Genomic DNA, 54,331 nt, shown 5'->3' with positions numbered 1-54,331 from the left:
CCCTGCTCCCCCGCCCCCGGGCGGCAGAGGTGCTCCCGGACCCCGCCGGGCCCCGCCGCCCCTGGGCCGCCGCCCTGCGCACCGCGGCGTGCGGGGCCGCGGCCGCGGGCCCGGTCATCGCCCTGGCGACCGGGTACGCGCCACCGGCGCCGATCCGCTTCACGGTCCTGGCGAACCTCCTGATCGCGGGCGCTTTCGGCTGGTCGGCCGTACGTTCCTGGCGGGGCGCTCCGCCGCTGTCGCCGCGCCTGTCGGGCGGGGTGCTGCTGCTCGCCGCGATCACCGGGCTGATGTACCACCTGGTGCTGGTGAACTACGGCGGCAGCCCGCCCCCGCAATCAGACCGGCCCACCGCCGCGACCCTCCTGCTCCACACGGTGACCCCCCTCACCGTCGCCGCGGACTGGCTCCTGCTGACCACACCCCGGACCCTGCGCCTGGCCCACATCCCGCTGTGGCTCTCGGCCCCCGCGGCCTACCTGGCCCTCACCCTGACCCGCGGAGCCCTGCTCTCCCCCGGTGCCCCGGCCCGCTACCCGTACCCGTTCCTCGACGTCGACACGTACGGCTACGCCGGCGTCCTCACCCAGTCCCTGGCCCTCGGTCTCCTCTTCGCCGCCCTGGGCGTCCTGATCACCGCCGTGGACCACCTCCGGCCGAACGTGGCGGGGTGGTTCCAGCACCGGAGAAACCGGATTTCGCCTCCGGCCGCCGGTGGGCTAAAGTAATCGATGTCGCCGGGAGTCCGGTGGACATCGGGGTGTAGCGCAGCTTGGCAGCGCGCTTCGTTCGGGACGAAGAGGTCGTGGGTTCAAATCCCGCCACCCCGACAGCTGAAACACCAGGTCAGGGGCCTGATCCGCGAGAGCGGGTCGGGCCCCTGACCTGATTCTGCGTTTCCGCCGGTGCGCCTGCGTCCCTCACGGTGATGGATGAAGGACGCAGAGTGGGGCGTCGAGTTCCCTCTCCCCCCATCGGTAACGGACTTCTCACGGGAGGACGGACTTCACCAGGTCATTGCCCGCACGCAGTCCGAGTCCGGGAATGGTCTCCCTGAGCACCTTCACAGCCCGTACATGGTCCTGTGCGGGGTCCACCCCCGCGCGGGACAGGATTCTGGTGACCCAGTCCTGGACGAGTTGCTCATCGGTGGCCGTCGCACGCTGGTCGAGAAGGTGCAGGGCCTTCCGGAGACCTGGCTGCTCGGCCTCGCCCGCCGAGTCCAGCTCACGAGCGATCTCGTCGCGAAGGCTTTCCAGATCCCGCAGGATCAGAATGTGGGGTTCGTGCTTACTCAACGGAGATCGCACTCCAATCGGTGTCGTAACTCTCTCGGGGACACTGGGGTCTCAACGGGCGAGGACCCCCTACTTGAAGCAGTAGCTCTCCACTCCGGCGATCCCGAGTATTTCTACCGCGCCGTTCTTGCCTGCCTTCTTGGCATGCTTGATGAAGTCACCCTTGGTCCGCGCGCCCCAGAGAAGCTTCGCCGTCTGCTTGGCGCCGCCGAGCGCCTTGATGGCCTTGTAGGCCTTTGCCGCGGGGAAGAACGCCACGGCGACCGCGGCGGCGCACTTGGTCCACTTCCAGGCGGTGTTCCACCAGGGGTCGGCGACGACGGGGAAGGGCGTGCTCTCGTCGAACTGGACCGTCTGGACCAGGTCACCGCCCTCGACGCGGTACGAGGTCGGAACGGCTTCCCCGTTGGCGTCCTTGGCCCAGGGGGCGTCGAACATGCCCAGGACGTCCTCGCCCTTGGTGACCAGGACGCCACCACCGTCGAGTTGCTCGGCTGCCGCGCCGTCGGGAAGTCCGAGGCCGAAGCGGTACTCCTTAGCGGCGTTCGCGTTGTTGATGGCGATCAGGGCGCGAACGCCCTGGGCGGTGGGCTGCACGGCCAGGTCGGCGTTCTTGGCCGCGCCGGGGTAGACGATGGTGCCTGTCCCGGTCCCGGCGGCGTTGGAGCTGCCGGTGCCGGGCAGGCGGATGCTGATCCTGGAACCGTCCACAGCAGTGGCGCTGATGGTGCCGTCGGCAGTGGCGGGCGTGGTGACCCCGCTCTGCCCGTCCCGGCTGATCTCCGCTGTGCCGGTGGTCTTCTCGACCACCGAGGCGACCCTCTCCGCCGTCGACGGGCCGAAGTCGTCGGCAGCGGCTGTGGGGGCGATCGTCAGGACCAGAGCACCCGCGGTGCCGGCCGCGATGATGGCGGCACTGCGATGAATTGTTCGCTTCACAGGTGAAGCCCTCCCGTTTTCTTCGTGCGGGCATACACCGAAACAGGAGGGAAGGGAAGTTGAGCATGCGGAAACAGACCGGATGTATCAGCAGGACCCCCAGGAGCACCCGGTAAACCTGAAGAATCACTCCGGGCTCGCGAAGCCCCCCTCGACCCCACCCATTCCGGCAAAGGTGCAGCCCGGTTGGTGATGGGTTATCAGGCCCCGTGGTCAGCGAGGCCATTTACGCGGCAGAGGATCCTCCTTGGGGATTCCTTTGCGTTGCGGCCCCCACTTTCTAGCATCGTCCCTGTTCACGACGCCAGCACGGTATGCGTGGCCCTGATCACCCGTCTGCGGGGAAACCAAATTCATCCGGCCTGCATCCATGGGCCCGATTACTCCGGAGCCATGGATGCGATCTGGATCGATCGAGAATGTCGGGCCGGCTCGGAACCGGAAGACGTCGGAATGCCCCGGGACGGCTGCGGGATCGAACGATCATGCCCCTTCGCGTCCCATACGCACCACTTCCATGTACGAGGGCAGGGAATCGATACCGGAGACCACAGCCCCCTTGGGTACGTAGATCGTGCGCAGTGGCAGCACCGGTGCCAATGGCGCCACGTCCACGTGGGGCAGCGAGGTCTCGATGGTCAGTGAGTGGAGCAGCGGCAGTTCGCGCAGCCATCGCCACGAGTCGCCGATGTCCCCGGCAAGCCAGAGGTCGGTGAGCCTCCCCGTGCGGCAGCCGTTGAGGAAGTCGACGGCAGTGAAGTCTCCGGCGATCTTGATTCGGGCCCGCCCGCCGTAACTGCTGATCGCGTGCAGCTCCGCCAAGTTGGAGACCGGGAAGTAGAGGTTCTCCTCGTCAAGGTGGGCGATGACCTCCTCGCCGTAGACGTCGGTGTCGAAGCGGCTCCAGGCTCGTACAAGTTCGCTGCGCACCCGGAGGTCGTGGTGCCCGCGGTAGCGGGCGAGGACGTCGATGGCCGCGTCGGTCGCGATGCGCGTGGCGGCGATTACGGTGAAGTAGGCCTCGTCGGCCGCCTTTCGATCGGCGGCCTTCTCCTCGTCCAACCGATACTCGATGGTCAGGTCATCGGCCGATCGCTTATTCACCGGCGCCTCCTCCGGCGGGCGCGGAAGCAGGTCCAGCACCACCGGGCCGACCTCGATCAGAGCGCGGGCCTGGTCCGGCGTGCGGGGCGGGATAAGGGCGCCCGCGTACTGCTGCACTTCCGCCCGGACCTCGGGGTCGAGTTCCGTGGCGTGTTCCAGGCACGCAGCCGCCAGGAGGTGCAGCCGGTTCATCCCGTGAGCCGTGACATTGCTCCGCCGGATGAGGCCGGTCAGCAGACGGGTGCGCTCAGTCGGACGGGAGTGGGCGACGGCCATTCTGATGACGTCCTCCCACTGGTCCAGGTGAGCGTTGGCGATGAGGAAGTCGAAGTCGAGCCCTTCCACCGCGGCCTTGGCACCGAGGTAGTCCTGGAAGGTCCGGTGGATGAAGTCCATCGACTGAACGCTCGGTTCCCGCAGCAGGCCGCTGCGGATGAGAAGGTGCCGGTAGATCTCCTCGGCCGTGCCCTGCTCCGCCACCTTCGGCATGGTGGGCAGGGCTTGTGCAAGGAGGTCCACCGCGTCTGCGCGGTCCATCTCGGAGCGGCCGTTGCGGATCATCCAGTAGGCCAGCTTCTGGATCAGCTGAATGTGGTGCGCCTCGCCGATGCGGATCGATCCCGGCTTGTAGACGCCGCGTTCACGGTCGCGGCGGAAAAGAAGCATCGAGAGTGCCGCGTCGTAGATCTCCTTGCGCCCCTCGGGAAGATAGCCACGACGGTCTTGGTGAAGAGCGCAGATCAGGCCACACATCAACGGATTGGTGGCGAGCCTGCCGAGGTCCTGCTTGGCGCGGACCGCGCGTAACAGCTCATGGGCATACTGGTCGCTGATCCCTGCCGCCTCGTGCCAACGGTTCACGAAGTCGGCGATGTTGTCCCTGCTCATGGGCGCGAGATCCGCCTCGGCGAAGTCGTCCCCACTCAGCCAGTTTTCCCGGACCGCGGAAGGCCGGGAGGTGACGAGCCAGCGGTTCTCCGGATAGGTGCTGATCAGTTCCTGGAGCCACTGTCGGGCGTCGTTGCGGTCGTCTTCCGGGATCTCGTCGATACCGTCGATGAGAATCAGCCCGCGGCCGGCTCTCAGTACACGGTCGAACCATCCCGTCGGCTGCAACGCGGCGATCGGGCAGTCAACCGCGGACAGGAATTCGTCCGGGGCCGGAAGCCTGGCACCGCCTCTGGTGAGCGTGCGCAGCGGCAGGACGAACGGCACCAGCCCGTAGAGATCCAGCTGGCTCCGCCGCGTCGTGGAGACCGCCAGCCACTGCACGAGCGTGGTCTTGCCCGAGCCCGCCACACCGCGCAGCAGAACCCGGTCCTGCGCGGCCAGGACCTGATCGGCGGAGAGCCGGGTGGGAAGCGCTCCGGTGGCATCGCCCACCGCGTCGAGGCTGAGGTAGGCGACGTCCAACCGCCAGTTCTCCGGCCCCTGGGACAGGTCGAGGCCGAAGATGCTCAGCTTGCCGTGCTTGTCGGTGATGTAGCGCGCGTATCGCTCCTCAAAGGGGCCGTCCGCAGGGGACGGAGCCCGCGTGATGAGGGAGTCGATCTTGCGCGTCAGCTCCTCGATGCTCCGGCTCTGTTCGACAAGGGTTCGCGGCACGAACGTCGAGCGCTGGGTGAAGAAGTTCAGGATGTGCAGGCACGCGGTGTTCAGCACGTTCGCGTGGAGTTCGGTGGCATCGGCCGACAGTCCCACCACGGCTGTCCGGCTCATCGACCTCAGACGCCGAGCCAGATCCATGTGCCCAAGGTCCACCGCCTGCACGTCATCCATGTCGAGAGTGCCCATGACGCGCAGCGAGGAGGCGACGGCGTTGGTGACGGCTCGCACCTCGAAGCTGGGCAGCCGCTCCTCCTTACCCGTCTCTTGCACGGCACGGGCAACCAGTTCTTCGGCTATCCGATGCAGTGCCTTGTCGGAGAGTGTTCGCTGCTCGCCGCGGAAGGACACGAGCTGGGAGACGCGGACCGGCTTGTCGACCAGCCCCGCTCCGGGCCCTCCGTTCAGGAAGAGCTTCTTGATCAGCGGGCTCACAACGCTCGACGCGAGGCGCGCCCCGATAACCGCGGGTTCCATCTGGTCTCCGAGTGGTGAAGCGCGGCGCTCCTGGCCGCCCGGGCACCAGGATATGACGATCCGGTGATCATCGATCACTCTCCGCGAAAGTCAGGAGTTCGGCTCCACCAGTACGGAGGCGACGGCCTGGCTGTACACCTGTGCCCTACAGTTCCTCCGTGCCGACCTACAGCATCGGCCGGGCCGCGGAGCTGCTCGGCGTCAGTTCGGAGACCGTCCGCCGGTGGGCCGACGGGGGGCAGATCGCCATGGAGCGGGACGGTGCCGGGAACCGGGTGATCGACGGGGTCGGGCTGGCCGCGTTCGCCAAGGACCGGGCCGCCGGGTTGCATCCCGTGCCCGGGGAGACGCGGACCTCGGTGCGGAATTCGTTCGCCGGGATCGTCACCGCGGTCACCGTCGACGACATCGTGGCCCAGGTGGAGATCCAGTCCGGGCCGCACCGGCTCGTCTCCCTGGTGAGCCGGGAGGCGGTCGACGAGTTGGGCATCGAGGTCGGGGTGACCGCCACGGCGCGGGTGAAGTCGACCAACGTGCATATCGACCGGCCCTAGCCGTCCGTCAGCGGCAGAGCAGTGCCGCCTTCAGGTCCAGTTTGTGGTCCAGGCGGGCCAGGTCACGGCCGGTCAGCATCTCCACGCGCTGGATGCGGTAGTGCACGGTGTTGACGTGCAGGTGCAGGGCCTCGGCCGTGCGGGCCCAGGAGCCGTTGTGCGCGAGGAAGACGTCCAGGGTCTCCAGGAGCATCCGGTGGGAGGGGTTCGTGTCGTCGGCGAGCGGGCCCAGCGCGTGGATGCCGAAGGCGGTGCGTACGTCGGCGGGGACGCCCGTGAGGAGGGCTTCGAGGGTCGTGAGCTCCTCGATCGCCGTGAGCCGGGCCGTGGACGTGGACTCCCCCACTCCGGACGCCTTCTGCGAGCGCGCCGCCGTCAGTGCGTAACGTGCCTGCGTCAGCGCGCCCTTGAGGTTCTGCGGGGTGGTGACCGGGGTGCTGATGCCGCCGTGGAGGGGGACGTTCGCGTTCCGGGACTGGAGGGTCGGCCAGAGGTTCTTGAGTGTCGTCGCGATCGTGTCCCCACCCGCGCCCGATCCCGTGTCCGTACCCGTACCCCGACCCGCGCCCGATCCCTTGTCCGTACCCGTGTCCCCGTCCGCTTCCGTCCGGCTGCCTATCAGCGCCGTCGCCTCCCCCGGCTCCGCTGTCGGCAGCGTGCCCACCGCGAACCCGTGGCCCGTCAGGTGGTGCAGCGCCTCGGTCAGGGCGTCCGGGGTTCCGTCGTCGTCCGCCGGCCCCTTCACCGTGATCACGGTGTACGGGCCCTCCTCCGGGAGGCCGCAGGCTTGCAGCGCCGTCCGGATCGCGGCCGGGGCGGCGGGGCCCGACGGGGTGTCCATCAGGGCCAGGAGGTCCGAGGCGCGGGCGCGAGTGGTCCGCTCGCGGCGGGTCGCCTCCTGGCGGTGCTGGGCCAGCACCTCGGCTATCTCGTGCAGCATGCGCGGCGGGGCCTCGACCGGCTCGGGCAGGTGCAGGTGCCATTGGCCGTACGGCGAGGCGTCCGGGTCGATGCTCAGGGTCGTGGGCGCCGTAAGGGCCTCCGCCGCCCGGCGGACGGACAGCGGCGCGGCCGTCGGAGTGCGGGCGATCGTGCGGCCCGTGGCGCTGAGCACATAGGCGGGCGGGGTGCCGAGGTGGGCGACCGCGCGGGTGAGCAGCGTGTCCGGGTCCGCGCCGGCCGCGAGGAGCCGGCTCAGCTCGGCCCGTACGTTCTCGGGCAGCGCGTAGGAAGCGGCGGGCCGCCTGCTCAGGTCGCCCCACTGCCGCAGGTACACCGTGTCGGTGACGGCCCGGAACGACGTGTGCACCGGCACCGAGAGGATCGCGATGCCATGTCGGCGGCACGCGTCGACGAGCACCTCCGGCACGCCTCCGTGCGTCTCCTCGCCGGCCAGCAGCGCGGCCGCGCCGGCCCCGTGCAGAGCGGCGACGAACCGTTCCGCTTTCGCCTCGTCGTCCGCCGGGGCCCACCACACCAGACCGCTGAGGACGAGTTCGTCCCGCTGGAGAAAGCGGCCCGGGTCCTCCAGATCGGTCGCGGTCACCCCGCTGATCTCCCGGGTGAGCTGCGGGCCGTCGCCCCACAGCAGGGTCAGGTCCAGGGACTCCAGTCGGAGGAGGTCTTCGACGTGCATGGGCGGTCTCCTTGCGGGGCTGCCGGGCACCACACCCGGCATCTCACATTCGCTAAGCCAATGCGAGTCACTGCATCGTAAATGCAAGGTCAGAGCGGGCAAGCACCTCTTGGTTGTTCCTCCAGAGTTACGGTTGTGGGCTGGTGTATTTCCGTACGGTGAACCAGTCGTGCGGAGCCCCACGGCGGGGCTTCACTGGCGGCATGGACCTCAACACCGTGCTCGACGTACGGGACGCCCGCAGCCCTGTTCCCTGGCGGCCGGGCGATGCCTGGCTGGGCGGGGGCACGTATCTGTTCTCCGAGCCGCAGCCTCATCTGCGCCGGCTCGTGGACCTGAGCCGGATGGGCTGGGAGCCGGTGCGGGAACTGCCCGACGGTTCGCTGGAGATCGCGGCGACCTGCACGATCGCCCAGCTCTCGCGGTTCGGAAAGGGGTGGGGCGCGCCCGTGGCTCCCCTCGTCGAGCAGTGCTGCCGCGCCTTCCTCGCCTCGTTCAAGATCTGGAACATGGCGACCGTCGGCGGGAACCTCTGCAACGCCCTGCCCGCCGGTCCGATGATCTCGCTGACCGCCGCGCTGGACGGCGTCTGCCTGCTGCGGGCCCAGGACGGTTCGCTGCGCCGGGTGCGGGTCGCGGACTTCGTCCTCGGGGCGGGGCGCAAGGACCTGGCGGATGGTGAACTGCTGCGCTCGGTCACCCTGCCGGCCCGCGCCCTCGCCTCCCGTACCGCCTTCCGGCAGGCGTCCCTGTACGGCCTCGGGCGTTCGGCGGCCCTCGTCATCGGGGCCCTGGACCCGGTGGACGGGTCGCTGGCCGTGACGGTGAGCGCGGCGACGGTCCGGCCGTTCCGCTTCTGGTTCCCGCTGCCGCCGGACCCGAGGATGCTGCGCGAGGTGATCGACGCGGCGGTCGGGGCCGACGACTGGTTCGACGACATCCACGGACTGCCCGCGTGGCGGCGGCACATGGCCCTCCGCTTCGCCGAGGAGATCCGCCGGGAACTGACCGCCGACGCACCGCCCCCGGGAGGGCTCCGATGACGTACGCGATCCGGGTCAACGACCAGCCCTTCGAGGACGAACCCCGCGCCGGTCAGTGTCTGCGCACCTATCTGCGCGAGCGCGGCTGGTTCGGCGTCAAGAAGGGCTGCGACGCCGGGGACTGCGGCGCCTGCACCGTGCACGTCGACGGCGAACCGGTGCACAGTTGCGTCTACCCCGCCGTCCGGGCGCGGGGGCGCAGCGTCACCACCGTGGAGGGGCTGGCCGACGCTGACGGCGAACTCCATCCCGTACAGCGGAAGTTCCTAGACGCGCAGGGGTTCCAGTGCGGGTTCTGCACCGCCGGCTATCTGATGACGACCGCCGCTCTCGACGAGGAGCAGCTCGGCGATCTGCCCCGGGCGTTCAAGGGAAACATCTGCCGCTGCACCGGCTACCGAGCCATCGAGGACGCGTTGCGCGGCGTACGGCACACCGAGGATCCCGGGGCGGTGCAGGCCGTCGGGCGGAATCCGGGAGCGCCCGCCGGGCCGCTGGTGGTCACCGGGACCGCGCGCTACACCTTCGACGTCGACGTTCCCGGCCTGCTCCACATGAAACTCCTGCGCTCCCCGCACCCGCACGCCCGCATCGTCTCCATCGACACCGCCGCCGCGCTGCGCGTTCCCGGCGTGCACCTGGTCCTCACCCATCACGACGCCCCCGAGCGCCTCTACTCCACCGCCCGGCACGAGCACCCGACCGAGGACCCGGACGACACCCGGCTCCTTGACGACACCGTCCGCTACGTCGGCCAGCGCGTCGCCGCCGTCGTGGCGGACAGCGAGGGCGCGGCCGAGGAGGGCTGCCGCCGTATCGAGGTGGTGTACGAGCAACTCCCGTACGTCGTCGACCCGGAGGAGGCGATGGCGCCCGGCGCCCCGGTCATCCACGACAAGGGGCCCGAGTCGCGCATCGCCCGCCCCGAGAACAACGTCGTCGGTGAGGTCCACGGGGAGATCGGGTCGGTGGAGGAGGGATTCGCGGCGGCCGACGTCGTGTACGAGGAGACCTTCCGCACCCAGCGCGTCCAGCACGCCAGCCTGGAGACGCACGGCGCGGTGGCCTGGTACGAGGAGGGCGAGGACGGGCGGGAGCGGCTGACCGTGCGCTCCAGCACCCAGACCCCCTTCCTCACCCGGCGGGCGCTGTGCGCGCTGTTCGACCTGGAGCTGAAGCAGGTGCGGGTGCTGGCGGGCCGGGTGGGCGGCGGCTTCGGCGGCAAGCAGGAGATGATCGTCGAGGACATCGTGGCGCTCGCCGTGATGCGGTTGCGGCGGCCGGTGAAGCTGGAGTACACGCGCCCCGAGCAGTTCTACGGGGCGACCACCCGCCACCCGTTCACCATCCGGGTACGGGCGGGGGCGCGGGCGGACGGCACGCTGACCGCGTTGCAGCTGCGCGTGGTGTCGAACACCGGGGCGTACGGGAATCACGGTCCGGCGGTGATGTTCCACAGCGTCGGCGAGTCGATGGCCGTCTACCGCGCCCCGCACAAGAAGGTCGACGCCTTCTCCGTCTACACCAACTCCGTTCCGGCGGGCGCCTTCCGGGGCTACGGGCTCGGGCAGGTCGTCTTCGCGGTCGAGTCCGTGATGGACGAGCTGGCCCGGCGCACCGGCGTCGACCCGCTGGTCTTCCGGGAGCGCAACATCATCGGCCCCGGCGAGCCCATGCTCAGCCCCGGCGGCGAGGAGGAGGACCTGGAGATCGCCAGCTACGGGCTCGACCAGTGCCTCCAGGTCGTACGGGACGCCATCCAGCGGTACGGGGACGGCCCCGACGACGATGTGCCCGACGGGTGGCTCGTCGGTCAGGGCACCGGGATGTCGATGATCGCCACCGGCCCGCCCGGCGGCCATTTCGCGGACGCCACCGTGAAGCTCCTCCAGGACGGTACGTACGACATCGCCGTCGGGACCGCCGAGTTCGGCAACGGCACCACGACCGTCCACCAGCAGATCACCGCCGGGGCGCTGTCCACGACGGTGGACCGGATCGTGATCCGGCAGTCGGACACCGATGTCGTCCGGCACGACACGGGCGCGTTCGGTTCGGCCGGGACCGTGGTGGCGGGCAAGGCCGTGATGAAGGCCGCCGACGCCCTGGCCGGGCAGATCCTGGAGTTCGCGGCCGGGCACTTGGGGGCGGCTCCGGGCGACTGCCGGCTGACGGTGGACGCGGTGGAGTGCGCCGGGCGCGCGATCAGCCTCAAGGAGCTGTTCCAGGCCGCCCGCGCGGCGGGGCGGGAGTTGTCGGCCGACGGGCACTGGGGCGGTTCGCCGCGTTCGGTGGCCTTCAACGCCCAGTGGTTCCGGATCGCCGTGGACCCGGGCACCGGTGAGATCCGCATCCTGCGCAGCGTCCACGCCGCCGACGCGGGCAAGGTGATGAACCCGATGCAGTGCCGGGGCCAGGTCGAGGGCGGGGTGGCGCAGGCGCTCGGGGCGACGCTCTTCGAGAACGTACGGCTCGACGAACTCGGTGAGGTGACCACGGCCGCGTTCCGCCGCTACCGGCTGCCGCAGTACGCCGATGTGCCGCGCACCGAGGTGCACTTCATGGAGACCTCGGACGCGATCGGGCCGCTGGGCGCGAAGTCGATGAGCGAGAGCCCGTTCAACCCGGTCGCCCCGGCCTTCGCCAACGCGCTGCGCGATGCCACGGGGCTTCGGTTCACCGAGCTGCCGCTGACCCGCGACCGGGTGTGGCTGGCCCTTGACGAGGCATCACGCAAGCCACAGGTGCGATGAGATCAGCCGTCATGTGTTGTCGCTTGAGATGGAGATCCGTGGTTCTTGCTGGCTTCTGCGTGTCTTCGTGATTTCGAGGTGCCGCTTGCGGGCATCACGTAGGGCGTGGTTCGCGGTGGACCGCTCGTAATGGACGGCTCGTAATGGACGGCTCGTAGTGGACCGCTCGCCGCAGATCGTTCGCGGACGCCTCGATCGCTCACGGAGACACCCAGGGGGCAGCCCATGCCGGTGGACCGGCTCGGAACACGGGACACGGCGGTACGGGCGTTCGCCCTGGTCGGCGAGTTGCACCGGCCCGTGACGCTCACCGTCACCGATCTGCGCGGGCGGTGGGAGCAGCACCGCGCCGATGTGACGTTCGACTGCGCGAAGGAGGGGCCACAACACCACACGTTCGAGGGGCCGTTGCTGCGGGAGGTCGTCTCGGACGCGGGCCCCGCCTTCGATGTCCGGCGACGCAAGGACCGCTCGCGCTTCCTGCTGGCCGTCACCGGCGGGGACGGGCACCATGCGGTGCTGTCCTGGGCGGAGATCGACGCGGACTTCGGCGATGCACCCGTCCTGCTCGCCACCCGCATGGACGGCCGGCCTCTGGAGCCGGACGGCAGCCAGCTGGTGGTGCCGAGGGACCGATGCGGGGCCCGCTACGTCAGCTCCATCACCCGCGTCTGGGTCGGCGCCGCCCATCTCCCCGCGTACGCCGAGAGTTAGAGGCCGACCGCCCGCCGACCGCACACACCCGGCACGCCTCCGGGCTTGAGCCGACCGGATGAACTTTCCCGTACGCCGGGCGTCGGACCGGGCTTCGCCGCGCCGTGAATCACCGCCCGCCCCGCCTCTCGCGCCCCTGCCCGGACACACAGAATTCCCCTGAACTTGCCGGTTCCTGAACCGAGTTGAGGGTTTATCTACGCGCGGAGCATGACCCACCGAACGATCATTCGGGCATATCAGACGACTTCTCGCACGGGCATTACCGGCGGGTACCGCGAGCTGCTAGAAACTGCATCGCTCCCCCCAACCCCCGCAGGTCCCCCCACCTGTCCCCCCACACTTCGAAAGGCTGGCAGCCATGTCAGTACGAAGAATTCGGGCATCCCTCTTCACCCTGGCGCTCGCCGCCGTGGCCGCTCTCGGCGTCGCCGGACCGGCCTCCGCGGCCGACTCGGCCGCCGCCGGCGGCTATGTCGCGCTCGGCGATTCCTACTCCTCGGGCGTCGGCGCCGGAAGCTACCTCTCCGACAGCGGAGACTGCCGCCGCAGCACCAACGCCTACCCCTATCTGTGGCAGGCGGCGAACTCCCCCGCCTCGTTCGACTTCGTCGCCTGCTCGGGTGCGACCACCTCGTCCGTGGCGAGCAGCCAGCTCGGTGTGCTCAGCGCCTCCACCTCGCTGGTCAGCGTCACCGCCGGAGGCAATGACGTCGGGTTCGCCGACGTCATGCAGGACTGCGTGCTCTCCAGCGAGGCCACCTGCATCGCCAGCGTGAACAACGCCATCGCGCAGATGAACAACTCCCTGCCCGGAAGCCTCGATTCGCTCTACGGCAACATCCGGGCCCGCGCCCCGCAGGCCCAGGTCGTGGTCCTCGGCTACCCCCGCTTCTACCAGCTCTCCGGCAGCTGCATCGCCGGGCTCACCGAGGCCGAGCGGGCCGCGATCAACAACGCCTCGGACGTGCTGAACGACGTCCTGGCCAAGCGGTCCGCCGACGCCGGGTTCACCTTCTCCAGCGTGGTGGACGAATTCACCGGGCACGAGCTGTGCTCCGGCGACGCCTGGCTCCACAGCGTCACGGTCCCGATCTACAACTCGTACCACCCCAAGGCGGCGGGGCAGTCGGGCGGCTATCTGCCCGCCTTCCGCTCCGCGGTGTAGCGAAGCGGAGCGCGAAGCCGCACACAGGAACGGCGGTTCACCGGGCGACCGGTGGGCCGCCGTTCTCAGTAGCGCTCGACCAGGTGTTCACGGCCGGCCGGAGGCTCGTACGACTCGGGCCAGAAGTCCGTCACCCCGGTGATCAGCCCCTGCTCGTCGAACGTGAAGAAGTGGATGGCGTCCAACTCCTGCGCCGGCTCGCCCTCCTGCTCCCCCGTCACCGTGAATCCGGTCCTGGCGGCGGCCTGGCGGCCCTCCGCGTCGGCGACGATCCGCTCGACCCGGACGTGCCAGTCGCCCGGATACTCCTCGTTGAACCGGAGATAGCGCTCCTTGCCGAGGATCCGCTCCCGGGTCTGCGGCAGCTCGTACACCATGCCCTCGGCAAGGGTCGCCCCGAACGCGCTCCAGTCGCGCGCCTCGGCCGCCGTCCAGTACGCCTCCACCGCCCCGCGCAGCGCGGCCGTCGTCGTCCCGGGCGTGGTCCCGGAAGCCGTCCCGGGCAGGGCTCCGCCCGCCGATCCGTCTCTCATGTCGGTCATGGAAACGAGTGTGGCCCCCACCACTGACAATCGGCCGGAGAAGCCCCGCGAGACAGCTCCGACCTGTGGTCATCCCCGACGCTCGACCGGGCGCGACGCCTTGATCGAGTACATCAGCGGGATCCTCGGCCGGCCCGCCGGGAAGCGGTAGTGGCCGTCCGCGTGGCGCTCCAGCGAGCCGAACCGCTGGAAGAGCGAGGAATCGTGCTCGTGGAGGAACTCGATCCGCAGACCGGCCGCGGCGAGCGCCGTCACCACCCGGCCCACCGGGTGCTGCCACTCGACGCTGCGGTTGTGCACCGTCGGCGCGTCGAAGTCGGCGTACGTGCCCGGCAACTCGTCCACCCAGGCGTCGCGGCTGAAGTAGTCGTCGGTGACCACCGAACCGGTCTCGGTGTCCATCGCGTCGGTGATCGGATGGAACTCCGCCAGATAGAGGAAGCCGCCGGGAGCGACCAGCGAGGCGGCGGTCTCGGCCCAGCGGTCGATGTCGGGCAGCCAGTTCAGCGCGCCCACGCCCGTGTAGACGATGTCGTACGCGGAGTCGGGAACGGCGGCCGGAGCGTCGTACACATCGGCCGCGACGAACGCCGCCCGGTCCGGGCCCAGCTCCAGCGACCTGGCCAGGCCCCGGGCCGTCTCGACGGCGGGCTCGGAGAAGTCGAGGCCCACGACCTGTGCGGCGCCGTGCCGCGCCCGGGACAGGGTGTCCAGGCCGATATGGCACTGAAGGTGCAGGAGGGTCTTGCCGGTGACGTCCCCGACCTCGGCCAGCTCGAAGGCGCGCAGCGCGTCCTGGCCCGCCCGGAAGGCGTCCAGGTCGTAGTAGGCGCTCGCCACATGGATCGGCACGCGCTCGTCCCAGCGCGCGCGGTTGGCGTCGCGCCAGTCGTCCGGGGTCGGTGAGTACATGCCCGGGAAGCTACCCACGGGCCGGGCGGAACGCGACTGGTTATCCACAGGGCGAGGGAGATCGGCAGGACCGGCTGGCAGGTTATCCACAGGGTCCCCGGCAAAGCGGCCGATCGGGTTGGATGGAGGGCATGAGCGAATCACAGAACGCCTCGACCGCGCCTGAGGCCCCGACCGCGCCCGAGTGGGAGCAGCGGTTCCGCGCGCCCCGGGTGTCCCTCCCCGACTGGGCCGAGGACGCGCCTGACCGCTCTCTGTTCGTCTCCAACGCCACCGGTACGTACGAGCTGTACGCCTGGGACCGGGCGAGCGGGCGGCAGCGCCAGGTCACCGACCGGCCCAACGGCACCACGGACGGCGTGCTGACGCCGGACGGCGAAGCGGTCTGGTGGTTCAGCGACACCGACGGCGACGAGTTCGGGGTGTGGATGCGCCAGCCGTTCGACGGCGGGGCGGACGAGCCGGCCGTGCCCGGTCTCGCCCCCTCCTACCCGGCGGGCCTGGCCATCGGACGCGACGGTACGGCGGTGGTCGGCCGCTCGACCGACGAGGACGGCACGACCGTCCACCTGGTGCGGAAGCCGGGCGGCGAGCCCGTGGAGATCTACCGGCACCGGGAGTCCGCCGGGGTCGGCGACCTCTCCCACGACGGGACCCTGATCGCCCTGGAGCACACCGAGCACGGCGACGCGATGCACTCCGCGCTGCGGGTGGTGCGCCAGGACGGCTCCACGGTGGCCGAGCTGGACGACACCGAGGGCGGCACGAAGGAGCTGGGGCTCGCCGTGCTGGGCTTCGCACCGGTGGCCGGAGACACCCGGCTCCTCGTCGGGCACCAGCGCCGGGGCCGCTGGGAGCCGATGATCTGGGACCCGGTCACGGGCACGGAGACCGCGCTCGCCGTCGATCTGCCGGGCGATGTCGGGGCCGAGTGGTATCCGGACGGCTCCGCGCTGCTCATCGAGCACAGCTTCGAGGCCCGCGGCGAACTGTGGCGGTACGAACCGGGGGCCCCGGAGCCCGTACGCCTGGAGACCCCCGCCGGTACGGTGTCGGGCGCCACGGCCCGCCCGGACGGCACGGTGGAGTATCTGTGGTCCTCGGCCGCGCAGCCGCCCGTGGTGCGGTCGACGAGCGGCGCGGTGGTCCTGGACCCGCCCGGGCCGAAGGCCCCGCCGTCGGTGCCCGTGCAGGACGCGTGGGTGGAGGGCCCGGGCGGCCGGATCCACGCCCTCGTGCAGAAGCCCGCCACCGGCGAGGGCCCGTTCCCCACGATCTTCGAGATCCACGGCGGGCCGACCTGGCACGACAGCGACGCCTTCGCCTCCGGTCCGGCCGCCTGGGTGGACCACGGCTTCGCGGTCGTCCGGGTCAACTACCGGGGCTCGACCGGCTACGGCCGCGCCTGGACGGACGCGCTGAAGCACCGCGTCGGCCTGATCGAGCTGGAGGACATCGCGGCCGTGCGGGACTGGTCGGTGGCCTCCGGGCTCGCGGACCCGGAGCGCATGGTCCTGGCCGGCGGGTCCTGGGGCGGCTATCTGACCCTGCTCGGGCTGGGCACCCAGCCCGACTCCTGGACGCTGGGCCTGGCGGCCGTGCCCGTCGCGGACTACGTCACGGCGTACCACGACGAGATGGAGGCCCTGAAGGCGATGGACCGCACACTGCTGGGCGGCACGCCGGAGGAGGTTCCCGAGCGCTTCGAGGCCTCGTCGCCGCTGACGTACGTCGACGCGGTGCGCGCCCCGGTCTACATCTCGGCGGGCGTCAACGATCCGCGCTGCCCCATCCGTCAGGTGGAGAACTACGTGGACCGGCTGGCGGCGCGCGGCGCGGTCCACGAGGTGTACCGCTACGACGCCGGGCACGGCTCGCTCGTGGTGGAGGAGCGGATCAAGCAGGTGCGGCTGGAGCTCGAGTTCGCCCTGAAGCACCTGGGCGGGGGCGCGGTGGCCGGTACGGCCGGGTGAAACCGGGCGGCGGACAGGCGTAAGGGCCGGATAAATGGCGGACCCCGCTCCGGGAGCCCGGGGCGGGGAACCGTACCTTTGAGGGGTGTACCGGTTCCTGCTGACCCCGCGATGGTGGGGGATCAACCTCTTCGTCGTGCTGGCCATCCCGTTCTGCGTGTTCATGGGCACCTGGCAGCTCGGCCGCTTCGAGGACCGTGTGCAGTCGCACGAACAGGCGGAGAAGCAGCCCGATCCCAGTACCCGGGCCGCGAAACCCCTGGACGAACTGCTGCCCGTCGACAAGGTGACCTCCGGCCGCCCGGCCGTCGCCACCGGCACGTACGCCGACCAGTTCCTGGTGCCCGGCCGCGAACTGGACGACCGGCAGGGCTTCTACGTCCTGAGCCTGTTGCGTACGGACAGCGGCAAGGCGCTGCCGGTGGTACGGGGCTGGCTGCCCGGTTCCGCGAGCGACACCCGGGTGCCGGCCGTGCCCGAGGGCGAGGTCACGGTGACCGGCGACCTCCAGGCCTCCGAGAACACGAACAGCGACGGCGTCAACGTCCGGGGCGGGCTTCCCGAGGGCCAGATCGGCATGATCAGCGCCGCGACCCTGGTGAACCTCGTCCCGTACGACGTCTACGACGCGTGGGTGACGCTTCCCGAGGCCGAGGCGGGCGGTACGGGCGGCGCGATGAAGCCCGTGCCCGCGGCGGCCCCGCAGGGCAGCGGCCTCGATCTGAAGGCCTTCCAGAACCTTGGCTACACGGGCGAGTGGTTCGTCTTCGCCGGCTTCGTGCTCTTCATGTGGTTCCGGCTGGTGCGCCGCGAGGCCGAGGCCGTGCGCGACATCGCACTCGGCCTCGTCCCGGAGGAGCCTGCCACCGAGGAGCCTGCCGCCGAGGAGGCGACGACCCCCTCGGCACCGGAGGGCTCGGAAGCCCGGGAGGCCTCGGGAGCTCCGGAGGAGCCTGCTCCGGCCTCGGAGGAGGCCCCTGTTCCGGCCCCGAAGGGCCCGGAGCGCTCCGCGGCCCCGGACGACCCGTCCTCGCCGGACTACGACGCGGCGAGCACGCCCGTGCGGTAGATCGTGCCCGAGCAGGCGTTGGGGATCTTCGTCTCCGCGGTGGGCGCTCCCGTCTCCGGGGTGTGCGTCACCGCGACGCTGCCCTCCGCCGTGCCCCCGCCGTCCTCCTGAAGCGACTGCGCCTCGACGCCGGACTGGTCCGTGCCCTCGCCGACCGATCCGCCCGCGCCGTCCGCCGACGGGGTCGGGGTCGGTGAGGGGCCCGTGGTCGGGCAGGTGTCGGTCGGCACCCAGGCGAACTTGACCTCGTACGCCATGGTCGGCTTCAGCAGCACCGTGCCCGGCTCCTGCGAGGGGTCGGGCAGGCCGGGGGCCGCGTCGCCCGCGGCGTGCTGGACGACGCCGATCTTCAGCGGGTCGGCCGCGCCGAGGGCGGTGAAGCCCACCGTGCCGTTGCTGCTGACCGTGCATTCCTTGGCGGACACGTTGGCGATCTTGAAGCTGCCGTAGACCGTGCCGTCGGCCCCCGGTGCGTCGGTGCCGGCGGAGGCGACGCCGAGCTGGCTCGGGTCGCAGACCGGCAGGGACGCGAAGTCCACACTCGGGGAGTCGGGCTCCTCGCCCTTCACCGCCCCCTCGGGATCGCTGCCCCGCCCTTCGGAGGGGCTGGGGTCCGGGTCGGCCTCGCCGACACCGCCCTCGCTCTCGCGCTCGGTGGGCTCCGCGGTCCGCCGTCCGGGCTCCTCCGGGCCGCTCTCGTCGCCGTTACCGCCCTGGGCCTGCTCGCCGTGTCCGGCGATGGCGGGGCGGGCGGTGGACTGGCCGTCCGAGGTCGCGACGTGGACGAAGGCGGGGACGGCGGTGCCGATCAGCAGGGCCGCCGCGGCCGCCCCGACGACGGCCTGCCGCCGCCTGGCGCGGCGGGCGGGGACGGCGCGGTGGAGATGGTCGAGGGTCCCCTCGGAGGGGGTGATGTCCCGCACCGCGCCTTGCAGCATGCGGCGCAGGGCCACCTCGTCCAGCTCGTCGGCCGTGGGTGCGCCCCGGTCACTGGAGAAGAGGTCGGTCAGGGTGGCGAGGAGATCGTCGTCGGGCGCTCCGGGGGCGTCGTCGGCGCCTGACCCGGACTTCGTGTCGGACTTCGCGGCAGCGTCCGCGGCGGCACCGGACCCAGTCTTCGCGGCGGCGTCCGCAGCGGTGCCGGACCCGGCCTTCGCGGCGGTGTTCGCGGCGGTCTCCGTATCCGCGTCCGTGCCCGAAGGCGTACCCGCGTCCGCGCCCGAATGCGTATCCGTATCCGCGCCCGCATCCGCGTCCGCCGTCGTCCCGGCCGGCCGCGGGTCTCGCTCGTCGGGGTCCTCACCGGCCCCGTGGTCCGCCCGTTCCGGCGGGGCGGGATCCGGGGTCTCGTCCGGCTCGGGTCCCGCGCTCCCGGCGTGCGGGCGATCCGGATCGGTGTGCGGAGTCTTCTCCGGCCCGTGGTTCACAATTCCGTTTCCCGTCGGGTCATTCTCGTGCCTGTGCTCGGGTCCCTGTTCGGGGCTCTGCTCCGGCCCGCTCATGCCTGGGCCTCCATCACGACGCGCAGGGCCGCGATGCCCCGGGAGCCGTACGCCTTGACCGACCCCAGGGAGATGCCCAGCGTCTCGGCGACCTGGGCCTCCGTCATGTCCGCGAAGTAGCGCAGCACCAGCACCTCGCGCTGGCGCCGCTGGAGCCCCTTCATGGCCTTGATCAGCGCGTCCCGCTCCAGCTGGTCGTAGGCGCCCTCCTCCGCGCTCGCCATGTCCGGCATCGGCTTGGAGAGCAGCTTCAGCCCGAGGATGCGGCGGCGCAGCGCCGAGCGCGAGAGGTTGACCACGGTCTGGCGGAGATACGCGAGGGTCTTCTCCGGTTCGCGGACCCGGTTGCGTGCGGAGTGCACGCGGATGAACGCCTCCTGCACCACGTCCTCGCAGGACGCGGTGTCGTCCAGCAGCAGGGCCGCGAGGCCGAGCAGGGAACGGTAGTGGGCGCGATAGGTCTCGGTGAGATGGTCGACCGTGGTTCCAGCTGCCACCGTCTCTTCAGCACCCCCGCGCTGCGAGGGCAACTGGGCCGGGCGCGCAGCGGGCATGGGCGCGATCACCGGCATGCCGCCGGGCGCGCGGGGCCGCCGGAGCGGACGCACCGAAGCGCCTCGCAACGGGCCCACCACTGTGATGTCGAGAACCTCTGCCACGCCTGTTGGACACGCTGCCCCCCGTCAGGGTTGTACGCGGACGGCGCCACGTTCGACGCTGTGCGACATGCCCTCATACGTACCTGCTCTTCCCCGAATGCCCCGTAATGGCGTCCAGCCACGCAAGAAGTGACCGCATAGACGCCGCCCGGCCGAGGTGCGGTTGCGTAAGGCCGGGAGATCATCGTCGGATACGACAACGCCCCAGCTCAAGAGGTTCAGACCAGCTAATTGCTCACAGGGCGTTCACGAATCCTACAAAACAGGTTCGATCATGCTCGGGGAAATTCGGCGGCGACCGATTCGGCGATCTGCGCCACGTTCAAAGCCGCACCTTTTCGGAGATTGTCACCGCAAAGGAACATTTCCAGGGCATGGGGGTCGTCCATCGACCGCCGGACGCGGCCCACCCAGGTCGGATCCGTGCCGACCACATCGGACGGGGTGGGGAAGTCTCCGGACGCCGGACTGTCGAAGAGCACCACGCCCGGGGCGGTCGCCAGGATCTCGTGCGCCTTGTCGACGGCGACCTCGTTCTCGAAGCGGGCGTGGACGGACATCGAGTGCGTGGCGACGACGGGGACGTACACACAGGTCGCCGTGGTCCGCAGATCCGGCAGGCCCAGCACCTTGCGGCACTCCTCGCGGATGGCGATCTCCTCGGAGGACCAGCCGTCCCCGGCGTCCGTACCGGCCCAGGGCACGACGTTCAGGGCGACGGGTGCGGCGAAGGGGCTGTCCGCCGTGGACGCCTCGTCGCCGAGGGCCCGTCGTACGTCTCCGGGGTGGGTGCCGAGATCCGTGCCGGCCACCAGAGCCAGCTGCTCGCGCAGGGCCGCGACGCCGTCCCGGCCCGCACCGCTGACCGCCTGGTAGGAGGAGACGATCAGCTCGCGCAGCCCGAACTCGGCGTGCAGCGCGCCGACCGCGACGATCAGCGACAGCGTGGTGCAGTTCGGGGACGCGACGATGCCGCGCGGCCGGAGCCGTGCGGCATGGGGGTTGATCTCGGGGACGACCAGCGGCACGTCGTCGTCGAGCCGGAAGGCCGCCGAGTCGTCGATGACGACGACGCCCTTGGAGGCGGCGATCGGGGCCCAGTGGGCGGACACCGCGTCCGGCACCAGGAAGAGGGCCACGTCGACGCCGTCGAACACGTCCTCGGTGAGTGCGAGAACCTCGCTCTCCTCACCGCGCACGACCAGCTTGCGGCCGGCCGAGCGCGATGAGGCGACGAGTCTGACCTCGCCCCAGACATCCGCGTGCTGCGAGAGGATCCGGAGCATGACACCGCCGATCGCCCCGGTCGCGCCGACGACCGCGAGCGAAGGGCGGTGTCCGGTCATCGGCCGGTGCCTCCGTAGACGACGGCCTCGTCGGAGTCGCTGTCGAGACCGAAGGCGGTGTGCACGGCGCGCACGGCCTCGTTGACGTCGTCGGCGCGGGTGACCACCGAGATACGGATCTCGGAGGTCGAGATCAGCTCGATGTTGACGCCCGCGTCGGACAGCGCCTCGAAGAATCCGGCGGTGACGCCCGGGTTGGTCTTCATACCGGCGCCGACCAGGGAGATCTTCGCGATCTGGTCGTCGTAACGGAGCGAGTCGAAGCCGATGGAACCCTTGGTCCGCTCCAGGGCGTCGATGGCCTTGCGGCCCTCGGCCTTGGGCAGGGTGAAGGAGATGTCCGTCAGCCCGGTCGACGCGGCGGAGACGTTCTGCACCACCATGTCGATGTTGACCTCGGCGTCCGCGATGGCACGGAAGATCGCGGCCGCCTCGCCCGGCTTGTCCGGGACGCCGACGACGGTGACCTTGGCCTCCGAGACGTCATGGGCGACTCCGGAGATGATCGCGTGCTCCACCTGCTGGTCCCCTTGCGGCTCGTTGCTGACCCAGGTGCCGCGCAGTCCGGAGAAGGACGAGCGGACGTGGATCGGGATGTTGTAACGACGTGCGTACTCGACGCAGCGGTGCAGCAGCACCTTGGAGCCGGACGCGGCCAGCTCCAGCATGTCCTCGAAGGAGATCCAGTCGATCTTCTTCGCCTTCTTCACGACGCGGGGGTCCGCGGTGAAGACGCCGTCGACGTCGGTGTAGATCTCACAGACCTCGGCGTCCAGCGCGGCGGCCAGCGCGACGGCGGTCGTGTCCGACCCGCCGCGGCCGAGGGTGGTGATGTTCTTGCCTTCCTGGCTCACGCCCTGGAACCCGGCGACGATGGCGATGTTGCCCTCGTCGATCGAGGTCCGGATGCGGCCCGGCGTGACGTCGATGATGCGCGCTTTGTTGTGGACCGAGTCGGTGATGACACCGGCCTGGCTGCCCGTGAACGACTGGGCCTCGTGGCCCAGGTTTTTGATCGCCATCGCCAGCAGGGCCATGGAGATCCGCTCACCGGCGGTCAGCAGCATGTCGAATTCACGGCCGGTAGGCATCGGAGACACCTGCTCGGCGAGGTCTATCAACTCGTCCGTCGTGTCGCCCATCGCGGACACCACGACAACCACCTGGTTGCCGTTCCTCTTGGCGTCGACGACTCGCTTGGCGACCCGCTTGATGCCCTCGGCATCGGCTACGGAGGAGCCTCCGTACTTCTGCACGACAAGGCCCACGTGCGCTCCTCGCTCAGTCATTACTGCGGTCGGCTCAGTTTAACGAGCAGCCCGGAATCGACCCGCCCATACCAGATGGTGAGATGTCCCGCTCATCACCCGGTACGGCGTGTCGCTCCGAACTGCTCGTACGGGGCTGTTGCCCACCCAGCCCGCGAGCACTCCCGTTTGTGTCCCAGCCCACACGATCGGGCACGGGTCGGCGAGCCGGGAGCGTCAGTCGGCGTACGTCTCAGTCGGCGTACTCCTTGAGCTTCCCGGTGTCGAGCGCGAAGCCGACCGGCTCGGGCAACTCGACGACCGCGCCGAAGGGCCGAGTGGTGGCGGAGCGGTACGCGCCCTTCTCCGGCTCGGTGAAGACGGTCACCGAGCACGCCTCACGGTCGACAAGAAGGTAGACCGGAATGCCGGCCGCCGCGTAACCGTCGGGCTTCTCGACCCGGTCGCGCCGGTTGGTGTCGGCGTCGTGGGAGGTGACTTCCACGGTCATCAGTACGCCGGTGGGGGCCGCCCACTCCCCGGCCCCGGCGAAGTGCTCGTCGGGGGCGAGAACGCCGTCCGGGCGGGCGCGGCCCTTGCGGTAGGTCTCGATCGCGAGGCCCTGATCGGGAAAGAGCGACAGTTCCGGGCGCCGTTGCATGCACTGCCTCAGCAGCCACATGACGATCGCCCCGTGATTGCCGTCGGGCACGGGCTTGACCTGGACCTTTCCGTGGATGAACTCCAGCCGCACCAGCTCGGGCGCTCGGCGGGCGAGTTCCTCGAACTCTTCGGTGCTCATCTGGGGCTGGGCGGTGGTCCTGGGGGTCATGGCGTCGCCTCCTCGCCTCCATGGTGCCCCGACCGGGATCTCCTGCACGCTCATCGGCGCGACCTCGGCGCCGGAAGGACCGGGCGGACCGTGGCCGAGCGAAGTTCGGCCACGCGGGCGGCCACGTCGACCTCGGCGCGCGGGCGGGCCAGAAAGGTGTCCGGTACGTCGCCGGTCAGGCCGGCCGCCTCGTCGCGGGCGATGTCGGCGCGGCAGTCGCGGCAGACGCCGTGGTCCAGCGTGGTAGTCGTCTCGTCCTCGTCACAGAAGAGGCACATCACCACGGCCCCCACGATCTGCTCGCTCGGGTGGCCCTTCTCCGGCTGGGGGGCGGGGCTCGGCGGCATCTTGGTCTCCAGTCGCTTACGGACGAAACGCCCGGCGGAGTGCACGGGCGTCGGCAGGCCCGAAGTCAGGGCCTGGTTGATCTGTTCGCGGCCGACGCCGCGCGCCAGCCACTCCCCGACCAGGTGTTCCAGCTCCACGCAGTCGCCCTCGGCCAGCTGAAGCCGCGGCTCACGGCGGCCGAGCCCGGCGAGGACGTCGTACGCCTCCGAGCGCGGGGCGCGCGCACCGGGCTCGGAAGCGGGCTCGGTGTCCGCCGGCTCGTCGACGGCAGCGGGCGCCGGTGGCTGGCCGGGCGCGTCCATGCCCCGGACGAACCGCACATGGGCGGCCCACCAGTCGGCGTCGCGGGCGGTGCGGGAGAAGTACGTACGCGTCACCCAGCGCATCTGGCCGTCGGCCACGGTGACATGGACCTTGATACGGCGAAGGTGTCCGGCCCGGGTCAGCCGGTCGAGCGCGCTGCGGCACGCCTGCTGCCCGTAGTCCGGCAGCTCCTCGGCGAGCACCTTGTAGCCGATCGCCGCGCCTTCGGGGAGCCGGTCGATGTACGCGGCGATGGCCGCCTCACGCGGCTCCAGACCGGCGAAGTCGGCGGCGCGGGGCGGGGCCTGGTCGGGAGCGTCGCGCTTTCCGTACCCGACTTTCGCCATGGGGTGGGCGGGAGAGCGCAGGGCAGCACTAAGGTTGGCAGCAGCCATGGGGATCGAGCCTTTCGACAGCGGCGATCTCTGACGGTCAGACCCCGGTCGGTGTTGTGAGCACCACCGGGGTTGTCCGTTTTACGGATAGTGGGTTGCTGATCGTGAACCTAGAGCGTGCATACGCTCCGACGCAACCTGATCACTGAACGTCATTTCTGGTCGAACTCGCGCAGTGCGCAGCGGAGTTCGGAACCTGACCAGGAAGGGAGGGTGGGTGGGTTGAACCCAACCACCCATTCCTACAGAAGAGGACTCGGGGCCCGGGGCTCGCGGCTCGAGGCTTGAGCCTCGGGCGGACCTGCGGGGGTGCCGCCCGGAGCGGGCTTCACTCTCCGGCCTCTGGAGTCGTAGCCCGACTCCCGCAACACCTCCTGCAGCATGCGCAGTTCTTCGCAGGCTTTTACCGCGTGGGGGTGCCCGTCACCCATGACACGCACGACGTCAGTCACCCACTGTTCCAGCAGCGCCACCCCACGGACCGTGTGCCCGGCGTAAAGAAGCGACACCGCAAGCCCCTTCCGCGCATTCAGCACCTCAGGGTGATCCACGCGCAACGCCTTCTCGTAGCGGGGCAGCACCCGTTCGAGGAGTTCGACCAACCGTTCCGGCACACCTGTCTCCAGTTGCACAGCCACAATGTTGACCTGCGCCTTCAAGGTGTCCGGGGCATCCTCGCCGAGTGTCCGGGCCAGACCGGCGTGCGCGCGTTCCATCAGAGGCAGCGCACGGGACGGGTCCCCCGTCTTCGCGTACGCCGCAGCGAGGTTGTCCATCGACGTCAGGGTGTCCCGGTCGTCCTCACCGAGCACCCGCAGGCGATCGTCGAGAGTCCGTTCATGGAGCAGGACTGCGCGCTCGGTGTCCCCCAGGGCCAGATGGGAGATTGCGAGATTGTTCCGCGCCCGCAGCGTCTCGGGGTGGTCATCACCCCACAGCCGTACGGCGGCCTCCAGCGACCGTGCGAAGTACGCGTTCGCGGGACGGGGTTGCCCCTGAGCATCGAGGTACTGAGCCGTTCCGGTGAGGATCAGATCGGTGGTCTTGGTGTCGTCCACCGGGGCCGTAGCCGCGAGCAGAGCTTCCGCGTGCGGGAGAAGCGCGTCCCATACCGGCCAGCCCGCCGTATTCCCTCTCGCGTCCCCGGGAAGGTCCCGCAGCAACAGGGCAGCAGCAAGGTGTCGGGCGTTCTCGACGACGTCCGGCGACCGGTGCGGATCGTCGGGCGAAGGAGAGCGGCTGACCGTCTGCACCAGCCGGTGCACGCTGAACGTCTCACCGCTGAGAGCGATCATGTGGTAGTCGGCGAGCAACGCCAGACACTCGGCCAGGTCCAGCGGGTCGTCGAAGAGGCCGACGAGCAGGCTCCGAGGAATATCCGTGGACGCGTACCAGGCGGCGAGCCGCAGCACGGCCACGGCCCTCGGATCGATCTCGTACAGCGCGTCCAAGGTGATTCGCCAGACGCGGGCCACGGTGCGGGACGCATCGCCCGCCGTTCTCTCCGCCATATCACCGGGGCGACGGACGAGGAGCGCGCGGTACTCGCCGACCGACAGGCCGGTTCGGGCGATGTAGGCGCCTGCCTGCTCAAGAGCCAGCGGAAGGTGGCCGAGATCGTCGGCGAGCGTCCGGGCATCGGCCACGGCGCTCGTCCGCGTCAGCCCGGTCAGCAGTTCCAGGGAAGCGGCGGGCTCCAGGACATCCAGGGCCAGCGCTTGCGCCGTCCAGCCGGCACGCAGGCGGGTGGTGATCAAGTGGCGTCCTGCCCCCGCCAGTTGCCCGGTGACCTCGTGCACATCCTGGGGACGCTCCGCGTTGTCGAAGATCAGGAGCCAACCCGGGTGCGTCTGGAGCCACCCCATCGCCCAGTCCGCCGCCTCCTCCGTGGCGAGGTCACCCGGGCTGCCGCCGCGCAGTCGGCGTGCCAGGGCCGCCAGGTCGGCGGCGATCAGCTCGGGACTGTCGGCACGCAGCCACCACACCACGGTGTACGAGGAGGCGTGCAGGCGGGCGTAGTGCAGGGCCAGCGTGGTCTTTCCGATGCCGCCCAGGCCCTGGATCGTCTGCGTGATCGTCCGGGAACCGGTGGAGAGGGCCTCGGCCAGTTCGGCCAGCACGCGGTCACGGCCGACGAAGGTGGCGGACGGGACCTCCGGGAGGTTGTTCAGGCCGGGCGGGACGTCGCAGTCGTAGGCCGTCGTGCGGGGGGCCGCCGCCCCGGTGGCCGTGATGGCAGCGGGCACCACCTCGGCCCCCGCCGCCTTCATGACCATGGCGAACCCGGGCCGGGCGACGAGCGACGCGATCGGAACCGCTCGGAGCTGGTTCGCCGGGTAGTCGCGGGCCCGGTCCTCGACGACGACGCCGACGAGGTGGTCGCGGAAGAACAGCGCGGCCCCGGAGGCTCCGGACCAGCGGGAGGCCCCGCCCCGGTCGGCGGGGCCGGGCGGAAGGGACGGGGCGGCGACCTCGTCCACGTACACCGTGAGCAGGCCCGACTTGAGGCCGGTCAGGCTCTCGATACGGCCGGAGATCTCCTTGGTGTCGCGCACCTTCCCCCGTACCTCCGAGCGAGGAAAACCCACGGCGCGGCACGGCAGTCGGGCTTCCGTCGCCGACAGCGCGGACGCGTCGAACCGGCCCCACCGGACCGGCTCTCCCGCCGGACCCCAGGCGTCGCCCGTGATCCGGAGCAGGGCCGCGTCCGCCTGGGGTTCGCGGTCCAGATCCGGGGCCCGCTCCGGCCACAGCAGCTCCGCCGATGCCCAGGGCCCGCCGAGCGGCCTGGCCTCCAGATCCGTCGCACCCGCCACGTTGTGGAACGCGGTGAGGACGAGAGCATCGGCCACCACGTAGCCCGTTCCGGCGCGGCTCGTCGCCGGATTCCAGATCTCGACAACCCGTCGAGCGTCCACCCCACCGCTCCCGTTACTCCGGGCGCTGCGCCGACTCGTCGGCGATGAGCTTGTCAGCGCCCGTCGCCCCGTCGACCGGGTACAGGGTGAGCTGAAGACGGTTCGTGGCGCCCCTGCCGGCTGCCGCCTTGGCCTCCGCGCCGAGACCGAACGGCAGGACGGACACCTTCGTCCGCCCCTCGACGTCCTTCTTCACATCCACGGTGAACTCCAACTCCACCGGCCCCGTACGGAAGTTGACCGGCTGCCCGCGCCCCTGGATCTCCGCACGCCGAAGCTCGTCGCGGATCGCCCCGATCGCTTCCGCGAGCCCCACCCATACCTCGTCCGCCATCACTGCTCCCCGTCCTCATTCGTCCCGACCACCCGCGCTCCACAACACGGAAGCAGGGGGCGCGGCAAGAACAGTCAGCGTATAGACGCGGAGGCCGCCCGGTCCCGGAGTCACCCGAAACCGGCTCAGCCCGCCGTCAGTGTCTCCACGTCGAGGACCGGGGTGTTCTGCGCGGCCGCGATGCGCCAGACTCCGTCGTCCTTGGCGAGTACGTACGTCGGGGTGCCCGGGACCGCCTCGGGGTGGGCGGCCATGAGCTCGGAGGGGTCCTCCTGGCCGTGGAAGATCTCGTCCAGGTACTCGCCTCCGGCGCGGGCCGCCGGGCGCTGGCGGATCTTGACCGCCGCGATGTCGGGGCGGATGAAGAGGATCAGGTCGACCGTGTACGTGGCGGTCACCGGGGAGTCCGCCTGCGGGGGCAGCACCTTGCGGGTGAAGGCGCTGATCTCCGGCAGGCCGGTCAGTCGCTTGCCGTGGGCCGTCGTCCAGAGGGCGTCCTCGCGGAAGCCTTCGAGGAACGCGTCGGGCAGGGCGTTCTGCTGGGCGTGCTGCACTCCGGCGACGAACGCGACGATGGCGTCGACGTCTTCCTGCGGGGCCGGTACGCCGATGACGGTGGGCGCGGGGGCGGCAGGGGTTGCGGGGGTCGTGGCGCTCATGGGGCATCTCCTTGTGGGATGCGGCCGTTGCGTCGGCCGTTCATCCGGAGCCTCTTCCCTCAACCGCGGTTGAGGTCAAGAGGTCGCCCCCGCCGCCCAACCAGCATGACTTCGCGACTGGTTGGGCGTTCCGCGGCGTCCGGCCCCTCAGGCCGCGCCGACCGTCCGGTCCCCGTACTCGATGGACACCTTGATCTTGGCGCCAAGCGCTGCGGCGTAGGTGCGCATGCTTTCCAGATTGTGGATCTCGCCCCGTTCGATCTGGGACACCCGCGCCTGCGAGATACCGACGGACTTGGCCACCTGCGCCTGGGTCAGGCCCTGCTCCTCGCGGATCACCCGCAGATGGTGTCCCAGCACGTACGCCTCGGTGGCCGTACGCGCCGCCTGCCTGCGCCCTTCCCGTTCGGCGTCGGTCGCCTCCGGGCGGGCCGCACGCATCCGATGCTTCACCTCTGCCCAGCTACTGTGCTCGCTCATCGGACACCTCCAGGGTCCCTGGGCGCTCCAGAAGCGGCCCGATATTCGTCGTAACGGCGTTCGGCCACCGGAATCGACTCGCGGTACCAGTCATTCCACCGGCCGGCCTTGTCACCGGCCACCAGAAGGATGGCCCGCCGCCCCGGGTCGAAGACAAAGAGAATGCGGACCTCACTCCTGCCGGAGCTGGCCGGCCTCAACTCCTTGAGGTTGTGGATGCGGCACCCCTGCAGCCGGTCCACCAGCGGCCGACCCAACGTAGGCCCGCTGTCCGCAAGCATGTCGACCGCAGCTTCGACAAGGTCCGCCGTCACCGGATCCTCCTCCGCCAGCCTGAGCAGCCACAGCTCCACCGATGAGTGAAGGTTGATCTCCCAGTTCATGCTTCGCATCTCAGCGTACGCCGTGACTAGGTAGAAGCGTTTCCTTATACCCTCAGCTCAAACGAGTGAAAGCAACATCGGCGAACCACTGGTCGCCCTACTTCACCGGCCGCAGGCCCAGCGGTGCCGCGATCTCCTGGAGCATCACGCGGCCCGCCTCCTCGGCGAGGTCGTCCTCGCCCGGGTCCTGGTCGGTGTCCAGGCCGTCCAGCTCCTCCAGGGGCTGGCCGAGGCGGATGTGGGCGACCAGGGACTGGAGGGCGCGGAGGGTGGCGGAGGCGGTGGAGCCCCAGTTGGAGAAGTACGAGAACTGCCACCACCACAGCGCCTCGGCGGTGCGCTCGGCGTCGTAGTGCGCGAGGCCGTGGCCGAGGTCGGTGACCAGGTCGGCCAGGTCGTCGGAGATCCGGTGCGGGACCGGGGCCTTGCGGGGCTCGTACGGGTCGAAGACCTCGGAGTAGACGTCGATCGGCTCCAGGAGCGCCGCGAACCGCTCGCGCAGGCCGTCCGCGTCGGGCTCCGCGCCGAGATCCGGTTCGTACCGCTCGTCGGGCAGGACGTCCTCGTACGCGCCGAGGCGGCCGCCCGCGAGCAGGAGCTGCGAGACCTGGAGGAGCAGGACCGGAACGGCCTCTTCCGGTTCGTCGACCTTGGACACCTCGGTGACCGCGACGATGAACGTCTTGATCTGGTCCGCGATCTGGACGGCGAAGTCGCCCGGGTCCTGCGTGACGGAGTTCAGCGTGGCGTCAGACATCGAGGGGACCTCCCGTGGGCGCGGTCACAGACGGTGAAGCGGACGACGAAGCGGACTGCATGACGTACGGGGGCCGGGGGCTCACGGCGGTGGGGTCAGACATCCAGCAGCCGCCTCCCCTCGAAGGCGCGGCCCAGGGTGACCTCGTCGGCGTACTCCAGGTCGCCGCCGACCGGCAGGCCGCTGGCCAGGCGGGTCACCCTGAGGCCCATGGGCTTGACCATCCGCGCCAGGTACGTCGCGGTGGCCTCGCCCTCCAGATTGGGGTCGGTCGCGAGGATCAGCTCCGTGATGGAGCCGTCCGCGAGCCGCGCCAGCAGCTCGCGGATGCGCAGGTCGTCCGGGCCGACGCCCTCGATGGGGCTGATCGCCCCGCCCAGGACGTGGTAGCGGCCCCGGAACTCGCGCGTCCGCTCGATCGCGACGACGTCCTTGGGCTCCTCGACCACGCAGATGACGCTCTGGTCGCGGCGCGCGTCCCGGCAGATCCCGCACTGCTCCTGCTGCGCGACATTGCCGCACACGGCGCAGAACCGGACCTTGTCCTTGACCTCCAGGAGGGCGTGCGCGAGCCGGCGTACGTCCGTGGGCTCGGCCTGCAGGATGTGGAAGGCGATCCGCTGCGCGCTCTTGGGACCGACGCCGGGCAGCCTGCCCAGTTCGTCGATGAGGTCCTGAACAACGCCTTCGTACAACGGAACGCCTCTCTTTGCTTCCTGCTCCGTACCGTAGTGGGTACGGGTCGGTACCAGTAGGCCCCGTGGGGCCTGGCTCCCGCCGGTCCGGCCAGAACGGTCCGGTCAGAACGATCCGGTCAGAACGATCCGGTCAGAACGATCCGGTCAGAACGGCAGGCCGGGGATGCCGCCACCGCCGCCCAGGCCCTGGGCCAGCGGGCCGAGCTTCTCCTGCTGGAGCGCCTGCGCGTTCTCGTTGGCCGCCTGGACGGCCGCGACGACGAGATCGGCGAGCGTCTCGGTGTCCTCCGGGTCCACCGCCTTCGGGTCGATCACCAGGGCGCGGAGCTCTCCGGAACCGGTCACGGTGGCCTTCACGAGACCGCCGCCCGCCTGTCCGTCGACCTCGGTCCTGGCCAGTTCCTCCTGGGCCGCGGCGAGATCCTGCTGCATCTTCTGGGCCTGCTGGAGCAACTGCTGCATATTGGGCTGGCCACCACCGGGAATCACGGTCACTCCTGGCATTTCGACGACAAATGTTTCGGTAAGCCGAGCCTACGTGCTCCCCGGTCACCGCGCTCCACCCGCCGGGGACCAACTCTTTCGGGTGAGATTCCGGACCGGGCGTGAGTGCTCCTATACCTGACCAGCGGCCGTGTCCAGGCGGGAATCCCGCGATTTCGACCCCACGGCCCACCATTCGGCGGTAGGAAGGGCATGCACATCGGCACACGAGCGTGCATGTGTGGTGACGCAGAGTTACCCCGCGAGGGTCGTCGGTCGTGCGGGCCGGTCCGGGCCGGGCCGGTTCGGTCCGGCCCCGGGAAGCCCTACGCGTCCGTCCCGTCCGTCAGAGTGCAGAGGAGTGCCCCGGTGAGTCAGCCGGAGATGCAGCCCGAGGGGCCGCCCCGCAAGGAGTCCGATGCGGGATCCGGTGAGAACGGAGCTGAGCATTCCGATTCCGGCCCGGGCAGAGAACGCCCCGGGGGGCGCGACCTGACCGGGCGCCCGTTCCCGCTCGGCGACTGGGGCGAGCCGGCCGAGCGGCTCGACGAGCTCTACCGCTGGGTCGAGACCGGCGCCCTGGACACCGCCGACTGGTATCTGAACGACCGGATCTGGAAGCGCCGGGCCGCCAGGGCTCTGCGGATGGGCACCGCCGCCGGGGTGGTCGCCGGGGCCGCCCTGCCGCTGCTCGACCTGACCGGCACGCTGAGCGGCTCGGCGGGCTGGGGCTATCTGTCGCTGCTGCTGGGGGCCGCCTGTATGGGCTGCGACCGGTATTTCGGCCTCACCTCCGGGTGGATAAGGAACCTCGCCACGGCCCAGGCCGTGCAGCGGCGGCTCCAGGTGCTCCAGTTCGACTGGGCCTCGGAGTGCGTACGGGAGATGCTCGGGCCGACCGAGGGCACGGCCAGCGAGGCGGCCGAGCGGTGCTTGGGGGTGCTCCGGAGGTTCTCGGAGGACGTCACCGAGCTGGTGCGGTCGGAGACGGCGGACTGGATGGTGGAGTTCCGGGCCGGGCCCGCGCCGATGGGCATGCAGGCCCTGGCGACGGGGAGCGCCGGGGGGCGGGGTGAGCCGGGGGCTCTGCCGGGGCGGTTCTCGATGCCGTCGGTGGCGGCGCGGCCGAACATGCCGCGGCAGCGGCCGCCGGAGTCGCCGCCGCGGTGAGGGTTCCGGGGCGGTGAGGGTGCCGGGGCGGTGGGGTGCGGGGGCGGTGGGGTGCCGGGGGTACGGGGTGATGCTTCGGGGGCGCTGCCCCCGTACCCCCGGTCCTCAAGCGCCGGACGGGCTGAGATTCGGCACCCCGGTCCGCGAAGAGCGGGGCGGGCCGAGATTCAGTGCCCCGGTCCGCGAAGAGCGGGGCGGGCTGAGATTCGGCACCCCGGTCCGGGAAGAGCGGGGCGGGCCGAAATGCGGCGTCCCGGTCAGCTGAAGATGATCATTGAGCCTTGTGCCAGGCTGCGGGTCGCCGCCGCGTGGAGGCCCAGCCAGACGTGGCGTTCCCGGGCGAACGGGCTGTCGTCGTAGGGGATCGGGTCCGCCGGTTGTTCCAGGGTGGTGGGCCCGGCGGGCGGTTGCGGGGCGGCCGGCGGGTTGGCCGGGTCGATGCCGATGGACGGGGCCACGAACTCCAGCTCCCGCAGCAGCCCGTGCGCGGAGCCCAGCGGACCGCCGCCCGCCAGGAGCGCGTCGTCGGAGAGCGGGGCCGGGAAGTCCACCGGGACGTACGCCCCGGCGTGGTCGTAGTGCCAGACCAGGTGCGACTGCTGCGCACCCTGCTCGAACATCTCCAGGAGCTGCTCGTAGTCGCCGTCGAGACCGGCGACGGGGGTGACCGCGAGGCCGCTCAGCTGGAGCAGGTAGGCGCGGCGCAGGAAGTGCAGGGCGTCGTAGTCGAAGCCGGCCACGGGGGCGACGTCCCCGGTGAGGCCCGGCATGTACGCGTAGACGGGGACGGGCGGCAGCCCGGCGTCGTTCAACGCCTTGTCGTAGACGGCGATCTCTTCGGCGAACGGATTGTCGGCGCTGTGGCACAGCACATCGACGAGGGGGACCAGCCACAGGTCACAGGCCACGAAGTCTCGCTCTCGGAAGGGTTCGGGCGATCGTCGGGACAGCGTAATGCGGGGCGAACCTCACGCACAGTGCCCCGGCGACTCCGGCGACTCCGGCGCCCCCGGCGCCCCGGGGGCGTCCTTCCCGGCCTCCCGTGCCTCCAGCCGGTCCGCCCAGGCGAGCGCGTGTGCGTAGTAGGAGTGCATGGCGGCGTGGACCTGCTCGCGGTCGCCCCGGGCGATGGCCTCTACCAGCTCCTCGTGGCCGAACCACAGCACGCCCTCGTCCATGCCGTCGCGGCGCAGCCGGTGCACGGCGAACACCCAGGCCTGGACGCGGAGCTTGGTGAGGAAGTCGGCGATGTACGGGTTGAGGACGAACTGCCCCAGCTCCCGCCAGAACCGCAGGTCGTACCCGATCAGCACCTCGAGATCGCCGCCCTTGGCCGCGCGGACCGCCTCCGCGGCCCGCCGGCGGATCGAGGCGAGGGCCTCGGGCCGGACGACGACCCGCTCGGCGGGGTTACGGAAGAGGCCCTCGACGACGAGGGCGCGGGCCTCGGCCATCGCACGGTAGTCGGCGACGGTGAACTCGCGCACCTGGAAGCCGCGGTGCTGGTCGGAGGCGAGGAGCCCCTGTGCGGAGAGGTCGAAGAGCGCCTCGCGGACGGGCGTCGCGGAGACCCCGTACTGCTCGGCGATCTGCTTGACGGTGAACTCCCGGCCGGGCGGAAGACGCCCCGCGAGCACCTCGTCCCGCAGCGCGTCGGCGATCTGCTGGCGCAGGGTGTTGCGCGTCACACCTCCGCTCGAACCCATGCCGGCCCCCATCCGTCCGTCCCGTCCGCCCCCGTTCGCCGGCCGTTTCCGGCGGGGGTCACTCTGGCTCGGGTCACCTTAAGCCAGCGCCGCCGCTGTGCCCGATTCCGGGCACGGCGGGGAGGCGCACGGGGTCGATCGCGTACGGAATCGGGTCGTCCGGTTACTCGGCGTACGGGCCGGGAGCGCGGACGGGGTGCGGCCGGGAGTGCGGACGGGGGTGCGGCCGGGAGCGCGGACGGGGTGCGGACGGTCGGACGTGCCGCTCTACGCGCCCTGTCCGCCCTGACCGCCCTGTCCGCCCCCTGTCAGCCCTGTCCGCCCTGCACCGTGTACGTGTCGGCGACGGAGAGCGCGACGTCCAGGGCCGCGAGCCCTTCCTTGGCCTCGGCCTCGGAGACGTTGCAGGCGGGGACGGCGTGGGTCCGGTTCATGTTGATGAACGGCCACAGCCCCTGCTTCTTCGCCGCCGCACCGAAGGCCGCCATCGGGGCGGCGGCCTCGCCGGAGGCGTTGTACGGCACGAGCGGCTCGCGGGTCTCCCGGTCGCGGACCAGGTCCAGCGCCCAGAACGCGCCGAGGCCGCGGACCTCGCCGACCGAGGGGTGGCGTTCGGCGAGTTCGCGCAGGCCGGGGCCGAGGACGGTCTCGCCGATCCGGGCCGCGTGCTCGACGACCTTCTCGTCCTCCATCACGCCGATGGTGGCGACGGCGGCGGCACAGGCCAGCGGGTGCCCGGAGTAGGTGAGGCCGCCGGGGTAGGGGCGGGTCTCGAAGGTGGCGGCGATCTCGGCGTTGATGGCGACGCCGCCGAGCGGCACGTAACCGGAGTTGACGCCCTTGGCGAAGGTCAGCAGGTCCGGCACGACGTCGAAGTGGTCGGCGGCGAACCAGGCGCCGGTGCGGCCGAATCCGGCCATCACCTCGTCGAGCACGAAGACGATCCCGTACCGGTCGCAGATCTCACGCACGCCGGCGAGGTAGCCCGGCGGCGGCGTCATGATCCCGGCCGTGCCCGGAATCGTCTCCAGGATGATCGCGGCGATGGTGGCCGGGCCCTCGTAGGCGAGGGTGTCCTCCAGGTGCTGGAGGGCGCGGGCGCACTCCTCGGCCTCGTTGGCGGCGTGGAACGGCGAGCGGTAGAGGAACGGGGCCCAGAAGCGGACGACGCCCGCCGAGCCGTTGTCGGAGGGCCAGCGGCGCGGGTCGCCGGTGAGGTTGATCGCGGTGGAGGTGGCGCCGTGGTACGAGCGGTAGGCGGAGAGCACCTTCGTACGGCCGGTGTGCAGTCGGGCCATGCGGATGGCGTTCTCGACGGCCTCGGCCCCGCCGTTGGTGAAGAAGATCTTGTCCAGGTCGCCGGGGGTGCGCTCGGCGATGAGGCGTGCGGCCTCGGAGCGCGCCTCGATCGCGAACGCGGGCGCGAACGTGGCGAGTTTGCCCGCCTGCTCCTGGATCGCGGCGATCACCGTGGGGTGCTGGTAGCCGATGTTGGTGTAGACGAGCCCGCTGGTGAAGTCGAGGTAGCGGTTGCCGTCGTAGTCCCAGAAGTAGGACCCCTCGGCGCCGGCGACGGCGAGCGGGTCGATGAGGCCCTGGGCGGACCAGGAGTGGAACACGTGCGCGCGGTCCGCGGCCTTCACGGCCGCACCGGCCGCGGGGTCGGCGTACGGGGCATGAGGGGCATGAGGGGTCATGCGGCGAGCGTAGGCGCTGGTGGGGCGCGCCTCCATGGCCACCTTGTACGGCCTGGGGCGGATGGATCGGCAAGGTGTCGGGGGTTGGAGGGCCCACCACCCATTGACAGCATGCTGTCGACATGACAGTCTTCTGTCATCGAGCCGAGGAGGTCATCATGACCAGCAGCAGCGACAGAACCGTGCATCTCGCCGTCTACGACACCTTCGCCGACTGGGAGACCGGGCACACCACCGCTCATCTCGCGCAGAACGGCTACACCGTGCGGACCGTGGGCCTCTCCCGTGAGCCGGTGACGACCATGGGCGGCCTGCGCGTCCAGCCCGATCTGTCGCTGGACGAACTGCGGGCGCAGGACAGCGCGTTGCTCATCCTGACCGGTGCGGCCGAGTGGGACACGGGCGACGCGCTCGCCCCGTTCGCACGGGCGGCCCGGGGCTTCCTGGACGCGGGTGTGCCGGTCGCGGCGATCTGCGGGGCGACGGCCGGGCTGGCCCGGGAAGGGCTCCTGGACGACCGGGCGCACACGAGCGCGGTCTCCTTCTACCTCGCGGCGACGGGGTACGCGGGCGGCGCGCGGTACGTGGACGCGGACGCGGTCACGGACGGCGGGCTGATCACGGCCGGGCCGACGGAGCCGGTGGCGTTCGCGCGGGAGGTCTTCGCGCGGCTCGGGGTGTACGACGCGAAGAAGCTGGACGCGTGGTACCGGCTGTTCCATGACTCGGACGCGAGCGCGTACGAGGTGCTGCAGGGTGAGTGACGGTACGGAGGCGGGTGCGGGTGCCGGCGCGGGTGTTGAGGACGTCCGGGTTCAGCAGGACCTGCTGAGCCGGGCGGCGTTGACGGTGTTCCGGCTGAACGGGCAGTTCCTCGGGGTGGCCGAGGAACTGGCGCGGCCGGGCGGTCTGACGGCGGCGTGGTGGCAGGTGCTGGGGGCGGTGCTGCCGGAGCCGTTGCCGGTGGCGGGGATCGCCCGGGCGATGGGGATCACCCGGCAGAGCGTGCAGCGGATCGCGGACCTGCTGGTCGAGCGGGGGCTCGCGGAGTACGCGGAGAACCCGGCCCACCGCCGCGCGAAGCTGTTGCGGCCGACGGAGGCGGGGCGCGACGCGGTGTCCCGGATCAGCCCGTCCCACGCGGAGTTCGCTGCGCGGCTGGTGGAGGAGCTGGGGGTGGAGGGGTTGGCGGAGGCGGTGCGGGTGCTGGAGCGACTGTCGGGCACCCTGGACTCCCTCACGGCCTCGACCCCGTCCGGCGCTTGAGGCCTCGGCCACCCAGCCCGGCCAGCGCTTGAGGCCTCGCCCCCCCCAGCCCGTCCGGCGCTTGAGGACAGAACCAGGACGGTGTCGGGCCTCGACCACCCCAGCCCGTCCGGCGCTTGAGGACGGAACCAGGACGGTGTCGGGCCTCGGCCATCCCAGCCCGTCCGGCGTTTGAGGACGGAAGCCTGACGGTGTCGGGCCTCGGCCTGAACGTGTGGGTTCCTCCGGGCACCGCCCCTCGCGTGCGCACGGCCCCTGTCCGACCAAGGGTTCCGTCCTCAAACGCCGGACGGGCTTGAAAGGTCGAGGCTTCCCGCCTCAAACGCGGGACGGGCTGACAGGTGCGGGTGGAACCGTGGGGTGGGCGCAAGGTGTCCTAGGCGAGGGGGACAGGGCGGGGCCGTCGGCGGGGGCGGCGTTATTCTCGTGCGGGCCGTACGGGGAGGAAGCGCACCATGGACAGACTCGGGTCCGACGACCCGCACCGCATCGGTGCGTACCGTCTCCTCGGCCGCCTCGGCGAAGGCGGCATGGGCCAGGTCTTCCTCGCCCGCTCCGACCGCGGCCGCACCGTCGCCCTCAAGCTCGTCCGCCGCGAACTCGCCGAGCAGCCCGAGTTCCGCGCCCGCTTCCGCCAGGAAGTCCGTGCCGCGCACCGGGTCGGCGGCGCGTGGACCGCACCGGTGCTGGACTCCGACACCGAGGCCCCCGTCCCCTGGGTGGCCACCGGCTACGTCGCCGGGCCCTCCCTCCAGCGCATCGTCTCGGGCCGCCCCGGAGCCCCGGTCACGGCCTCGGGGGCGTACGGGCCACTGCCGTCGCGTTCCGTACGGTTCCTCGGGACCGGGCTCGCCCACGCCCTCCAGCACATCCACGGGGCCGGGCTCATCCACCGCGACCTGAAGCCCTCCAACGTGCTGATGACCATCGACGGGCCCCGGGTCATCGACTTCGGTATCGCCCGCGCCCTGGAGTCCGTGCCCGACGGCGATCTGACCCGCACCGGGGCCCTGGTCGGCTCGCCCGGGTTCATGGCCCCGGAGCAGGTGCGCGGCGAGCGCGTGACCACCGCGTGCGATGTGTTCTGCCTGGGGGCCGTCCTCGCGTACGCCGCGTCGGGCCGGCTGCCGTTCGGTACGGCGGAGAGCGGCGGGGTCCATGCCCTGATGTTCCGGATCGCCCAGGAGGACCCGGACCTGACCGGCGTTCCGGAGGGGCTGGCCGGCCTCGTCCGGGACTGCCTGGCGAAGGACCCGGCGGCCCGCCCCGGCACCGAGGAGATCCTGGCCCGCCTGGGCGAGGCGGACACGGACGAACCCTGGCTGCCCGCCACCCTCATCGCCCAACTCGGCCGCCAGGCCGTGGGGTTGCTCGACGCGGAGGACCCGGTGGACCCGGAGGGCCCGCACGGTACGCAGGCCTCACCACACCAGCAGACCCCCCACAGCGCCCACAACACTTACAACGCCCACAGCCCTCACCCCGCCCAGACCGGCCCGATACCGCCCGCCCCCACCCCCGCCCCGATACCGCCGACGGCCCCGACCACCCCGGCCGCCCGGACGCAAACCGCCCCACCGCCCCGCCCGTCGTACCCACAGCCCCACCCGCCCTACGGCCCGCCCGCCCCGCAGCCGCTCTACGGCCCCACCGCCGAACAGCCGCTCCCCCCGGGCTACTTCGCGCCCGCGCCGCCCCCGCCGGCCCGGGAACGCCGCTCCGTCGGGGCCACCGTCGCGCTCATCGCCGTCGCCGTGATCGTGGCGATAGGCGCGGGCGGATCGGTGTACGCGTTCATGAACGGCGACGGACCGGGGACAACCGCCTCCCCCGGCCCGTCGGGCTCCGCCGACGCCGGCGGCAGCGGCGGGCAGCAGGGCGGCGAGGGCTCCGTACCGAAGGGCTTCCTGGGGACCTGGTCGGGCTCCATACCCGGCGAACAGGGCCCTTCCTCCCGTACGTTGACCATCCGGCAGGGCGACGTGGGCGATCAGGTCCTCGCCCTCACCGCCGAGGGGCCCCTCGCCTCCGGCTCCACGTACCACTGCGAGTTCACCGCGCCTCTCGCCGACCGCCCGTCCGGGGACGGCCCGGTCCGCATCGGCCCCTCCACGGTGTCCTCCGGCCGCCCGGCCTCCTCCTGCTCCCCCGGAAAGCCCACCGAGCTGACCCTGCTCCCGGACGGCAGCCTGCGCCGGTCCACGGCAGGAACGGGCGAGAGCCTGATCTACACCAAGTCCGGCTGACCTGACCACACTTCCACCGGCTCGCGCCACGCGGCGACCGACGCAAGGCGGCGGTCCGCATCCGCGAACCGCCGCCTTGTAGAAGTGCTACAGAAATTCGCCGAAGCGTTCGGCGTCAGAAGGCCCAGCCGGAGCACTTGTCGTCATTGTCCTTGATCCACTCGCATGTGCGGATCTTGAAAACGACACTTCCCGTCCCGCTCGTGGCCGTGGTATTGATTCCACTCTTGTTCCACAGGTGCCGCTGCGTAGTATTACTGGCCTTCCGGTAGTAATCAGCGTGCGCATACTGATTGGTGTACAGCTTCAGAGAAATAGCCTTGTCGCTGACGACTGTCCAAGACTTCGCCTTGCCATTGGGCGACAGCTTGGACAGCGCCTGAGCAGATGCGGGCGCCGCGGCGGCAAGCGCCAGAACAACGGTCAGCGTTGCGGCAATTTTCTTGATTCTAGGCAAAACAGTCCCTCCATAAGGCAATTACTCTCCCGTTCGAGTAATTACTCAGTCCCCCGATGGACGCCACCGGGAAGATTCACGAATGGCCGAATACGCGCCACACCACCAGATGATTACGGCAAGAGCCGACAGGCTTCCGGCCGTGCCGACGAGCAGGGACGAGGAGAGTTCGATCCCTTGCGTGGTGTCCTCTTGCGGAGCCGCAAGCCAGACGGCCGCCAGGTAGCCCGTCATCACGGAAGCCAGCAGCGGAGCGAGAAGCCCCCAGGCCGCGCTGGACCAGAACACCCTTCGGCGACCGGTGAGCACGCTGATCGGAGCCACCGATCGGCTGAACCTGATGAACTCTGCGAGGTTGGCCAGCGCTGCCGCGAGGGCAAGGAGCAACACACCCGGAGTCCCCAGGAACACCACCCAACGCCCGTGGTCCGAGGCGAGGTTGGCCCCGAGAAGCCACGTCTCCCCGAACGTCCCCACGGACGCCTCGCCGACCGGCAGTCCCGTGCGCACCGTCTGTTTGATCTCCGCCGCGGGCAGCGGAGATCCGTCGCGGGACACCAGGAGCAAGGCCGCCGGCCTGTTCTCGGCCGTCGGCTTCTCCGGCAACGGACGGCTCTGCCTCACCTCGAACTGCTCCAGTACCGGTCCGCTGCCGATCCACTGCAGTACGGTCCGTGTTCGCGCGTTCGCCTCCGAGACCGGTACCGACCGAAGACCCGGCGAACACACGAGGCCGAGGGCCTTGAGGTCACCGCACGGCGCCTGGAGCCGTGTCCCGGGCGGTTCGCTCTCGTCTGCGCCCTGGACTTCATAGGTGGCCACTACCGCGATGTCCGACGGCAGCCGGTCCAAGGTGGCGGCGAGCTTCCCGCCGTCGAGTGCGCCATCGCCGACTTCCATCAACAACACGCTCTCGCGCAGGACCTGCTGTGTCGCTGCTGCCGCTTGGGCCGCGGAGCCGTACTGGACGTTCTTCAGCTGCAACTGGGTCACCAGAACCATCGCAATGGTGATGCCCGCCACCAGCCTTGCCGTCACACCCGGATGCGCCGCGGCGTGCCTGCCGGCCACCAGTGCACCGGCATCGCCCGTCCGCCGAGCGGACAGCGCCAGTCGTGCTCCTGCTCCTCCTGCCAGAACCGCCACAGCGCACGGCAGAGTCACCATGACCAGCGCGACACCGGTGTTGTAGAGCGTCGCACGCAGCTGGGAGTGCTCAGCCACATCCAGCATCCCGGGAATCCACACGGTGGCCAGCAGGAGCAGCGGGCAGGCCAGAGCCGCCCACCGGATCATGTCACTGCCTCGTGAAGCGAGCCTCGTGGAACGCGACTTGGAACGCTTGGCCGTCCGGTGGAGAAGACACACCAACATCAGGACGACGGCGGCCGCGGAAAATCCTCCCAGGCCGAGAAGCCACCAGAAGCGCTTCATATCGGCTGCCGAAAGGACGTAGTCAATCCACGGAATGCGGACATCGACCAGCATGGTCACCACCGCAGGCATCAGACCGACGAAGGCTCCACCCATCACGGGCAGCGCGGACTCACCCATGTTCAGCCAGAAGCGGTGTCGCGCACCGCCTCCGAGAGCACTGATCAGGGCCGTACGGCGGTCACGCCCCGCCGACCCCATGCGGGCGGCGACGAAGGCAAGAATCAGAGCCGGCACGAGGATGAGATACATCCCCGTCTGCAGCCGCTCACGCGGGGCGACGAAAATCCAGTCGCCGGAGGGGCCCGGGCTTTCAGCGCCGAATCCCACGACCTCGATGGCCTTGCTCGTCCCCCATTGAGCATCGGTCGGATTGACATAGCCGTAGTTCTCACCGGGACTGGCGAGTCCTTCGACGCCGATTTCGCCGACGATCTCACCGTACCGGTCCGGTTCGCCCTGCCGGATCAGAGCCGCTTTCAGGCCGGGAGAAACTACTGCCTCGCCCGGTTCGGGCCATGACCGCAGTCCGGGCGGACGCGGTGTGTTCGGAGACGCCGCCCTGAGGTAGACGACGCTGAACTGAAGTCCGTCGATCTCGTCGAAACCGTCCACGGCACGAGCGATGGGACGACGGTCGGGGAATTCGTCCTGATACTGGAGCGTCCGTTCTGCCGAACGGTCTCTCATTCCCTCGTACGCACCGTAAACAGCCGCTTGTGCGGTGAGCCCGACGCTCAGGGAAAGTGTCGCCAGGAACAGAGCGACGGCTCGGATGCGACCGCCTGCGGTGCCCCTGCCCGCCCGGCCCATTCGGAGCAGTTGACCTCGCAAGGAAGCGTTCACTGCCCGACCACCGGATCGCATGCTACGAGGCTCCCGTCCAGCAGTTGCAGGCACCGGTCGGCGCGTGCGGCAACCGTCAGATCGTGGGTGACGACCACCAATGCGCAGTTCCATCGCGCCGGAAGCTCGTAAAGCAGGTCGGCCACACCATCCCGGGTCCGGACGTCGAGCGCTCCGGTCGGCTCATCGGCGAGGAGCAGAGCAGGTCTGTTGATCAAAGCGCGGGCCACCGCCGTACGCTGCCGCTCACCGCCTGAGAGTCTGTTCGTGGGAGTTTCCGCCAAGGGAACACCAAGTTCGGCGAGAAGCTCGGTCGCTCTGCGGTAGGACTCCGCGGCGGGAACACCTGCCAGCAACGCCCCCAACGCGACGTTCTCCACAGGCGTCAGCTCCGGGAGCAGCTCACCGAACTGGAACACCACGCCCATCGCGCTGCCGCGAAGCCGTTCAACGGTCCTGGTACGACTCGAGACAAGGTCTGTCCCGCACACAGCCACTACGCCGGAGTCCGGACGTATGAGGCCGAGGACGCATCCCAGGAGAGTGCTCTTCCCGCTGCCGCTGGGCCCGACCACGGAGACGGATTCACCGCGGTCGACCCGCAGCTCCAGACCGTCCAACAAAGTACGCCCGGCGATTCCGTAGCTCAGCCCGTGGATATCAAGGGCCGGAAATTCAGACGGGGAGTCCATTCAATTTTCCTGTCTTCAACCGCGTTCATCGCAGGCCTACCGGGCCCCGACGAACGACATCCCCCATGCCCTTGGAACAGCCCAAGGGCCGTGCAGCGGACGGACCGTGGACCGTCCGCTGCACGTCAACACAGCACGCTCAGCTGGTCCAGCCGGAGCACTTGTCGTCGTTGTCCTTGACCCATTCACAAACGCGCAGCTTGAAGATCGCGCTGCCGCCACCGCTGGCCACCATCGTGTTGACGCCGCTCTTGTTCCACAAGTGGCGCTGCGTGGAAGAACTGGCCTTCCGGTAGTAGTCCGCGTGCGAGTATCCGGACCTCAGCTGATGGACCTTCACCACAGTGTTCGAGCTGTAGGTCGACGCAATCGCCTTGCCGTTGGGAGAGGTTCGGCTCAGCTGGGCGACTGCCGGAGAAGCCATGCCTACAGAAACAGCCGCAACGAGAGCAGCGGACAGGAAAGGCAACTTACGCATAAAAACCCCCGAAAAAATGCGAACAAAAAATGAAGATCTCTTGAACGGAAGTGACCATACAGTGAAGGTCACCCGGTCCGTCAACCGACCCACACCCTCTGAGCTGCAACAATGAGGAGAAGGTGCCCAATAGATGCCTTCGCGGCTTTCGCTCCAGGGCCTGGACCGGCCTAAGCCGCCACCCGCTCCGGCATGGGAGACCGCAGCGCCCGGGTGATCAGCGCCGCTCCGGCCAGCAGCACGAGCACCACCAGCATCGCGTTCCGCAGCCCCACATGGTCGGCCAGGAAGCCCAGCGAGGGCGGGCCGACCAGGAATGCCGCGTAGCCCGCCGTCGAGACCGCCGCTACCCGGGCCGAGGCGTCACCCGGCCTCGCCCCCTCCCCCGCCGCCGAGATGGTCACCGGGAAGCCCAGGGAGGCCCCGAGCCCCCACAGCACGACCGCGGCGCCGGCGAGCAGCGCGCTGGAGGAGAAGATCACCAGCGCCACGCCGGCCGCCGCCACCAGCGCGCTGGCCCGGACCACGGCCGCCGGCCCGTAACGCACCAGGAGCGGCCCGCCCGCGAACCGGCCCGTCGTCATCGCGACGGCGAACAGCATGAACGTCAGCGAACCGGCCGTCGCGCTCGTCCCGTGACCGTCCACCATCAGCAGCGGCAGCCAGTCGTTGGCGGAGCCCTCCGCGAAGGCCATGGTCAGCACGATCAGGCCGATCAGCACCAGCCGCCGGTCCCGCCACACCGCCGGCTGCCCGCGCACTCCGCCCGTGCGCCGCCCGTCGGCGGCGTCGGCCTCGGCGTCGCCCGCGTTCGCCTCCTCGCGCCCCGTACCCGGCGGAACCGCCCGTACGGTCCACACCCCGGCCGCCGCGACGGCGACCGCGACCGCCGCCAGGTGCCAGCCGACCGGGAACCGGACCGCCGTCAGCCCCATCCCGACCAGCGCGCCGACCACGGTGCCCAGGCTGAAGCAGCCGTGCAGCACCGGCAGGACCGGGCGGCCCAGGGTCCGTTCGACGGCCGCGCCCTCGATGTTGAACGCCACCTCCGCCAGGCCCATCCCCGCCCCGAACAGCGCCAGCCCGCCGAACACCCCGGCCGACACCTCCAGCGCCGCGCCTCCGGCGATCACCACCAGCCCGGCCACCAGCAGCCCTGCCCCGAGGGCGATCACCGGCCGGCCGCCGTGCTTGCGCACGAGGCCGCCCGAGACCAGTACGCCTGCCATCGAGCCGATCGAGAGCCCGAACAGCACCAGGCCCATCGACCCCGTGGACACGTCCAGGGCGTCCCGTACGGCGGGGGTCCTGGCCACCCAGGACGCCATGCTCACCCCGGTGGCGAGCATGAAGAGGAAGAGCGCGGCGCGCCAGCGACGGGTCGCGGCGTCCATGACCAGGGGGTTCTTCATCGGAGCGGTGCCTCGGCAGACGGGTGGGGGCGGGAGGGGACGAGCTTCAGGCGTACGAGCGTACGCCTGAAGCGTACGTTCGTACACTCCCTCAGGCTCCCGTCGTGGACCCCGGGCGGACGATCATCAGCACGGTGACCGTGGCCCACAGCAGGTTGAAGATGCCGGTGTGCATCGCCAGCCGCCCCGCCGACCGGCGTGCGGTGACGAGCACTCCGGCCCCCGCCTGTGCCTCCTCTTCCGGTTCCGCCCCGGTCCCCGCCTCCGCTCCCCCGCCCGGGGGCCGCACCTCGGCCAGTTCCCGGTCCTGGGCGGGCAGGATCAGCAGGGCGAGTACGGCGGCGGCCGCGGCGGTCAGAATCATCGAGGTGATCAGCCAGGCGCTGCCGAGGACGCCGAGGCTGCTCGCCGTGACAAAGCCGGAGACCGGTACGGCGACACCGACGACCGCGTAGACCCGGCAGATGCGGTGCAGCAGCCGCAGCGACGCGTACGCCTCCCGGTCCGCCGGCGCCTCGCGGGCACGGCGGAGCGCCTTGGGGAACATGCTGGCGGCCACGGTGACCGGGCCGACGGCCAGGACGGCGGCCAGCACGTGCAGGGACAGAAAGAGCTTCGTCATGACCGGAGTTCACCGCCCGCGCCCGCCCCGCCTGCCCCGCCTGCCCCGCCTGCCGTACGCCGCCGGCCGCTGACCCGGGAGGCCGGAAGCCGCCCGGCCCGGGAGGAGCCCGTGAGGGTGTCGCCGGTGACGGTCACATCGAAGGCCAGGTTCAGGCGCATCGGCCGGGTGACGGCCTGCTTCCAGGTGAGCCGGTCGCCGCTGAGCACAAGCCCGTCGAGCGGCACCTCCTCCCCCGCACCTCGGGCCGAACCGGTCAACACCCCTTCGACATAGCGGAGTTCGATCACCGCCGCGATACGGCCGACGGGCGTGGCGATGGCCAGGTCCCATGTTCCCGCGACGGTCTCTTCGGTCAACATGTCTGTACTTCCTTGAGTATTTGGGGGAGTGGAGGGAGTGGGGGAGAAGGTCAGAAGGCGGTCGGGACCGGGCCCTGTGCGCGCCAGACCGTGCCACGGCGTTCGTGGGCGAACATCTCCTCGACGGCGTGGGCGATCCGCGGACCGGCCTCACGCTCCAGCAGGTACAGGGCCAGGTCGAGTCCGGAGGTGACGCCCGCCCCGGTGACGAGGTCGCCGTCGTCGACGACCCTGGCCCGCACCGCGTGGACGCCGGTGGCGTCGAGCAGGTCGAGGCCGAGGTGGTGCGTGGTGGCGTGGCGGCCCTCCAGCAGGCCGGCGAGGGCCGGTACGAGCGCGCCGCCGCACACCGTCGCGACCGTCACGGCGGGATCGGCCATCGCCGCCCGCAGCAGATCGGGCAGGCGAGTCGTCAGCGTGCGGGCCAGCAGGGCGGGGATGGTCGCGTCGCCCTCCGCGCCACCGCCACCGCCACCGTCGCCGTTGCCGTCGCCGTTGCCGTTGCCGTCGCCGTTGCCGTCGCCGTTGCCGTCGCCGGGAGTCTCTACGGACGTCTCTCCGGGCGTCTCTCCGGGCGTCTCTCCGGGCGTCTCGTCGACGTCGCCGACCCGGCCTGACGCGCCGGGTACCAGCACCACGTCCGCCCGTGCGGGGTCGAGGGCCGCCGTGGCACGCAGCGCCAGGCCCCCGGTGCCGCTGACCACCTCGCGCGGTCCCTCGGCGGAGACCAGCTCCACGGTCACCGCTCCGCCGGTGGCCGTGCCCCCGGCGTGCAGCACCTCGAAGGGGGCGACGACGTCGAGCGGGTCGAAGCCGTCGAACAGGACGATCTGGGCGCGCATGGCGAGTTCCTCCGAGCGTGCGGTCCCGGTACGAGCCGGGCGGGGTGGCGGTCCCGGCACGGAACCGGGCGGCGTGGCGATCCCCGTACGAGCCGGGCGTGCGATCCCCGTACGAGCCGGGTACGAGCCGGGCGTGCGGTCCCGGTACGTCCCGGGGCCGTTCCGACGCTATGCGGCCGCCGCGCCGCCTCCCAGTGGCAGGAGCGACACCTTTCGACGGGATATCGCCATAGCGCTTCCGGGGTTCATTTTCGCTGCTCAGAGCGGATACGCAGGCGGCCGAGGCATCCCTCTGCGCTCAGCGGCGCGGTATCTTCTCGCCATGCACACCGTCGCCGTCCTCGCCCTGGACCAGGTGATCCCCTTCGACCTGTCCACGCCGATCGAGGTCTTCACCCGCACCCGCCTCCCGGACGGCCGGCCCGGCTACCAGATCCGCGTCTGCGCCGAGCAGCCCGAGATCGACGCGGGCGCCTTCACCCTGCGGGCGCCCTGGGGGCTCGACGGGCTCGCCGGCGCCGACACGGTCATCGTGCCCGGCACCGCCGCCCCGACCGCCCCGATCTCCCCCGCCGTCCGCGACGCGCTGCGGACCGCCGCCCGGGCGGGCACGCGTATCGCCTCCATCTGTTCCGGCACCTTCCCGCTGGCCGCCACCGGCCTCCTCGACGGGCTGCGCGCCACCACCCACTGGATCGCCGCCGATCTGCTGGCCGCCACCCACCCGGACATCGAGGTCGACCCGGACGTCCTGTACGTCGACAACGGCCGCATCCTCACCTCGGCCGGGGCCGCCGCCGGGCTGGACCTGTGCCTGCACATGATCCGCCGCGACTACGGTTCGGCCGTCGCCGCCGACGCGGCCCGGCTGTCCGTGATGCCGCTGGAACGCGAGGGCGGGCAGGCGCAGTTCATCGTCCACGACTACGCACCCGCCCCGCAGGGCCACGCCCTGGAGCCGCTCCTGTCCTGGCTCCAGGACAACCTCGCCGCCGAGCTCACCCTCGCCGACATCGCGGCCCGGGCCAGCACCAGCACCCGGACCCTGATGCGCCGCTTCCGTGAGCAGACCGGCACCACCCCGCTCCAGTGGCTGCACCGGGCGCGCGTCCGGCAGGCCCAGCATCTGCTGGAGACCACCGACCACTCCGTCGAACGGATCGGCGCCCAGGTCGGATTCGGCTCGCCCACCGCCTTCCGCGACCGGTTCCGCAAGACCACCGGCGTCAGCCCCCGGGCCTACCGCCGCACCTTCGGCTGACCCGCGCCCCCGGCCACCGCGACCCCCGAGCCCTATGCTGCGAGGAGGGCCGAGCCGGCCGGGGAGACACCGGGGAAAAGACCGAGGAGAGGAGCGCCGCGTGGCGACAGGGCGCACCGACCCCGAGCGGCGGGACCGCATCATCGACGCGGCGCTGGACCTCATCGTCGACGAGGGCGTCGCGGGCGTCTCGCACCGCAAGGTCGCCGCCCGCGCGGGCGTGCCGCTCGGTTCGATGACGTACCACTTCTCCGGCATGGACGAGCTGCTGCACGAGGCGTTCACCCGCTTCTCCGGCACGATCGTCGCCGTCTTCGAGGAGCGCCTGGGCGCGGCGAGCACCCCCGACGAGGCGCGCGAGGCCGTCGCCGACCTTGTCCACCACCTCTCCGGCGGCAACCAGCGCGAGCTGATCCTCACCCACGAGCTCTACACCCTCGCCGCCCGCCGGCCCGCCTACCGCGAGCTCACCCGCACCTGGATGGGCCGCAGCCGCCGGGCCCTGGAGTGGCACTTCGACCCGGCCACCGCCCGCCAGCTCGACGCGCTCATCGAGGGCCTGTCCATCCACCGCGCCCTGGAGACCGAGCCGCACGACCGCGCCCTGACGGTCGAGGCGATCGCCCGGATCACCACGCCGCGTTCCTGACGGGTCTCCTAGCGGGCCGACTCCCGCACTCCGCCCGCCCGTCACGCTGGCGACGGTGACGGTGTCCGGAACTCGATGCCGGGGTACCGGGTGGTGAGGTGGCGGTCCACTGCCTCCCCGCCCACCTGGCCCCGCGGGTCTGGGCCGGACGTCCTCGACGGCCTCGGCATCGTGTCGACGACCGTCGAGCAAGCCCTGCACCCACGCGGCCCCGCACGTCCGCTGAGACGACGCACCCCCACATGCTTGCATGGACATGTATCTTGTTGAGTATCGTCGTCGACAAGGGGAGCCCTCCATGACGGTCAAGCAGCAGCAGCCGCGCGCCGCCTCCGATCTGGCCATGTGGGACTCCGTCCTCGGTCTGCACACGTTCGTGGAGCGACAGCTCGCACACGCCCTGCAACGCCGCTTCGGCGTCGGCCTGTCCGAGTACCGGGCCCTGGAGGTCCTCACCCGCGCCGAGAAGGGCGAGCACCGGATGCAGGAGCTCGCGGACCGCATCGGCCTGGGGCAGAGCTCGGTGACCCGGCTCGTGGGGCGGCTGGAGAGCGCCGGGTACGCCTACAAGGACACCTGCGACGACGACAAGCGCGGTGTGTACGCCGTCATCACCGACGAGGGCCGCAAGCACTACCAGGACGCCCGGTCCACCTACGCCGACGTCCTCGGCTCGGCCCTCGACACCGCGAGCACCGACGACCAGCTCGCCCGCGCGGTGCAGGCACTGCGCGGCGCTGCCTGACGCGATCGAACCGTCCACCCCGACGCCCGACGCCCGAAGCTCGGCACTCAGGACGTGAGCGCCGAAGCACTGCGTTCACTCTTGCGGGGATACGTGCGTGGGCCCCGGGCCCGAAGCTCGGATGCCGGGATCCGGGTGTCGGGATGCGAGCCCCGGGGCGCGAGCTCCTTCTTTAACCGGGAGGGAAAAGAGGGGGGTTGGGAAAACCACCCCCACCTCCCTACCCCGTCACGGCCAGCCAGTATGACTAATCGTGACAGCTTGCGGCGGAGCGTGACGGCCGCTTACGGTGCGAGAACTAAGCGACCCCGACGAGGTGTTACAGCACCAGGCCGGGGTCTAACCGCGAGATCGATCACCTAGAAAGCCGATCCCATGGCTACTCCGCACTTTAGCTCCGCCCTGCCCGCCCCCGCAGTCCCCGCCGCGTACCCGATGGCCAACCCCGGCTACGGCAAACGCTCCGCGCCCGGCCAACAACCACGTACGCGCGACGACTTCGCCCTGCTGCCGACGCGCGAACGGTACGTTGCCGGATTCATCGACCACCTCCCTGACGGTGCCGCGATGAGCATCAAGCAACTGGCCAAGCAGCTCCCGCTGTACGGGCAACAGGCCATCTCCACAGCCCTCAACGCCCTCTCCGTCGCGGGGCATCTGCGACGCGTACGGTGCGCCGTCGGCGCAGGCGGCAAGGCACGCTGGGCCTTCCGCACGTTCTGGTCCCGCACCGCCCGCGACAACGAGTGGTGGAACACCTACCTCGCCACCGAGGACGCCTCTCGAACCGCGGCCCCTGCGAAGCCCTTGGCCGCCTCGGCATCACCCGCCCCGGCCCCCGCCGCCGTACCGCAGCAGCGCACCGCACCCGAGCCCACGAGCCCGGCACCGGCACCGGCACCGGCGACGACTCCGACAGGTGGGGCGGCCCCCTCCCCCGCCTACCTCGCCCTGGCCGAACTCGGCCGCAGGGACATCCGGCTGACGCTGTCCGCCGACGACTGCGCCGCCTTGGAGGCGCAGGCCGCGGAATGGCTCGCCCGAGGGGTGACCACCGACTACCTGATCGCCGCCCTCACCGCAGGACTCCCCGCCCAGGTCGACTGCCCACCCCGCTTCGTCCGCCGCCGCCTCACGGACAAAATCCCACCCCAGCTGCCCACCACCCCGAACCCCTCCCCCAGCACCGGCACCCCAGCCCTTCGCATCCTGATGGAATGCACCGACTGCGGCCGCCCCGGCCAGCTGGAAGCCCTCCCCGACGGCCTCTGCCGCCCCTGCCGCGCCGCCCACTCCGCAGGCGGCCAACCCTCACTCGACCCCACCGAAATCGCCGCCGTCAAGGCCCACATGGCCAACCTCCGCGACCTGCTCAAACCTGTCTGATCCCAACCATGGCTGCACAACCCGCCGTTGCCCGGCTTGCCACCCCCAGCTAGACCAACACGCCGACCCCAACGGGACGGAAGCCAGCTTCACTTCCGAGGAACCCGCGCGCGGGGGTGCTGCCGGGCGGGGTCTCGGCAGTGCTCGCGGTAGAGCTTCCTGTGCGGGATGCCGGGCACACCGACGGGGCAGGGGCGTGCCCCCGTCACGTCGGCCGCCCCCGGGGCGCTCGCCTGTCGGAGATGAGCCGAGCAGGTGAGCAGCCCCGGGTGCGGCCGTGCCGTGCGGGAGCAGTCCAGCGGCGTCAGGCCCGGACCGCGTCGGCCGGTCCCGCGATGCGCTCGGGGGCCTGCGCCGGAGCCTCCGCCTCGGCCGGCTTCGTGCGGTCGGCGAGCTTCAGCCAGATGACGCCGACGATGATGACGGCCAGCCAGACGCCCTTCGCCACGGTGAGGGTCTCGTCGAAGAAGAGCGGGCCGAGAACGGCGGCGCCCACGGCACCGATACCCGCCCAGACCGCGTAACCGATGCTCACGTCGATCGTGCGGAGGGCCAGGCTCAGCGTGTAGAGCGTCAGCAGGAAGAAGACCACGGCGACCAGGGACCAGGTCAGGACGGTGAAGCCTTCGCTGCCGCCGACGGCGAGGGCGTACCCGATCTCGAAGACACCGGCGAGCAGGAGCGAGAGCCAGGCGTTGGTGGAGGAGTTCTTGGCGGCGGCGACGGTGGAGTTCTGGGCAGCGTTGGTCGGCATGGGAGGTGAGCCTCTCTCGGGGAAGTCGTCAGGTGCTGTGCTCGGGGTGCTCTGTGTGGGACGCGCTGTGCGGATCAGGCGGAACCGCTCAGCTGCAGGCCCACGACCCCACCGATGACGAGGACGATGCCGATCGCCTTGTGCAGATTCAGGCGCTGGCCGAAGAACAGCGCACCGAGCACGGTGATGCCGACGCCCGCGACCGACGTCCACAGCGCGTAGCCGACGCCGACGTCGAAGGTCAGCAGCGCCTTGCTGAGGAAGAAGGTCGCGGCCGCCCCGCTGGCCAGGGTGATGGACGTCCACTTGCGGTTCTTGAAGCCCTCGGCCTTTCCGGCGGCGATGGCGACCAGGATTTCGAAGGCGACGGCGATGGCGAGGTAGAGCCAGTGCATGGGGGGTCCTTCCATGGAGTGCGCTTGACTAATGCTTGCTCGTACATGCAATTGAGTGCCGGCACTGATTCGCATCGGTGCGCCGCCCTCACGTCGCAGACTCTTGCATGTGCAAGTAAGGACTGTCAATCACGGCCCCACGCCCTGACGACACCCCCGGATGCTCAACTCAGTGACGCATACGCCGCGTTGAACAAGATCAAGGTGTGCACGAACCGCCCCGCACGCGTGGGCGGGTACCGCCACATCAGCGGCCACGTGTCGCCCCCGAACGCCCGTACCGGTACCGGTACGTAACTGATCCTGGCGGTCGCCGAGTTGAACGTCGTCACCTCACGCGGCCACAGCCTCCCCGCCGTCGACCCGGGCGCCACGAGGAAGTACACCCCGCGCCGGCCGTTCGACTCGCTGACGACGGGCCCCGGTTCGCCGCCGAGGGCATCGAGTAGTGACCGGTTGAGTTCGGTCGAGTCGAATAGAGATCGCGCAACGGCGGGTGCTGAGAACAAGGAAACGGCGAGCCCGATGGCCCGGATGGTGGCCGGGACGGCCCGGACGCTACGCATCCAGCGCGGGTGGACCCAGGAGCAGGAAGGCAAGGAGATCGGCTACTCGGCGGCGGCGATCAGCGCGATGGAGACCTGCGCGCAGCCCGCCAGCGACGCCATGCTGGTCGAACTGAACAGGGTCCTGGGGAACGGCACTCCCATCTTCGAGACGGCACGGAAGTACATGCGAATGGAGCGGCTTCCCGAGCGGTTCAAGGACTACGCACTGCTGGAAGAGGCCGCCATCAGCCTCCAGTTGTTCGCCGCGAACGTCGTCGTCCACGGGTCGTTCCAGACGGAGGCGTACGCGCGGCCGCTCGTCGGGGGCTCATTCCCACCGCTCCCCGACCAGCGCGTGGAAGAACTGGTCCAGCTCCGGACAACGCGGGCAACTGCGTCGAGGTCGCCGCCTGCCCCCACTCCGTCCACGTCCGTGACTCCAAGGTCACCGTCGGGCCCGCCTTCGCCGTCGCGCCCGACGCCTGGTCGGCGTTCGTCACCTGGGCGGAGTGACGTAGCCGCGCGGGACCGCCTCGGGGCCGCGCTCGTAGTACGACAGGATCAGCCACTCGTACAGCTCGCGGTGGCGGAACTGGTACGCCGGGCCCTCCGTCCGCAGCAGCCCCGCCCCGTACGCCCACTTCAGGAAGCGGCCCAGCCGGAACGGCAGGAGGGGTTGCAGGAGAAGGAGCGCGTGCAGGTAGCGGCGCGGGGTGGGCATCCGCAGCACGGCTGTCGGGACGAAGACGGCCGCGCCCGTCGTGACGAGTACGGTCGGCGTCACGTCGAGGAAGGGAACGGCTCCCGGCAGGAGAAAGAGAGACCAGCACAGAGCCACCGCGAACAATGCCGCCGCGGCCGTGGCGCGGATCACCTCGGCGAGGATGCCTCCCTGCGGGGTGCGCCGTCGTGTCTCCCACGGGTCGGGCTCCGCGCCCCAGGCCCAGTGGAAGACGAACCAGGCGATGGAGGGTATGAGGGACAGTGCACCCATGTCCGTCATGATCGCGATGATCGCTACGTCCATCGCCGCCGCGAAGGTTCCCGTCGCCCCGCCGACGAACACGCAGAACACGGCCGCGAGCAGTGCCATCGTCCGCGGAAGGGGCGGCAGCGCCAAGAGGGGGCGCCACGGGGGCAGCAGGGCGAAGGCGGCCGCGCCCACCGCCCCGCCCGCGATCGAGGCGGCCAGGTCCGAGGCGTCGAGCGCGGAGGCGGCGGCGTTGACCGCGGCGAACAGGCCCGGTACCGCCACGACCCGCAGCAGCGCCCGCAGGGCCAGACCGGTCAGCCGTCGGCGTTCCCGCCCGCGCCGTAGGCTCGGCAGGCCGACCCCTGGCGCCTCCAGGGGCCTCTGCCGGTACGCAAGCCAGCCGGCGAGACCGCCGAGCACCCCGCCGGCCCAGGGCAGCGCGTAACCCCACCACGGGGTCGGCTCGGGCAGCCGTACGTCCCACACCATCCAGACGACGGCCCAGCCCACTGGGGGGAAGGAGCCGCAGATCAGCGCGTCCATCACGCGGATGCGGCGGGGCGCGGCCATGGTCCAGAGCCGACCGGGGACGATGGAGCCGACGGCGTACTCGTCCGAGCGCACGATCCGCCGCAAATCCCGCACCTCGCGCAGGTTCTGGGTGTCGAGTGCGCGCACCTCCGCCGCCGCCCGGTCCGCCGTCTCCCGCAGGCTGTCGGGGTCGGGGCCGGTGCCGTCGTGGGCCGCGAGCGCGTACCGGGCCCACTCCTCGGTCTCGACGAGGGCCCGTCTCGCCCGGTGGTGGTTCTCCATCTGATCGCGCAGCAGCCGGGCCGCGCGTGCCGTCTCCACCGACTCCGCGCCGCGCAGGCCCACATGCCAGGCCAGTTCGCTGAGCCAGCGCGCCACATCCTCCTCCGCGTACCCCCGCTCGTCCTCCTCGGCGAAGTGCAGCCGGACGGTGGCCGGGATGTAGCGGGCGAGCAGGTGCTCGTGGAGGTCGCCGGAGGCCGCCCGCGCGACCAGGTCGGCCGGGTCGCGCGCATAGGCCGTCGCGGCGAGGGTGAGGCGCCAGGGGGAGTCGAGGGCCTGGGCGAGCGGGCCCTCGGGGGCGGCACGGAGGTCGGCCAGGACAGGGGCCCAGCGTTGGGCGTTGGGTGCGACCCGGGGGTGGCCGGCCAGGAAGGCGGCGGACTGGGCGCCGTCGAGGGGTTCGACGGTGATGTGGTGGGCGTTGGTCACCGGGTGCTCCTCGCGCA

At 70.8% G+C, this 54,331-nt stretch carries 52 protein-coding genes, 1 tRNA gene and 1 pseudogene (1 of these 54 only partly in view); 19 read left to right on the top strand and 35 right to left on the bottom strand.

Annotation, left to right across the window (positions count from 1 at the left end):
• Positions 1 to 2: 2 nt before the first annotated feature.
• Both G3I54_RS14240 and G3I54_RS14235 read left to right on the top strand, forming a co-directional pair.
• Positions 3 to 728: a Pr6Pr family membrane protein gene (locus G3I54_RS14240; RefSeq protein WP_203686192.1), complete on the top strand. Its 726-nt coding sequence runs from the start codon at positions 3 to 5 to the stop codon at positions 726 to 728.
• Positions 729 to 756: 28 nt separating this feature from the next.
• Positions 757 to 830 (top strand) — tRNA-Pro (locus tag G3I54_RS14235).
• A gap of 159 nt (positions 831 to 989) precedes the next feature.
• On the opposite strand, the gene G3I54_RS14230 is transcribed toward G3I54_RS14235, so the two are convergent.
• The 3 genes from G3I54_RS14230 to G3I54_RS14220 all read right to left on the bottom strand — a co-directional run bounded on the left by G3I54_RS14230 (position 990) and on the right by G3I54_RS14220 (position 5,501).
• A complete protein-coding gene (locus G3I54_RS14230; protein WP_164614647.1) occupies positions 990 to 1,298 on the bottom strand; it encodes a hypothetical protein in 309 nt (102 codons plus the stop codon).
• A 69-nt stretch (positions 1,299 to 1,367) separates the two neighbouring features.
• A complete protein-coding gene (locus G3I54_RS14225; protein ID WP_164614645.1) occupies positions 1,368 to 2,237 on the bottom strand; it encodes a hypothetical protein in 870 nt (289 codons plus the stop codon).
• A gap of 483 nt (positions 2,238 to 2,720) precedes the next feature.
• Complete coding sequence (locus tag G3I54_RS14220; RefSeq protein ID WP_343240335.1) at positions 2,721 to 5,501, bottom strand: NACHT domain-containing protein; 2,781 nt, start codon at positions 5,499 to 5,501, stop codon at positions 2,721 to 2,723.
• A gap of 80 nt (positions 5,502 to 5,581) precedes the next feature.
• Between G3I54_RS14220 and G3I54_RS14215 the strand changes: the two genes are divergently transcribed.
• Positions 5,582 to 5,977 (top strand): TOBE domain-containing protein, encoded by a 396-nt coding sequence (locus tag G3I54_RS14215; protein WP_164614643.1) that lies wholly within the window; start codon positions 5,582 to 5,584, stop codon positions 5,975 to 5,977.
• Between the two features lie 7 nt (positions 5,978 to 5,984).
• Here G3I54_RS14215 and G3I54_RS14210 read toward each other — a convergent pair whose 3' ends face one another.
• The gene (locus G3I54_RS14210) at positions 5,985 to 7,613 is read right to left on the bottom strand and encodes a PucR family transcriptional regulator (protein ID WP_164614642.1); all 1,629 of its coding nucleotides are present in this window, start codon (positions 7,611 to 7,613) and stop codon (positions 5,985 to 5,987) included.
• Positions 7,614 to 7,816: 203 nt separating this feature from the next.
• On the opposite strand from G3I54_RS14210, the gene G3I54_RS14205 reads away from it, so the two are divergent.
• From G3I54_RS14205 to G3I54_RS14190, 4 genes are all read left to right on the top strand, one after another.
• Positions 7,817 to 8,656, top strand: coding sequence for an FAD binding domain-containing protein (locus G3I54_RS14205; protein WP_164614640.1), 840 nt, complete (start codon positions 7,817 to 7,819; stop codon positions 8,654 to 8,656).
• Entirely contained in the window at positions 8,653 to 11,409 is a 2,757-nt protein-coding gene (locus G3I54_RS14200) for a molybdopterin-dependent oxidoreductase (RefSeq protein WP_164614638.1), read from the top strand. Before G3I54_RS14205 ends, G3I54_RS14200 begins: the two co-directional genes overlap by 4 nt.
• Positions 11,410 to 11,634: 225 nt before the next feature.
• Positions 11,635 to 12,123: a molybdopterin-dependent oxidoreductase gene (locus G3I54_RS14195; RefSeq protein WP_164614636.1), complete on the top strand. Its 489-nt coding sequence runs from the start codon at positions 11,635 to 11,637 to the stop codon at positions 12,121 to 12,123.
• 361 nt (positions 12,124 to 12,484) lie between these two features.
• Positions 12,485 to 13,291 carry an SGNH/GDSL hydrolase family protein gene (locus G3I54_RS14190; RefSeq protein WP_164614633.1) on the top strand — a complete coding sequence of 269 codons (807 nt, stop codon included), beginning with the start codon at positions 12,485 to 12,487 and terminating at the stop codon, positions 13,289 to 13,291.
• A 65-nt stretch (positions 13,292 to 13,356) separates the two neighbouring features.
• Here the strand turns inward: G3I54_RS14190 and G3I54_RS14185 are convergent, their stop codons facing one another.
• Positions 13,357 to 13,737, bottom strand: a complete 381-nt coding sequence (locus tag G3I54_RS14185) for a nuclear transport factor 2 family protein (RefSeq protein WP_164614680.1) — start codon at positions 13,735 to 13,737, stop codon at positions 13,357 to 13,359.
• A gap of 165 nt (positions 13,738 to 13,902) precedes the next feature.
• Positions 13,903 to 14,745 (bottom strand): class I SAM-dependent methyltransferase, encoded by an 843-nt coding sequence (locus G3I54_RS14180; protein WP_164614632.1) that lies wholly within the window; start codon positions 14,743 to 14,745, stop codon positions 13,903 to 13,905.
• A 122-nt stretch (positions 14,746 to 14,867) separates the two neighbouring features.
• On the opposite strand from G3I54_RS14180, the gene G3I54_RS14175 reads away from it, so the two are divergent.
• Entirely contained in the window at positions 14,868 to 16,718 is a 1,851-nt protein-coding gene (locus tag G3I54_RS14175; RefSeq protein WP_164614630.1) for a prolyl oligopeptidase family serine peptidase, read from the top strand.
• Positions 16,719 to 16,803: 85 nt separating this feature from the next.
• Positions 16,804 to 17,787 (top strand): SURF1 family cytochrome oxidase biogenesis protein, encoded by a 984-nt coding sequence (locus G3I54_RS14170; protein ID WP_164614628.1) that lies wholly within the window; start codon positions 16,804 to 16,806, stop codon positions 17,785 to 17,787.
• Here the strand turns inward: G3I54_RS14170 and G3I54_RS14165 are convergent.
• From G3I54_RS14165 to G3I54_RS14100, 14 genes are all read right to left on the bottom strand, one after another.
• On the bottom strand, positions 17,757 to 19,289 hold the full coding sequence (locus G3I54_RS14165) for a hypothetical protein (protein WP_164614626.1): 1,533 nt from the start codon (positions 19,287 to 19,289) through the stop codon (positions 17,757 to 17,759). The two genes, G3I54_RS14170 and G3I54_RS14165, sit on opposite strands and share 31 nt — an antisense overlap.
• Positions 19,286 to 19,861, bottom strand: a complete 576-nt coding sequence (locus G3I54_RS14160; protein ID WP_164614678.1) for a SigE family RNA polymerase sigma factor — start codon at positions 19,859 to 19,861, stop codon at positions 19,286 to 19,288. The genes G3I54_RS14165 and G3I54_RS14160 overlap by 4 nt, the downstream gene beginning before the upstream one ends.
• 359 nt (positions 19,862 to 20,220) lie before the next feature.
• Entirely contained in the window at positions 20,221 to 21,294 is a 1,074-nt protein-coding gene (locus G3I54_RS14155) for an aspartate-semialdehyde dehydrogenase (RefSeq protein ID WP_164614624.1), read from the bottom strand.
• The gene (locus tag G3I54_RS14150) at positions 21,291 to 22,562 is read right to left on the bottom strand and encodes an aspartate kinase (protein ID WP_137235118.1); all 1,272 of its coding nucleotides are present in this window, start codon (positions 22,560 to 22,562) and stop codon (positions 21,291 to 21,293) included. Before G3I54_RS14150 ends, G3I54_RS14155 begins: the two co-directional genes overlap by 4 nt.
• Before the next feature lie 232 nt (positions 22,563 to 22,794).
• Positions 22,795 to 23,373 carry a Uma2 family endonuclease gene (locus G3I54_RS14145; RefSeq protein ID WP_164614622.1) on the bottom strand — a complete coding sequence of 193 codons (579 nt, stop codon included), beginning with the start codon at positions 23,371 to 23,373 and terminating at the stop codon, positions 22,795 to 22,797.
• A 50-nt stretch (positions 23,374 to 23,423) separates the two neighbouring features.
• Positions 23,424 to 24,371: a hypothetical protein gene (locus G3I54_RS14140; RefSeq protein ID WP_164614676.1), complete on the bottom strand. Its 948-nt coding sequence runs from the start codon at positions 24,369 to 24,371 to the stop codon at positions 23,424 to 23,426.
• A gap of 290 nt (positions 24,372 to 24,661) precedes the next feature.
• Positions 24,662 to 27,337, bottom strand: coding sequence for a tetratricopeptide repeat protein (locus G3I54_RS40140; RefSeq protein WP_164614620.1), 2,676 nt, complete (start codon positions 27,335 to 27,337; stop codon positions 24,662 to 24,664).
• A gap of 13 nt (positions 27,338 to 27,350) precedes the next feature.
• Complete coding sequence (locus tag G3I54_RS14130) at positions 27,351 to 27,671, bottom strand: trypco2 family protein (RefSeq protein WP_203686188.1); 321 nt, start codon at positions 27,669 to 27,671, stop codon at positions 27,351 to 27,353.
• Between the two features lie 125 nt (positions 27,672 to 27,796).
• Complete coding sequence (locus G3I54_RS14125; RefSeq protein WP_164614617.1) at positions 27,797 to 28,330, bottom strand: SgcJ/EcaC family oxidoreductase; 534 nt, start codon at positions 28,328 to 28,330, stop codon at positions 27,797 to 27,799.
• Between the two features lie 147 nt (positions 28,331 to 28,477).
• Positions 28,478 to 28,810, bottom strand: a complete 333-nt coding sequence (locus G3I54_RS14120) for a helix-turn-helix transcriptional regulator (protein ID WP_164614615.1) — start codon at positions 28,808 to 28,810, stop codon at positions 28,478 to 28,480.
• Positions 28,807 to 29,193, bottom strand: coding sequence for a type II toxin-antitoxin system RelE/ParE family toxin (locus G3I54_RS14115; protein WP_164614613.1), 387 nt, complete (start codon positions 29,191 to 29,193; stop codon positions 28,807 to 28,809). The genes G3I54_RS14120 and G3I54_RS14115 overlap by 4 nt, the downstream gene beginning before the upstream one ends.
• A 97-nt stretch (positions 29,194 to 29,290) precedes the next feature.
• The gene (locus tag G3I54_RS14110) at positions 29,291 to 29,950 is read right to left on the bottom strand and encodes a DUF5063 domain-containing protein (protein ID WP_164614611.1); all 660 of its coding nucleotides are present in this window, start codon (positions 29,948 to 29,950) and stop codon (positions 29,291 to 29,293) included.
• A 95-nt stretch (positions 29,951 to 30,045) separates the two neighbouring features.
• Entirely contained in the window at positions 30,046 to 30,645 is a 600-nt protein-coding gene (recR, locus tag G3I54_RS14105; protein WP_164614609.1) for a recombination mediator RecR, read from the bottom strand.
• Positions 30,646 to 30,792: 147 nt separating this feature from the next.
• Positions 30,793 to 31,137, bottom strand: coding sequence for a YbaB/EbfC family nucleoid-associated protein (locus tag G3I54_RS14100; protein WP_003967515.1), 345 nt, complete (start codon positions 31,135 to 31,137; stop codon positions 30,793 to 30,795).
• 363 nt (positions 31,138 to 31,500) lie between these two features.
• Here G3I54_RS14100 and G3I54_RS14095 point away from each other — a divergent pair, with 363 nt between their 5' ends.
• Positions 31,501 to 32,301 (top strand): SLATT domain-containing protein, encoded by an 801-nt coding sequence (locus tag G3I54_RS14095; protein WP_164614607.1) that lies wholly within the window; start codon positions 31,501 to 31,503, stop codon positions 32,299 to 32,301.
• A gap of 257 nt (positions 32,302 to 32,558) precedes the next feature.
• Here G3I54_RS14095 and G3I54_RS14090 read toward each other — a convergent pair whose 3' ends face one another.
• The 3 genes from G3I54_RS14090 to G3I54_RS14080 all read right to left on the bottom strand — a co-directional run bounded on the left by G3I54_RS14090 (position 32,559) and on the right by G3I54_RS14080 (position 35,704).
• Complete coding sequence (locus G3I54_RS14090) at positions 32,559 to 33,209, bottom strand: hypothetical protein (RefSeq protein WP_103511176.1); 651 nt, start codon at positions 33,207 to 33,209, stop codon at positions 32,559 to 32,561.
• Between the two features lie 60 nt (positions 33,210 to 33,269).
• Positions 33,270 to 34,007 (bottom strand): GntR family transcriptional regulator, encoded by a 738-nt coding sequence (locus G3I54_RS14085; RefSeq protein ID WP_164614605.1) that lies wholly within the window; start codon positions 34,005 to 34,007, stop codon positions 33,270 to 33,272.
• A 308-nt stretch (positions 34,008 to 34,315) separates the two neighbouring features.
• Positions 34,316 to 35,704 carry an aspartate aminotransferase family protein gene (locus G3I54_RS14080; RefSeq protein ID WP_164614603.1) on the bottom strand — a complete coding sequence of 463 codons (1,389 nt, stop codon included), beginning with the start codon at positions 35,702 to 35,704 and terminating at the stop codon, positions 34,316 to 34,318.
• A gap of 158 nt (positions 35,705 to 35,862) precedes the next feature.
• Here G3I54_RS14080 and G3I54_RS14075 point away from each other — a divergent pair, with 158 nt between their 5' ends.
• The 3 genes from G3I54_RS14075 (at position 35,863) to G3I54_RS14065 (ending at position 39,216) form a co-directional block, all read left to right on the top strand.
• Positions 35,863 to 36,468 (top strand): type 1 glutamine amidotransferase family protein, encoded by a 606-nt coding sequence (locus G3I54_RS14075; protein ID WP_164614601.1) that lies wholly within the window; start codon positions 35,863 to 35,865, stop codon positions 36,466 to 36,468.
• Entirely contained in the window at positions 36,461 to 36,970 is a 510-nt protein-coding gene (locus tag G3I54_RS14070; protein ID WP_343240334.1) for a MarR family transcriptional regulator, read from the top strand. Before G3I54_RS14075 ends, G3I54_RS14070 begins: the two co-directional genes overlap by 8 nt.
• Before the next feature lie 455 nt (positions 36,971 to 37,425).
• Positions 37,426 to 39,216, top strand: a complete 1,791-nt coding sequence (locus tag G3I54_RS14065; RefSeq protein WP_164614596.1) for a serine/threonine-protein kinase — start codon at positions 37,426 to 37,428, stop codon at positions 39,214 to 39,216.
• Positions 39,217 to 39,331: 115 nt separating this feature from the next.
• On the opposite strand, the gene G3I54_RS14060 is transcribed toward G3I54_RS14065, so the two are convergent.
• The 8 genes from G3I54_RS14060 to G3I54_RS14025 all read right to left on the bottom strand — a co-directional run bounded on the left by G3I54_RS14060 (position 39,332) and on the right by G3I54_RS14025 (position 46,361).
• Entirely contained in the window at positions 39,332 to 39,673 is a 342-nt protein-coding gene (locus tag G3I54_RS14060) for a hypothetical protein (protein WP_164614594.1), read from the bottom strand.
• 45 nt (positions 39,674 to 39,718) lie between these two features.
• Positions 39,719 to 41,722, bottom strand: a complete 2,004-nt coding sequence (locus tag G3I54_RS14055) for a hypothetical protein (protein WP_164614591.1) — start codon at positions 41,720 to 41,722, stop codon at positions 39,719 to 39,721.
• Positions 41,723 to 41,949: 227 nt separating this feature from the next.
• Entirely contained in the window at positions 41,950 to 42,645 is a 696-nt protein-coding gene (locus G3I54_RS14050; RefSeq protein WP_164614589.1) for an ABC transporter ATP-binding protein, read from the bottom strand.
• 139 nt (positions 42,646 to 42,784) lie between these two features.
• Positions 42,785 to 43,207, bottom strand: coding sequence for a hypothetical protein (locus G3I54_RS14045; protein WP_164614587.1), 423 nt, complete (start codon positions 43,205 to 43,207; stop codon positions 42,785 to 42,787).
• 86 nt (positions 43,208 to 43,293) lie between these two features.
• Positions 43,294 to 44,535 (bottom strand): MFS transporter, encoded by a 1,242-nt coding sequence (locus G3I54_RS14040; RefSeq protein ID WP_164614586.1) that lies wholly within the window; start codon positions 44,533 to 44,535, stop codon positions 43,294 to 43,296.
• A 91-nt stretch (positions 44,536 to 44,626) separates the two neighbouring features.
• On the bottom strand, positions 44,627 to 45,157 hold the full coding sequence (locus G3I54_RS14035) for a DUF2269 family protein (protein WP_164614584.1): 531 nt from the start codon (positions 45,155 to 45,157) through the stop codon (positions 44,627 to 44,629).
• The gene (locus G3I54_RS14030) at positions 45,154 to 45,519 is read right to left on the bottom strand and encodes a hypothetical protein (RefSeq protein ID WP_164614582.1); all 366 of its coding nucleotides are present in this window, start codon (positions 45,517 to 45,519) and stop codon (positions 45,154 to 45,156) included. The genes G3I54_RS14035 and G3I54_RS14030 overlap by 4 nt, the downstream gene beginning before the upstream one ends.
• A 50-nt stretch (positions 45,520 to 45,569) precedes the next feature.
• Positions 45,570 to 46,361, bottom strand: coding sequence for a DJ-1/PfpI family protein (locus tag G3I54_RS14025; RefSeq protein WP_164614580.1), 792 nt, complete (start codon positions 46,359 to 46,361; stop codon positions 45,570 to 45,572).
• Positions 46,362 to 46,683: 322 nt separating this feature from the next.
• Here G3I54_RS14025 and G3I54_RS14020 point away from each other — a divergent pair, with 322 nt between their 5' ends.
• The 4 genes from G3I54_RS14020 to G3I54_RS14005 all read left to right on the top strand — a co-directional run bounded on the left by G3I54_RS14020 (position 46,684) and on the right by G3I54_RS14005 (position 50,402).
• Positions 46,684 to 47,622, top strand: coding sequence for a helix-turn-helix domain-containing protein (locus G3I54_RS14020; protein WP_164614578.1), 939 nt, complete (start codon positions 46,684 to 46,686; stop codon positions 47,620 to 47,622).
• 100 nt (positions 47,623 to 47,722) lie between these two features.
• Complete coding sequence (locus G3I54_RS14015) at positions 47,723 to 48,271, top strand: TetR family transcriptional regulator (protein WP_164614576.1); 549 nt, start codon at positions 47,723 to 47,725, stop codon at positions 48,269 to 48,271.
• Between the two features lie 298 nt (positions 48,272 to 48,569).
• A complete protein-coding gene (locus tag G3I54_RS14010) occupies positions 48,570 to 49,016 on the top strand; it encodes a MarR family transcriptional regulator (RefSeq protein ID WP_164614574.1) in 447 nt (148 codons plus the stop codon).
• Positions 49,017 to 49,391: 375 nt separating this feature from the next.
• A complete protein-coding gene (locus tag G3I54_RS14005) occupies positions 49,392 to 50,402 on the top strand; it encodes a MarR family transcriptional regulator (RefSeq protein WP_164614572.1) in 1,011 nt (336 codons plus the stop codon).
• A gap of 304 nt (positions 50,403 to 50,706) precedes the next feature.
• Here the strand turns inward: G3I54_RS14005 and G3I54_RS14000 are convergent, their stop codons facing one another.
• The 3 genes from G3I54_RS14000 to G3I54_RS39475 all read right to left on the bottom strand — a co-directional run bounded on the left by G3I54_RS14000 (position 50,707) and on the right by G3I54_RS39475 (position 52,060).
• Complete coding sequence (locus tag G3I54_RS14000) at positions 50,707 to 51,156, bottom strand: multidrug efflux SMR transporter (RefSeq protein WP_164614570.1); 450 nt, start codon at positions 51,154 to 51,156, stop codon at positions 50,707 to 50,709.
• 74 nt (positions 51,157 to 51,230) lie between these two features.
• A complete protein-coding gene (locus tag G3I54_RS13995) occupies positions 51,231 to 51,551 on the bottom strand; it encodes a multidrug efflux SMR transporter (RefSeq protein WP_164614568.1) in 321 nt (106 codons plus the stop codon).
• 164 nt (positions 51,552 to 51,715) lie between these two features.
• Positions 51,716 to 52,060, bottom strand: a complete 345-nt coding sequence (locus G3I54_RS39475) for a hypothetical protein (RefSeq protein WP_239144365.1) — start codon at positions 52,058 to 52,060, stop codon at positions 51,716 to 51,718.
• A gap of 16 nt (positions 52,061 to 52,076) precedes the next feature.
• Between G3I54_RS39475 and G3I54_RS39470 the strand changes: the two are divergent.
• A pseudogene (locus G3I54_RS39470) lies at positions 52,077 to 52,478 on the top strand (Scr1 family TA system antitoxin-like transcriptional regulator); the annotation flags it as partial.
• A complete protein-coding gene (locus G3I54_RS13990) occupies positions 52,430 to 52,612 on the top strand; it encodes a DUF397 domain-containing protein (RefSeq protein WP_164614672.1) in 183 nt (60 codons plus the stop codon). The pseudogene G3I54_RS39470 and the gene G3I54_RS13990, both read left to right, overlap by 49 nt.
• On the opposite strand, the gene G3I54_RS13985 is transcribed toward G3I54_RS13990, so the two are convergent.
• A protein-coding gene (locus G3I54_RS13985; RefSeq protein ID WP_164614566.1) for an NACHT domain-containing protein crosses the window boundary here: on the bottom strand, positions 52,596 to 54,331 show its 3' portion. 757 nt of this gene lie beyond the right edge of the window; 1,736 of the gene's 2,493 nt are visible here — the last part of the coding sequence; the start codon falls outside the window, past its right edge; it ends in the stop codon at positions 52,596 to 52,598. The two genes, G3I54_RS13990 and G3I54_RS13985, sit on opposite strands and share 17 nt — an antisense overlap.

It is taken from the genome of Streptomyces sp. SID14515 (assembly GCF_010548505.1).
In the GTDB taxonomy this organism is placed as follows: domain Bacteria; phylum Actinomycetota; class Actinomycetes; order Streptomycetales; family Streptomycetaceae; genus Streptomyces; species Streptomyces caviscabies.
Note: the sequence above shows the minus strand (reverse complement) of the source record. Positions and strands in the feature narration are given on the sequence as shown.

Bases quoted from the DNA above. Each gene is read 5' to 3' on its own strand.
- G3I54_RS14210 (WP_164614642.1), bottom strand. From the start codon at position 7,613: ATGCACGTCGAAGACCTCCTCCGACTGGAGTCCCTGGACCTGACCCTG.
- G3I54_RS14205 (WP_164614640.1), top strand. From the start codon at position 7,817: ATGGACCTCAACACCGTGCTCGACGTACGGGACGCCCGCAGCCCTGTT.
- G3I54_RS14200 (WP_164614638.1), top strand. From the start codon at position 8,653: ATGACGTACGCGATCCGGGTCAACGACCAGCCCTTCGAGGACGAACCC.
- G3I54_RS14195 (WP_164614636.1), top strand. From the start codon at position 11,635: ATGCCGGTGGACCGGCTCGGAACACGGGACACGGCGGTACGGGCGTTC.
- G3I54_RS14190 (WP_164614633.1), top strand. From the start codon at position 12,485: ATGTCAGTACGAAGAATTCGGGCATCCCTCTTCACCCTGGCGCTCGCC.
- G3I54_RS14180 (WP_164614632.1), bottom strand. From the start codon at position 14,745: ATGTACTCACCGACCCCGGACGACTGGCGCGACGCCAACCGCGCGCGC.
- G3I54_RS14175 (WP_164614630.1), top strand. From the start codon at position 14,868: ATGGAGGGCATGAGCGAATCACAGAACGCCTCGACCGCGCCTGAGGCC.
- G3I54_RS14165 (WP_164614626.1), bottom strand. From the start codon at position 19,289: ATGAGCGGGCCGGAGCAGAGCCCCGAACAGGGACCCGAGCACAGGCAC.
- G3I54_RS14160 (WP_164614678.1), bottom strand. From the start codon at position 19,861: ATGCCGGTGATCGCGCCCATGCCCGCTGCGCGCCCGGCCCAGTTGCCC.
- G3I54_RS14155 (WP_164614624.1), bottom strand. From the start codon at position 21,294: ATGACCGGACACCGCCCTTCGCTCGCGGTCGTCGGCGCGACCGGGGCG.
- G3I54_RS14145 (WP_164614622.1), bottom strand. From the start codon at position 23,373: ATGACCCCCAGGACCACCGCCCAGCCCCAGATGAGCACCGAAGAGTTC.
- G3I54_RS14140 (WP_164614676.1), bottom strand. From the start codon at position 24,371: ATGGCGAAAGTCGGGTACGGAAAGCGCGACGCTCCCGACCAGGCCCCG.
- G3I54_RS14130 (WP_203686188.1), bottom strand. From the start codon at position 27,671: ATGGCGGACGAGGTATGGGTGGGGCTCGCGGAAGCGATCGGGGCGATC.
- G3I54_RS14125 (WP_164614617.1), bottom strand. From the start codon at position 28,330: ATGAGCGCCACGACCCCCGCAACCCCTGCCGCCCCCGCGCCCACCGTC.
- G3I54_RS14120 (WP_164614615.1), bottom strand. From the start codon at position 28,810: ATGAGCGAGCACAGTAGCTGGGCAGAGGTGAAGCATCGGATGCGTGCG.
- G3I54_RS14115 (WP_164614613.1), bottom strand. From the start codon at position 29,193: ATGAACTGGGAGATCAACCTTCACTCATCGGTGGAGCTGTGGCTGCTC.
- G3I54_RS14110 (WP_164614611.1), bottom strand. From the start codon at position 29,950: ATGTCTGACGCCACGCTGAACTCCGTCACGCAGGACCCGGGCGACTTC.
- G3I54_RS14085 (WP_164614605.1), bottom strand. From the start codon at position 34,007: ATGGGTTCGAGCGGAGGTGTGACGCGCAACACCCTGCGCCAGCAGATC.
- G3I54_RS14080 (WP_164614603.1), bottom strand. From the start codon at position 35,704: ATGACCCCTCATGCCCCTCATGCCCCGTACGCCGACCCCGCGGCCGGT.
- G3I54_RS14075 (WP_164614601.1), top strand. From the start codon at position 35,863: ATGACCAGCAGCAGCGACAGAACCGTGCATCTCGCCGTCTACGACACC.
- G3I54_RS14065 (WP_164614596.1), top strand. From the start codon at position 37,426: ATGGACAGACTCGGGTCCGACGACCCGCACCGCATCGGTGCGTACCGT.
- G3I54_RS14050 (WP_164614589.1), bottom strand. From the start codon at position 42,645: ATGGACTCCCCGTCTGAATTTCCGGCCCTTGATATCCACGGGCTGAGC.
- G3I54_RS14040 (WP_164614586.1), bottom strand. From the start codon at position 44,535: ATGAAGAACCCCCTGGTCATGGACGCCGCGACCCGTCGCTGGCGCGCC.
- G3I54_RS14035 (WP_164614584.1), bottom strand. From the start codon at position 45,157: ATGACGAAGCTCTTTCTGTCCCTGCACGTGCTGGCCGCCGTCCTGGCC.
- G3I54_RS14030 (WP_164614582.1), bottom strand. From the start codon at position 45,519: ATGTTGACCGAAGAGACCGTCGCGGGAACATGGGACCTGGCCATCGCC.
- G3I54_RS14025 (WP_164614580.1), bottom strand. From the start codon at position 46,361: ATGCGCGCCCAGATCGTCCTGTTCGACGGCTTCGACCCGCTCGACGTC.
- G3I54_RS14020 (WP_164614578.1), top strand. From the start codon at position 46,684: ATGCACACCGTCGCCGTCCTCGCCCTGGACCAGGTGATCCCCTTCGAC.
- G3I54_RS14010 (WP_164614574.1), top strand. From the start codon at position 48,570: ATGACGGTCAAGCAGCAGCAGCCGCGCGCCGCCTCCGATCTGGCCATG.
- G3I54_RS14005 (WP_164614572.1), top strand. From the start codon at position 49,392: ATGGCTACTCCGCACTTTAGCTCCGCCCTGCCCGCCCCCGCAGTCCCC.
- G3I54_RS14000 (WP_164614570.1), bottom strand. From the start codon at position 51,156: ATGCCGACCAACGCTGCCCAGAACTCCACCGTCGCCGCCGCCAAGAAC.
- G3I54_RS13995 (WP_164614568.1), bottom strand. From the start codon at position 51,551: ATGCACTGGCTCTACCTCGCCATCGCCGTCGCCTTCGAAATCCTGGTC.